This window comes from Neomoorella stamsii (assembly GCF_002995805.1).
Classification (GTDB): Bacteria; Bacillota; DSM-521; order Neomoorellales; family Neomoorellaceae; genus Neomoorella; species Neomoorella stamsii.
Genome location: NZ_PVXL01000019.1, coordinates 1 through 43,519 on the forward strand (window position 1 = coordinate 1; position 43,519 = coordinate 43,519).

At 53.0% G+C, this 43,519-nt stretch carries 36 protein-coding genes, 2 tRNA genes and 1 other RNA gene; 7 read left to right on the forward strand and 32 right to left on the reverse strand.

The window, feature by feature from the left end; translation table 11 throughout:
* The first annotated feature begins 139 nt into the window (after window positions 1-139).
* The 4 genes from MOST_RS01920 to MOST_RS01935 all read left to right on the forward strand — a co-directional run bounded on the left by MOST_RS01920 (window position 140) and on the right by MOST_RS01935 (window position 1,613).
* Window positions 140-361, forward strand: a complete 222-nt coding sequence (locus MOST_RS01920; RefSeq protein ID WP_054935975.1) for a DUF2922 domain-containing protein — start codon at window positions 140-142, stop codon at window positions 359-361.
* A gap of 145 nt (window positions 362-506) precedes the next feature.
* Window positions 507-737: a hypothetical protein gene (locus MOST_RS01925; RefSeq protein ID WP_054935974.1), complete on the forward strand. Its 231-nt coding sequence runs from the start codon at window positions 507-509 to the stop codon at window positions 735-737.
* Window position 738: 1 nt separating this feature from the next.
* The gene (locus MOST_RS01930) at window positions 739-882 is read left to right on the forward strand and encodes a YvrJ family protein (RefSeq protein ID WP_064774466.1); all 144 of its coding nucleotides are present in this window, start codon (window positions 739-741) and stop codon (window positions 880-882) included.
* Window positions 883-974: 92 nt separating this feature from the next.
* A complete protein-coding gene (locus tag MOST_RS01935) occupies window positions 975-1,613 on the forward strand; it encodes a hypothetical protein (protein ID WP_054935973.1) in 639 nt (212 codons plus the stop codon).
* A gap of 69 nt (window positions 1,614-1,682) precedes the next feature.
* Here the strand turns inward: MOST_RS01935 and MOST_RS01940 are convergent, their stop codons facing one another.
* The 27 genes from MOST_RS01940 to rnhA form a co-directional block, all read right to left on the reverse strand.
* Window positions 1,683-2,897, reverse strand: coding sequence for an ABC transporter permease (locus tag MOST_RS01940; protein ID WP_054935972.1), 1,215 nt, complete (start codon window positions 2,895-2,897; stop codon window positions 1,683-1,685).
* Window positions 2,894-3,643, reverse strand: a complete 750-nt coding sequence (locus tag MOST_RS01945) for an ABC transporter ATP-binding protein (protein ID WP_054935971.1) — start codon at window positions 3,641-3,643, stop codon at window positions 2,894-2,896. Before MOST_RS01945 ends, MOST_RS01940 begins: the two co-directional genes overlap by 4 nt.
* A gap of 2 nt (window positions 3,644-3,645) precedes the next feature.
* The gene (locus tag MOST_RS01950) at window positions 3,646-5,148 is read right to left on the reverse strand and encodes an HlyD family secretion protein (RefSeq protein ID WP_054935970.1); all 1,503 of its coding nucleotides are present in this window, start codon (window positions 5,146-5,148) and stop codon (window positions 3,646-3,648) included.
* Window positions 5,149-5,348: 200 nt separating this feature from the next.
* A complete protein-coding gene (locus tag MOST_RS01955) occupies window positions 5,349-5,813 on the reverse strand; it encodes an ATP-binding cassette domain-containing protein (protein WP_054935969.1) in 465 nt (154 codons plus the stop codon).
* Window positions 5,814-5,882: 69 nt separating this feature from the next.
* Window positions 5,883-7,022 (reverse strand): cysteine desulfurase DndA, encoded by a 1,140-nt coding sequence (gene dndA, locus MOST_RS01960; RefSeq protein WP_054935968.1) that lies wholly within the window; start codon window positions 7,020-7,022, stop codon window positions 5,883-5,885.
* Window positions 7,006-7,434 carry a DNA sulfur modification protein DndE gene (gene dndE, locus MOST_RS01965; protein WP_054935967.1) on the reverse strand — a complete coding sequence of 143 codons (429 nt, stop codon included), beginning with the start codon at window positions 7,432-7,434 and terminating at the stop codon, window positions 7,006-7,008. Before dndE ends, dndA begins: the two co-directional genes overlap by 17 nt.
* Window positions 7,431-9,434: a DNA sulfur modification protein DndD gene (gene dndD / locus MOST_RS01970; protein ID WP_054935966.1), complete on the reverse strand. Its 2,004-nt coding sequence runs from the start codon at window positions 9,432-9,434 to the stop codon at window positions 7,431-7,433. The genes dndE and dndD overlap by 4 nt, the downstream gene beginning before the upstream one ends.
* The gene (dndC, locus tag MOST_RS01975; protein ID WP_054935965.1) at window positions 9,431-10,930 is read right to left on the reverse strand and encodes a DNA phosphorothioation system sulfurtransferase DndC; all 1,500 of its coding nucleotides are present in this window, start codon (window positions 10,928-10,930) and stop codon (window positions 9,431-9,433) included. Before dndC ends, dndD begins: the two co-directional genes overlap by 4 nt.
* A 134-nt stretch (window positions 10,931-11,064) precedes the next feature.
* Window positions 11,065-11,739: a hypothetical protein gene (locus MOST_RS01980; protein WP_054935964.1), complete on the reverse strand. Its 675-nt coding sequence runs from the start codon at window positions 11,737-11,739 to the stop codon at window positions 11,065-11,067.
* Entirely contained in the window at window positions 11,717-14,863 is a 3,147-nt protein-coding gene (locus MOST_RS01985; RefSeq protein ID WP_054935963.1) for an ATP-binding protein, read from the reverse strand. Before MOST_RS01985 ends, MOST_RS01980 begins: the two co-directional genes overlap by 23 nt.
* 15 nt (window positions 14,864-14,878) lie before the next feature.
* Window positions 14,879-15,670, reverse strand: coding sequence for a hypothetical protein (locus MOST_RS01990; protein ID WP_054935962.1), 792 nt, complete (start codon window positions 15,668-15,670; stop codon window positions 14,879-14,881).
* A 1-nt stretch (window position 15,671) separates the two neighbouring features.
* A complete protein-coding gene (locus tag MOST_RS01995) occupies window positions 15,672-18,197 on the reverse strand; it encodes a DEAD/DEAH box helicase (RefSeq protein ID WP_054935961.1) in 2,526 nt (841 codons plus the stop codon).
* A complete protein-coding gene (locus tag MOST_RS02000) occupies window positions 18,184-21,462 on the reverse strand; it encodes an SNF2-related protein (RefSeq protein WP_054935960.1) in 3,279 nt (1,092 codons plus the stop codon). Before MOST_RS02000 ends, MOST_RS01995 begins: the two co-directional genes overlap by 14 nt.
* Before the next feature lie 61 nt (window positions 21,463-21,523).
* Window positions 21,524-24,088, reverse strand: a complete 2,565-nt coding sequence (locus MOST_RS02005) for a hypothetical protein (protein WP_129588642.1) — start codon at window positions 24,086-24,088, stop codon at window positions 21,524-21,526.
* A gap of 98 nt (window positions 24,089-24,186) precedes the next feature.
* Entirely contained in the window at window positions 24,187-27,438 is a 3,252-nt protein-coding gene (locus MOST_RS02010) for a UvrD-helicase domain-containing protein (RefSeq protein WP_106007007.1), read from the reverse strand.
* 989 nt (window positions 27,439-28,427) lie between these two features.
* An RNA gene (gene rnpB / locus MOST_RS02015) (RNase P RNA component class A) lies at window positions 28,428-28,869 on the reverse strand.
* 94 nt (window positions 28,870-28,963) lie between these two features.
* Entirely contained in the window at window positions 28,964-29,665 is a 702-nt protein-coding gene (locus MOST_RS02020; RefSeq protein ID WP_054935957.1) for a zinc ribbon domain-containing protein, read from the reverse strand.
* Window positions 29,666-29,681: 16 nt separating this feature from the next.
* Entirely contained in the window at window positions 29,682-30,794 is a 1,113-nt protein-coding gene (locus MOST_RS02025; RefSeq protein WP_054935956.1) for a Nif3-like dinuclear metal center hexameric protein, read from the reverse strand.
* Window positions 30,767-31,498, reverse strand: coding sequence for a tRNA (adenine(22)-N(1))-methyltransferase (locus tag MOST_RS02030; protein ID WP_054935955.1), 732 nt, complete (start codon window positions 31,496-31,498; stop codon window positions 30,767-30,769). The genes MOST_RS02025 and MOST_RS02030 overlap by 28 nt, the downstream gene beginning before the upstream one ends.
* Before the next feature lie 116 nt (window positions 31,499-31,614).
* Window positions 31,615-31,689: transfer RNA gene (locus tag MOST_RS02035), tRNA-Ile, on the reverse strand.
* Between the two features lie 4 nt (window positions 31,690-31,693).
* A tRNA-Asn gene (locus MOST_RS02040) sits at window positions 31,694-31,768 on the reverse strand.
* Between the two features lie 112 nt (window positions 31,769-31,880).
* On the reverse strand, window positions 31,881-32,966 hold the full coding sequence (gene rpoD / locus MOST_RS02045; protein WP_054935954.1) for an RNA polymerase sigma factor RpoD: 1,086 nt from the start codon (window positions 32,964-32,966) through the stop codon (window positions 31,881-31,883).
* 2 nt (window positions 32,967-32,968) lie between these two features.
* Complete coding sequence (gene dnaG / locus MOST_RS02050; protein WP_054935953.1) at window positions 32,969-34,792, reverse strand: DNA primase; 1,824 nt, start codon at window positions 34,790-34,792, stop codon at window positions 32,969-32,971.
* A gap of 749 nt (window positions 34,793-35,541) precedes the next feature.
* Window positions 35,542-36,531 (reverse strand): deoxyguanosinetriphosphate triphosphohydrolase, encoded by a 990-nt coding sequence (locus tag MOST_RS02060; protein WP_054935951.1) that lies wholly within the window; start codon window positions 36,529-36,531, stop codon window positions 35,542-35,544.
* A 12-nt stretch (window positions 36,532-36,543) separates the two neighbouring features.
* A complete protein-coding gene (locus tag MOST_RS02065) occupies window positions 36,544-37,149 on the reverse strand; it encodes a flavodoxin family protein (protein ID WP_054935950.1) in 606 nt (201 codons plus the stop codon).
* 103 nt (window positions 37,150-37,252) lie between these two features.
* The gene (rd, locus tag MOST_RS02070) at window positions 37,253-37,411 is read right to left on the reverse strand and encodes a rubredoxin (protein WP_054935949.1); all 159 of its coding nucleotides are present in this window, start codon (window positions 37,409-37,411) and stop codon (window positions 37,253-37,255) included.
* Window positions 37,412-37,535: 124 nt separating this feature from the next.
* On the reverse strand, window positions 37,536-37,991 hold the full coding sequence (rnhA, locus tag MOST_RS02075; RefSeq protein WP_054935948.1) for a ribonuclease HI: 456 nt from the start codon (window positions 37,989-37,991) through the stop codon (window positions 37,536-37,538).
* A gap of 48 nt (window positions 37,992-38,039) precedes the next feature.
* Between rnhA and MOST_RS02080 the strand changes: the two genes are divergently transcribed.
* Window positions 38,040-38,507 carry a 2-thiouracil desulfurase family protein gene (locus tag MOST_RS02080; protein ID WP_054935947.1) on the forward strand — a complete coding sequence of 156 codons (468 nt, stop codon included), beginning with the start codon at window positions 38,040-38,042 and terminating at the stop codon, window positions 38,505-38,507.
* On the opposite strand, the gene MOST_RS02085 is transcribed toward MOST_RS02080, so the two are convergent.
* Window positions 38,504-38,950 carry a type II toxin-antitoxin system VapC family toxin gene (locus MOST_RS02085; protein ID WP_054935946.1) on the reverse strand — a complete coding sequence of 149 codons (447 nt, stop codon included), beginning with the start codon at window positions 38,948-38,950 and terminating at the stop codon, window positions 38,504-38,506. The two genes, MOST_RS02080 and MOST_RS02085, sit on opposite strands and share 4 nt — an antisense overlap.
* Window positions 38,951-38,955: 5 nt before the next feature.
* Window positions 38,956-39,201: an AbrB/MazE/SpoVT family DNA-binding domain-containing protein gene (locus MOST_RS02090; RefSeq protein WP_054935945.1), complete on the reverse strand. Its 246-nt coding sequence runs from the start codon at window positions 39,199-39,201 to the stop codon at window positions 38,956-38,958.
* A gap of 347 nt (window positions 39,202-39,548) precedes the next feature.
* Between MOST_RS02090 and MOST_RS02095 the strand changes: the two genes are divergently transcribed.
* Together MOST_RS02095 and MOST_RS02100 are read left to right on the forward strand one after the other, a co-directional pair.
* Window positions 39,549-40,397, forward strand: coding sequence for an SDH family Clp fold serine proteinase (locus MOST_RS02095; protein WP_277995679.1), 849 nt, complete (start codon window positions 39,549-39,551; stop codon window positions 40,395-40,397).
* 57 nt (window positions 40,398-40,454) lie between these two features.
* Window positions 40,455-40,649 (forward strand): hypothetical protein, encoded by a 195-nt coding sequence (locus tag MOST_RS02100; RefSeq protein ID WP_054935943.1) that lies wholly within the window; start codon window positions 40,455-40,457, stop codon window positions 40,647-40,649.
* 193 nt (window positions 40,650-40,842) lie between these two features.
* Here MOST_RS02100 and MOST_RS02105 read toward each other — a convergent pair whose 3' ends face one another.
* The 3 genes from MOST_RS02105 to MOST_RS02115 form a co-directional block, all read right to left on the reverse strand.
* Window positions 40,843-41,307: an Hsp20/alpha crystallin family protein gene (locus tag MOST_RS02105; RefSeq protein WP_054935942.1), complete on the reverse strand. Its 465-nt coding sequence runs from the start codon at window positions 41,305-41,307 to the stop codon at window positions 40,843-40,845.
* 61 nt (window positions 41,308-41,368) lie between these two features.
* Entirely contained in the window at window positions 41,369-42,145 is a 777-nt protein-coding gene (locus MOST_RS02110; protein ID WP_054935941.1) for an Hsp20/alpha crystallin family protein, read from the reverse strand.
* Between the two features lie 110 nt (window positions 42,146-42,255).
* Window positions 42,256-43,179, reverse strand: a complete 924-nt coding sequence (locus MOST_RS02115; protein WP_054935940.1) for an RpnC/YadD family protein — start codon at window positions 43,177-43,179, stop codon at window positions 42,256-42,258.
* Between the last annotated feature and the right edge of the window lie 340 nt (window positions 43,180-43,519).

A 43,519-nucleotide genomic window follows, 5' to 3' on the forward strand; every position in this document is an offset into this window, starting at 1 on the left:
TCCACAACAACTACGTCTACTGATGATGAAGATGAAGGCTTAGTCTGCCTTCTTGGACTTCATCATAAAAATGAAAATCTAAGAGAGCAAGAGATTTAACGAGCTAGAAGCAAATTATTGAGATAGGAGGTGAACAGTTATGCTTACCAAACGCCTGGAATTGATCTTCCAGAATGCTGCCGGCCGCCGGACCACCCTGGCCGTCCAGGACCCGCGGGACAACCTGACCGAGGCTGAAGTCCGGGCCGCCATGGAACTCATCCTGGACCGGAACATCTTTACCTCGCCCGGCGGCGACTTGACGGCTATCGTCGGGGCCCGTATCGTCACCAGGGACGTCACCGATATCATTGCTGCTTAACTTTTACCGGCCCGGGAGGAGGTGGGGAAGGGACTCGCCCCTTCCTCCCGGCCTAAATTGGGGTGAAATTTTCTACCGGCCTTACTTCCCTGGCGGCCGGTTTCCCCAAAGCGCAATTAGATGAAATTACATGGAGGTCTTTATAATGTTTCAAGTCAGGTTCAGTTATTTTGCCCGGCCCCGCCGGGGACGTTGTGACTGCTGCGACCGCCAGCAGACCCTGGAAGGTAAAATACTGCTCCTAGAAAATACTGCCCTCATCGGCGACCTTATTCTCTGCGCCGAATGCGCCGCCGCCTGGGGGGAACTCCTGGGTCAGGCCCGGGAAAAGGTAGTCCAGGAGTGGAACTTCAGCGAGGAAAGGGAGAGAGCCTGACATGGAAAACCTCTGGGTCCAGATCGGCAACTATGGCTTCCCCATGGTCATTGCCTTTTACCTCTTAGTCAGGGTGGAGAAAAAACTCGATGACCTGACGGTAGCTATAAACGAGCTGGCCCGAACCCTGAAACCCCCCGGCTGAATCGCCGCTATCCCGAACCGTGATAAATTCCCCTCTTGATCATCGAATATATGTTCCCATATAATATGTTTAGAAGGTAGGAGGTGGAATCCTTGCCAGCTAATTGGATCCAGCAAGGTCTGTGGCTAAAATTAAACTGCCTGGTGCCGGTCTACGGCAGCGGCGATGATGCCGGCAACTATACCGAGGTCTGGCTGGATGACGGCCAGATACTCCTTGACCGGCGCCGGACGAAGACTGTCTTGAAGGCCCTGGCCGCCCATCTGGGAGTATCCTGGCGGCAGGAATATACCGCCTGGTCCCGGGAAGGCCGCAGTCACCTGGCCCCCATTGTCCTGGGGCCGGAGATGGTCCTGGTACCTTTACGCCTGCGCCGGCCCCGCTGCCGCGATGAAGGCGGCACAGGCTATGTGGTCGGCGGCAAGGTAAAAAGTTTTGAGCCTTATGTCGAGGGCTTCTTTCGCACCCGGCTGATCCTGGCCGGCAACCAGGTCCTGCCCTGCCTTTTAAATATGGATACCCTGGCCCTGCGCCTGCTGGAAGGGGAAAGGACCCTCCAGCGCCGCCGGGAAACCTTTTGTAAACTATCCGCCCGCGGTACCGCCTGCCGTGAAAAAAACAGCTGCTACCTGCTGGTAGATCCCGGCGGCAGTACTGTCGCCGCACAGCTCATCGACCGCAAGGGCGACGTCATAATCCTCCGCCGGGAAGATAAATTCAGCCCCCTGTGACTGCAGGGGGCTGCTTTATAATATGCCCGGATTTAGGCCGGGCAATGGAGGTGAGAGCTAGATAAGGTCCTACTCGTACCGCAGGGCTTCGATGGGGTTGGCGGTGGCGGCCTTGCGGGCCGGGTAGTAGCCGAAGAATATCCCGACCAGGGCCGAAAAACCGATGGCCAGCAGGATGGAGGCCGGGGCGATGACCGCCGGCCAGCCGGCCAGAATGGAAACCAGGCGGCTGCCGGTGAGGCCGGCGAGCATCCCGATCACGCCGCCGGCCAGGCTCAGCACCAGGGCCTCAATGAGAAACTGGGTCAGGATGGCCCCGCCGGTGGCGCCGACGGCCATGCGGATGCCGATCTCCCTGGTGCGCTCGGTGACGGACACCAGCATGATATTCATGATGCCGATGCCGCCCACCAGCAGGGAAACTGCCGCCACGCTGGCCAGCAGCAGGGTCATGGTCTTCGTCGTATCGGCCACGGTCTCCATGATGGCCGTCATGTTCTGGATGGTAAAGTCGTCGGCCTGCTGCGGGCTGAGGTGATGCCGCTGCCGCAGCAGGGCGGCTACCTCGTCCTGCACCGTATTGAGGCTTTCGGCGTCCCGGGCCTGGACGTTGATGACCTGGACGTTCTGCCTGCCGGTGAAGCGCCGCTGGGCGGTGGTGATGGGGATGTAGACCATGTCGTCCTGGTCGGCTCCTCCCATCCCGCTGCCCTGGGGCGCCAGGACGCCGATCACGGTAAACCGGAGGTTGTTGAGGGTGATGGTCTGGCCGACGGCGCTGGTGCCGTTAGGAAAGAGGTTAGCTTCTACCGTCGGCCCCAACACGGCTACCAGGGCGGCCTGGGCGACGTCTTCCGCGGTGAAAAAGGAGCCTGCTGCCACGGGCAGGTTTCTAATCTCCGGGTAAGAGGCGCTGGTACCTTTGACAGTCGTGGTCCAGGTCTGGCTGCCGGCGGCTGCCGTGACCTGCTGGTTTATCTCCGGGGCGACGTTCTGCACCAGGGGCAAGCTGGCGATGGCTGTGGCGTCGTCCAGGGTGAGGGTATTGACCGTCCCGGCAGCGCCCCGGACGGCGCCGAACCCAGTCCCCGGCCGGACCAGCAGGAGATTGGACCCCATGCGGGCTATCCGTTCCGTCACCTGGGCCGTCGCGCCCTGGCCGATGCTGATCATGACGATTACCGCCGCCACGCCGATGATGATGCCCAGCATGGTCAGCAGCGAGCGCATCTTGTTGGCCAGCAGCCCGCGCCAGGCTACCGCCAGGGCTGCCCTGAGACTCATATTTTTCCCTCCCCTGCCGGCAGTGCTGCCAGCTCTTTTTCTGCCTGCCGCGGCTGTTCTATGACCTGGTCGGCGACGACCAGGCCATCGCGCAGGCGTACCAGCCGCTGGCAGTAGGCGGCGATATCGGGTTCATGGGTAACGATGACAACCGTCAGGCCCCGCTCACGGTGCAGGCGCTGGAAAATGGCCATCACCTCGACGCTCGTCCGAGTATCAAGGGCGCCGGTTGGTTCGTCGGCCAGGATGATGGCCGGCTCGTTCACCAGGGCGCGGGCGATGGCCACCCGCTGCTGCTGGCCGCCGGAGAGCTGGGTCGGCAGGTGGTGTTCCCGGCCCTCTAATCCTACCTGCTGCAGGGCGGTAAGTGATCTGGCCTGCATTTCCCGCCAGGGCACGCCGGCGTAGATTAGCGGCAGGGCGACGTTTTCCCAGGCCGTCATGTTGCCGATGAGGTTAAAGCTCTGGAAGACAAAGCCGATCTGGCGGTTGCGGATGTGGGCCAGCTGCTCCGGTGCCAGCCTGGTGACGTCCTGGCCGTGCAGCAGGTACTGGCCGCTGGTGGGGCTGTCCAGGCAGCCCAGGATGTGCATGAGGGTTGATTTGCCTGACCCGGAGGCGCCCATGATGGCCACCATTTCCCCGGCAGCGATTTCCAGGTCGATACCCCGCAGGGCCTGAACGCGGTTTTCGCCGGCCGCGTAGACCCTGGTTACCCCCTGCAGCTGGATTAAGGGCGCGCCCACGCTTACTGCCTCCCCTGGGCCGGCCTGTTGGGCTGCCGGTTCTGGATGGGGGTGGGGTTTAAGGGCGACCTTGCCGTGGTGCCGGTGGCCGGCTTGCCGGGGGTGCTGGTGCCGATGATTACCGCTTCACCGGGTTTCAGCCCGCGCACGACTTCAACGTTGCGCTCATCGCTTAAGCCGGTGATGATCTGTCGGGCTACCGGGCGGCCCTCTTCCAGGACCAGCACTACCGCCCGGCTGGTCCCGGGTTCGGTAGCTCCCGCCTCGCTTTCCCCTGCTCCCGTTCCTGTGGCGGGGGAAGCGCTTCCCTGTCCGCCGCGCTGTATTTCCCTGTTGCCGGAGTTGCCGGAGCCGCTACCCGGCGCCGGCGTCCCGGCGGCCTGGCTGCCGCTTTTATTGCTGCTGTTCTGGTAGCTGGCGGCAAAGGCAATGGCCGTCCTGGACACGGTGAGGACGTTGTCCTTCCGGGCGGTGATGATGTTGACGTTGGCCGTCATGCCGGCCTTGAGGGGCAGGTTCGGGTCTAAGGAAATCACCACGTCGTAGAGCTGGACATTGGATACGGTAGTGGCCTGGGGAGCGATCCACGCCACCTGTCCCGACATCTCCCGGCCGGGCAGGGCGTTGACGGTGAAGGTAGCCTTCTGGCCGATCTTTACCTTGTTGATGTCGGCCTCGTTCACCTGGGCCCGCAGCTGCAGGGCCGGGGTGATCAAGGTGAGGAAGCTCTCGTTGTTCGTGCCGCTGCCCACGCGGTATCCTACCTCGCCGTTGACGGCACTGATGATACCGTCCCAGGGAGCGCGGAGCTGGGCGCTGTCAAGGTTGCTCTGGGCCAGGGTTACCTGCACCCGGGCGGCCTCTACCTGCGCCCGGGCGGCGGCAATGTCTTCCGGCCGGTTGCCGTTTTTCAGGGCCTCCAGGGCCGCCTGGGCCTGGCGCAGCTTGGCGGCGGCCGAATCGCGGTTGGTGATGGCGTTGTCCAGCTCAGCCTTGGACAGGGCCCCGGCCTGGTAGAGGGCCTGGTCGCGTTCTACCGTTGCCTGGGCGTTGTTATATGCCGCCCGGGCGGATTCGACGTTGGCTTCCGCCTGGGCGATGTCCGTGGCCAGGGGACCGGCCTCGAGGAGCTGGAGCTTGGCCAGGGCGTTGTTTAGATTGGCCCGGGCCTGGGCCAGCTGCGCCTCCAGGTCGGCGGTGTCCTGGCTGGCCAGGACCTGGCCAGCTTTTACCACATCCCCGGGCTTGACATATATGGCTTTGATGATGCCGCTGTTCTTGAAGCCCAGGTTCACGCTCTTGACCGGCTCGATGGTGCCGGCGGCGTTGACGGTGTTGACGATGCTGCCCTGGCTGGCGGGCAATGTTATGTACGTCACCTGTACCCGGCGCCCCTGCCACCACCACAGGAAGGCGCCGCCTAAAAGCAACAATAAGCCCACCCCCAGCAGCCACATAAGCCTTTTGGGCCGGGGGTGCGCTACAGGGACTGCACCTGCTGTCATGTCATACCTCCCTCTCCTGTTGCCGCGCTACCGTCATATCTAATTTCCAATTATAACAGGAGAGTGGGGGTTAAACCTTAAAAATTCTTAAGAATTGTCCCGGGCGTAAAAGAAAGGCTGTTGACCTGCTGCCTGGCCAACAGCCTCAAACCCGCTTGGGCCCTTAAACCGGGTTTAAGGTTCGCCGAAAAAGCAGAAGTTTAAGAAGCTGCCTGCCGGATGCCGGCCATAAGGAGCCCTAAAGAGCGTTCGTCGGCTTCCCCCGCGTCCATGACCCTCATGAGCTGCCCTTCATATATTACGGCAATACGATCAGATAAAGTCATAATCTCTTCCAGGTGCTCCGAGATGAGGAACACTCCCATGCCGTTGTCCCTGGCTTCCATGAGCTTCAGGCGGACGTATTCGGTAGCTCCTATATCCAGCCCCCGGGCGGGGTAGGCCGCCACCAGTACGGAGGGATTACGCGTAATCTCCCGCGCCAGGATTACCCGCTGGATATTACCCCCGGAAAGGCGGCCGGTCGGGGTATCCAGGCCGGGGGTTTTGATGCCAAAGCTCTCTACCAGCGCAGCGGCCCGCGATCTTATACTTGGGTTATGCAGGAAAATCCCTTTAGCATAAGGCGGCCGGCAGTGGTCTTTGAGGATCAGGTTTTCCCACACGGCAATTGTGCTAACCGATTGGGTTACTTTATATGAAAAATAGTGGTTAACTTAATGGGCTAAATGACATCATTTCCACATAGCATTCTTCACAAAGCTAATTAGCGGCTGGATAGTAAGACTAGGGTCAACAGCCGGCCCCCATGAGAGGCGGACGGCACTCTCTATCCTCTCTTGGCTCAATCCCATAGCGACAAGAACATGGCTAGGTTTGTAGTCGGCAGAGGTACAGGCCGACCCGTTGCTAATAGCAATTTCGTCCTGAATTGCCAGCATCAGCGCTTCAGAATCCACACCTAAAAAACTCACATTTAAACAGTTGGCCATCTGGTACGCCGGGTCACCGTTAAGTTGGTATTCAACGGCATTAAGCTGGTCAAGGATTGACCTCTTGATGGCCATACATTTTGAAAGCCACTGCTTATGTTCGGCCCTGGCGATGGTAGCGGCTTTTCCAAAGCCGGCAATTAAGGCGACCGGCAAGGTCCCGGGCCGCAGTCCCCCTTCCTGTCCGCCTCCGTACATGATGGGCTGGAGAGGCGGGCGCCTGTATCCTTTGCGCCGTACAATCAGGGCACCAATTCCCTGCGGACCGTACATTTTGTGTGAACTCACGCTGAGGAGATCATATTGTAAGTCCTGTAATTCGGCCACCAGTTTGCCGGCGGTCTGGGCGGCATCGACGTGGAAGTACACGTCCGTCCCGGCAAGGGCTTTACCGATTTCATGGACCGGTTGTATCACGCCGGTCTCGTTATTGGCGTGCATCACCGTGACCAGAAGCGTATCGGGTCGTACACGACGAATGACCTCTTCCGGGTCGACCCGGCCTGAAGATGGAACTGGAACCAACTCGATTTCAAAGCCACATTTTTGTAAATAGGCTAACGGCTCCAGTACAGCTTTGTGTTCGATCGAAGTGGCAAGGATATGCCTGCGGTTTTCCCTGGCCCCCCATTTGGCCAGGCCTAATATTGCCAGGTTGTTTGATTCAGTGGCACCACTGGTGAAAATAACTTCGTTCTTATCAACAGCCAAAAGCCCGGCTATTTGCCCCCGAGCGGTCTCGACTAATTGGCCGGCCCTCTGGCCGAAGCGATGGGTCCGGCTGCTGGCGTTACCATACTCCTCCTCGTACACCCGCACCATTTCTGCAAGGACACGGGGATCGACGGGGGTAGTCGCGTTGAAATCAAGGTATAATGGCATCTGCTTCATCCTCCCCGGGGGCCTCTGGTGGGAGATCTTCAACCACCAGGTAGAGCAGGTCGCTAACGGACTTGATAAAATTGGTGGCACTCAGATAGGCAATGCCCCTGTGGACATGCAACCGGAAATACTTCGCCAGGGACGCCGGGTCTGTTCCTACCCCGTCCTGGATGCATCGTTGGATAACTAAAGCTTCATATAGTTCCTGGTATTCACCAAGAAGGGTGTGCCATTCAATTTGAACGTTACTGTCTGCCGGGATGGGTACGTCTGGCGGGGGAGTTGGCTCCTTAAGGGAAAGACAAAGGGCCCATCGGCAAAGGATGTTCCATTGATCAATACCGGTCTTACCCTTTAGCCGGGCCAATTGGTCCTTTGCATGGTTGGATAGGGTGAGCTGCTTGACGATCAAGCCGTAGCCTCCTTTGGGCAGGCAAAATAACCCTCTTTGATAAACGTCCGCTTGTTAACGTCGTCATAATGGAGCAGGTATCGGCGCCCAATGGCATTGTTAAGCGGCTCGAGGGTGGCACCGATGATCTCCGTGTCGGTAGAGAGGACAATCACCTGGTGGCTCGCGTTCGGCAAGTACTTGGTCACAAAGTTCATCCGGTGAGATGAATCCAGCCGGCCCATGGGAGTATCGATGATAACGGGTAGCTCCCGGCCGGATGCTCGTGCCAGTCCCCACAGGATGGCGATGGCCAGCATCTGTTTTTCCCCGCTGGAGAGGCGCTCCTTCGGCACTTCTTGCCCTGCATTATCGTACAACGAGATTTGCAATGTTTCGGGATGAATGCGAACGTCGGAAATCAAATCGGGTTTCTGCATTAAATCCCGGAGTGCCATAGTGATGGCCTCCGCTAGCCTGCCGATTTTTTGCTCCGCCAGCCGCCGGCTGAAGGTGCGCATTGTGTCCTGGGACCGTAGCGCCAGCGATATAGTACGTTTAGCATCGTCCAGCGTCTCGCTCTCCTCAAGTATCTTTTTAAGGGCATTTTTACGTTTCTGTTCCGTCTGGTGTATCGCGTAGTCGATCGAATCAAGCTCCTTCTGAAGTCTCTGTTGTTGATGTTGAAGCTCGGCAACGTGTTTTGCAGTCTCTGACAACTTCAACAACGCTTCAGAGACGGCCTTTTGATCAACAGGGTAATGCAAATGCTGGTTGACAAAGTCCAGTCTATCCTGGGTCTCCTGGTAAACTGCTAGCAACTGGTTAACCTGATTGCTTAGGGTAAACTGCCCTCTACTTATCAGATCCGCTAACTGTCCCTGGGCCAGGGGCGACAAAGAAAAGCATTCCTTGCGGGAAGCAACCGCCTCCAACTCTGCCCGGTCAGCCCGAAGGAATTCTTCTATTAAATTTACGGCCGGTGTATCGACTCCCCCGGCCTGCCTGAGCCATTCTATGATTTTTCTATCCCTGGCGGCGAGGGCAGGAAGAAGCGTACGGGCTCGGCGGATTTGCTCATCGGCCTGGGCCGACGTCTGGACAATCTTCAACAAAGGCATAACCAAAAGGAGCGGCAGTGGTCCGGCGGCCAGAGCGACCATCCTGGCCTTCAACTCGGCCAGCTTTTCCTGCAGCTCTCTCTGCTCCTGCTGGAGCCGTTCCCGATTCTGGATTAAAGTTCCTCCAAGTTGGAGATATTCATTTTCTTTCCGGCGCAAGTCTTCCTGCGCCCGTTCTACCCGGTTTGCTATACCGGCGATCTCCCGTTTAAGGCGCCGTTTTTCTTGGTACAGCTCCTCAAGTTCGCGCTCTAATCCCTCGACTTCTTCCGCGCCGGGTGTATCATTGAGGAGTACTTGATGCCGCTTTATAACCAGGTTCAGGTCGGCAATCAGGCGATCCACCAGGTCAAGGCCAAGGAGTGACCGGATGGCAGCCTTTACTGATTCGCTGGTTCCCCCGGATTCTGCAAGGGCACTGATTTTCTCACCATCAAAAAAGAACAGCCCAGAAATGCCGGAAGGAATCAAGTTCTCCACATAGGTATCCCAATTAGAGGCCAGGTGCGAATCCTCCAAACCATCCCGCCAAATTTCCAGGCGATCTACCACACGAACGGCTGCCGCTTTCCACGAACGGCGAATTCGGAGGAGTGTGTGACCTTCCTCAATGGGCACCATTAGTTCCAGTTCGACTGCAGCGCCTTCCTCACGGGGAACTCCCCGATGAATCAAACTATCCAGGTAAGCACTATATGAGCGGGCTCGTTCATGTACAAATGGTGACCTGCTGCCGTACAAGTTCAGGAGAATTGCCTCCAATAAACTGGTCTTACCACGCCCGTTGAGGCCGCCTACCAGGGTGATCGGCCCGCTGTTTTCTGTACGAACGGCCGGCTCAAGGCACTGCCGGCCTGCATAAAGACCGAAGTTCTCGAGTTTTATAGAACGAATGATCATCCGGCTTCAGGTCCTTCCTGCAAATAAACCTCTAGCTTGGCGTGGAACTTTTCGTCACGGTCCTCCCATTGGCCGACTCGCTCCTTAAGGGCAACTACCGCTTCTTCCTCATTGGAAAAGTAAGCACGCCGGATGAGGGTTGCCAGCCTGTTGACAACGCCCCGGCGTAAGGCGAGACCGCCGACACGCTGCTCTACATCTAGCAATGAAGCCTGCAGTTCAAAGAAAACGCTGTCCTCCCCGCATACTTCCTTCAGCAGATCCCATTCCGGTTTCCCGAAGGGACCTTTCCTGAGATCATTAAGGTACGGGTATTCCCGACCGGTCACTTCCTTATAAATACGGGGAAGGGAATCATCGAACTCGTGCTTCTCTTCGACCCATATCCGGCGTATCTCCCTGAGTTCGTCATCGGTAATCAATTGCAGCTGGCCTATGTCTTTGGGGCCATTTTTTTGGATCTCAGCCTCAACCTGCAGGAGACGCCGGAGCCAGTACTCCCGCCACTCCTTAGTGTAGGGGCCATGGATGGCCCGTCCCTTCTTGTCCAGTTCGACCCGCCCGGTGATCCGGCGGAAGTCACGTCTATCCCAATCATCAAGGACACCGTTTTCATTGAGGCTGCCAATTTCATTACGGAACTCAAGGAGGGGGGTCATCCACACCTTTTCCCAGTCGTTCTGGATCATTGCCTCCATGGACTTATCCTGGCTAACAACGGTACAGACCCAGCAGCCAAAGCGGCTGCTACCGCAACTTGGGGTTGAAGTATCCACGACCAGGGGACATTCATTGTCGGCACTGGCGCCCCGGTACATGGCGAGTAATTCCTTGTTGCTCACTCCCCAGGGGTTACGCACCTGCATTAAGTAAAACCAGACATCATCATTAGTCCAATCTTCAATGGGTGTAAAGATAAAGGAGTTGGGTAGTGTGCCGTTGGGACTGAGCCAGTCGCGTATGCGCTTTTCCTCGTATCGTTTCATATTTTGGGCACGCTGCTGGCTTTCGGCCTTGCGTGTACCGAGTATCAGGATGGCTTCGCCGTGACGGGTCACTACGTTCTGGATGAACCGGTTCGCGGGGTCGATTTTTAACCGGCTCGTGCACCAGCGGAAGTTCCGCCGCGGGGCGGGATAGCCCTTGCCTATCAGGTTTACCCAAAAGGTGTTCTTCGTCTCGGGGGTAAGCCGGTGGGGTTCTATGGGAAGGCCCTGGTCCCGGGCCGCCTCCTTCATCAGAGCCAGGGAACGATTAACCCATGCCCCAACTACCGGTTGTTCCACCAGCGTGTCGGTACTGATCACGTGTATCGTCTTGTGTTGCCTGGCTTTCCCAGGTAGCCCGGCAATGGCATGCCATACGAGCTGTAAGGTGGCCGTGGAGTCCTTTCCTCCACTGTACCCTACAATCCAGGGGACCTGGTCGGCCAGGTAAAGATCGCGTATACGCTGGCTGATTTCATCGATGGTTTCCTTTGTAATTAGGACAGCCATGGGATCTCCCCTTTGCATAAGGCACGGTCATTGTCGCCATAGGAAGTCTACTTTTCCTGCCCTTGATGTATAATACCACCCTTCCAATTGCTTAGCAATAAACTTCCATTCCCAGAGCGACAGGCGCCAATATTTTAAGCCGAAACTTTAAATCTAATAACAATGCGTGATTCAAGCCTGTGTTCCCTGAGCCAATTCATGACATCATCATCGAGGTCGGCTAAACTGGCGCTGCCGTTGGCAACCAGCGTTAGAAAATTCCTGATTTTATTGTCGACATCAAGGGAGGCTATAATCTGCTTGCCTTCCTCAATTGCTTTAGTAAAACTGCTTACCTCTTCAGCAGACACCGGCCACTTTCCCAGGAAGCTCTTGATTGCGGCCGTTGTTTGGGCTTTACCCGGTTCCCCAACCAGGGGAATAATAACTTCCAGTAACTGCAAGACATCTTCACTAGACTTGCGGACAAACCCTTCCCATTTAGCCTTTAGGTGTTCATCGAGGCTGCTTGTAGCCCTGGAAAGGCGGGATAGCTCCAGGGGTTCCAATTCGGCGGCATCTAGTTTTAGTACGATTTCATCTAAGGGTTGATGGATGCCATTAATAACTTTCACGGGGAGGGTTAAGTCTAAATCCGCACAGCAAGCGCTAAACGCAGCACCAAATTTAACAAGCGACCTGAGGTCGCTCAGGAGGCGTTCTAGCTCATCCAATAGCCGTTTCAAAGAGTTAGCTCGCCTGATTGTTTCTTCGATGTTGTTATGCTCATCAAGTATGTTAATGGCCTCATCTAGCAATTCCGCCAGCACGGTCTCCACCCCACAACACGTTAAGCTGTGCTTTTATTGTATTTATCTGGTTTTTCACGGCGCCGGCACGACTTGAGGTATCCGGTATTTCCTTCCGCCTTCGCTGGAGATTCTCGTTGTAGTATTTATAAATCTGCTCAGCCTCAGCAGCGATGCTGGCTGCCGTGTCTGCGGCCTCTTCGATTATTTTGATGGGGTCGCTAACGAACCTTAGAAGCAGGATATTTACCGGCATAGAATCATCTAAACCCTGCAGGCTTGCCACGGCGGCGGCAATTGCTTCGGCATTAGCCCTGATGGTGCTAACCCTTGTAGAATACTCTGACCTATAAGCAATGTGAGCCCAAGAAAGCCGGTTAAGGAATATGTCCATTTTCTCCGTTATATGGACTATGCCGGAAGCCGTGATTTCTTCGCCGTAGAAGGTACATAAGCGGCTAATGGCAGCACGGGCTTTTTCCTTTTCGCCCTCCGCTACTCTTCTGATCCTGGGCATAAGCTCGTTAAGGAGGGTAAGGGAAAGGGTAAGGGCATTGGCCGATGACGGCTGTTTTGGAAGTTCATTAAAGGTCCAGTTCATGGCCTGCAGCTTTTCGATGGCACTGAGGATGTAGTCGGTGTAAAGGAAAAACTTATCAGAGACATCGGTTACACGGCCCAGCCTGGTATTGTAAAAATGCCTTATAACCTCCTTGTTCTCCTTGTAGCGGGAATCAGACCACATGTTCTTAAGCAAGTCGTTCCATCGGCTGCTGTGACCGTTGCCGTCCACTTTGGGCGGGCGTTGCTGGTCAGTAAGGAGTTTTTGGGCTAATTCCTCGCTTCCTTCCCGGCCGGTGATATAACCGGCAAGCAAAAGCCTGTAGTATTCTACGGTGCAGGCCCACTCAAATATAGGCCACTTTTCGGCCGGGGTATCACCGACTGATTTCAGGGCTGCAATAAAGCGGTCCTTTATTTTATAGGTCCAATTAACAAGATAATACTGGTATGTGGGAGCATCATCAAAGCTCCAGCTCTCTTTACCCACGTACCTCCAACGAGTCAAGCCGATAAGGATCATTCGCCCTTCCGGTGAGCGTTCCAATTTGATTATGGCATCTTCTTCCCCGCGCGGCTGCCCCTCTATGGCCACGAGCCTGCGCTGGAGCATTCTATTGGCTATATAATAGGACACGCCTTCGGATTGCCAATTAATTGCAGTTACCAGGTAGTCGTACAGGTCATTTCTTAACCTTTCATAGGTCCTTAAAGGCTCTCCGCTATTGGCCCATTCCTCAATACTCGCTATCCGATCCTGATATTCTGCCATTACCCGGTCCACGGGTTCTGAGCTCACCGGCGGAGGTGTTGCCGGCGGCTCAGGTCCTTTTCTCCCGGGGGCATCGCCGTGGGTAATTGTCGGTACCGGCTTGTCAGGAGGCTGAGCCTTGTTTGGAAGCTTATCGTTGACAGTAAGATCCGGAAAACCAAAGTATAAGAACGCTTCTGAAGCAAGACCCCCGACAAGGAAGCCGTTGCGTGCCGGTACCCGGTAAGCGGTACCATCACCCCATACACAAAGATAAGCTGACAGCCTTTTCTTTTCTTCCGCAGGCAGGTCCATGTTATCTATCAAGGCAGCGTGCGTACTTTCCTTCCAAACAAGCAGGCTTGTGGGTATACTTGCCACATTGGGGAAGGATTTAGGATCGTCCAAAAAACAACTCAAATGCTCCCGGATAACCCAACGGAGAAAATTCCTTGGCGTTTTTAGGGATAGAGCCCCGTAGAGTTTTTCCAGGGCATTAGTAGTAAAGGGAAAAAGGGTTAGCTTCTGTCCGGTGGCCAGATTTACAGACTCCCAGGCTGGAAGGCTATTATCTTCATACACAGGCAAGCTTTCGGGGCGCGCACCGCCGGCCACCCATGAAGTAAAGGCACTGTATGGCTGGTAAATGGCGTTCAGGTACTTTGCTGCCAGTTCCCGCAGAGAATCACGATCACTAAAGACATTTTCACCTACTTCAATCTGGGCTGTTACCCTATCTTTAAAGTTGTCACGGAATTGCTCATAGTAGGCATTGGTGATACCCACGAAAGAGCTTATGCGGCAAAGGCCCTTGCCTTCGTTCATACCACCATGTTCGGTTACAAGCACGGTTATAAGTTCCTTGTCGATAGCGGTAAAGGCAGTTATGTCTTCGATAAACAGGGTAAGGTTTTTGCCCTGGGCTGCCAGTTCCTTTCTTAGCGTCTCGAACACCTGGCGTAAATCGCCAGATTCGTATCTGGCACACCTCATAATCACGCGCTCGATGAGGGTGTTAAGGTACCTTGCCAGTTTTTCGGGCACATTCTCCTTTTCGTTTTCAAAAAGCCTGTCGGCAAAACGCGAGGCCTTTCTGTCGGCATTGTTACGTAAATGGGGAAGAAGGTCGCGTACAAAAAGGAAATCCTGGGCATAAAAGAGGGGCTCTACCTCATTGTCGGAATTGTTACGCCCTGAATAGGTGATCTTATCACATATCCGGGTTATCGGGCCACCTTCCTCCATAAGATATTGCATTATTAAATCATTGCGCAGGAAAATGGCTATTTCTTTGCGCACGCTATGCCGGAAAAAAGTATCGTTCTCGTCATGTTCGACTTCATAACTAAAGTGGTGAAGAATTAGGTTCTTTAACCGGTCCTCATCAAGGACTTCATCTGCTTCGAGGAGGTGGCGGTACCTGCGTATTTTCTCTTCGTCCCTTATAACGCCGGCGTCGATGAGTTGGCGTATGGTACCGCGCAAGGTATTGTCGGAACGCTGGATGAAAAGCACCATTTCCTTTTCAGGGTCAAAGTAAGCCTCATCGCTTTCCAGGCGCACTTTTAGCCAGCGGATGAGGTGGGATTTACCGGCGCCGTTGGGACCACGGATTATGACAAATTGGTGTCTATTGTTGCGGTTGACAACCAGCCTCTGGTATATTTCCTCCTCGGTTAAATCGGTACCGGCATCCTCAAGGCTACCGCCTGGTATATACCTCAGGCGCTTAAATGGCACGTGCGTCGCAAGAAAGTCCGCATCTTTGCTTGCTATGACGTCGGTTTTGATTATGTCTTCCTCCATGCGTCTTTTGGCAGCTGTATAGTCCATGGCTCCACCTCCGGTTTAGATTTTGACTAAAATATCTGTAACGTCTTTAGTTATCTCGTGGGTAAACATTGGGTAAAGGTTCCACTTCTCAGCACTATCGGGATTATATATAAGCTGTACCATATCCCTGTCGTGTAACATTCTGAGCCCGCTGGAAAGTCCCAGGCAAAGGTCATGACTATCCAGGTTATGCACAGATTCCGGGCAGTTCTCCTTTAGCCAGGAGACAAACATACTAAACGGCACCTTTACATTCCTCGGGAAAGGGTTTTCCCTATCCTTATCCAGTATCAAAGCGTCATGGAGGCGCACAAACATGTTGGGAATCAGAAATAAGTTATGCAAAACACCTATGCCAAAAAACGAAGCCCAGAAGCGCCACCCGCGAATGGCAATGTCGTCAACCTTATCATTATCAAAATCTCTTCCCAGCCTTATGGCCAACTCATCAACATTGGTATAGTAAAAATAATTATCATTCTGGCTTAGATACCATGCAGTAAAGCGGAAAAACACCGATTCCCTATCTTTTAAGGCCTGCTGCGCCGTGAATCTGCGATAGCTTGCAAAGCTATTGAATACATCGGCTGAAACATTAAGCCTTACTCGTTCGTCTACTTCAGAAATAAGTTCAAGCTCTCTAGCCGCACTGTATGTAAGTGGAAAATTATTGGGATCCTTTTCAATCCAGTTGGGCTCCAGCATTTCACGCAGCCTGTTTTTAGGTATTGGGGACCGTGCCACCAGCCGGCATAATGCATAAACACGTTCGGGAGTAGGTTCCACCCTCATTCTATTTTTGAACATGTTAATCCTCCTTCATAAAAACCGAAAAATCTACAATATAGCCGTTAACGAGGTTTTCCAGGTAACGATTGGGGCGCTGCAAAAACATATTCCTTGGGCCGCAGTGAATAACTTTAACGTCCCTCTCTTTTTGTAAAGCAGCAGTAGCATTATACAAGTGATTATTTTCAGACGAATCTCCTCCATAAAGGCAGGCTATTACACCCTGAATAAAGCCGGGGTTTTGCCTGTAAAGCAGGAGGTATTCATCTGTTGTATATATAGTACCTTTTGTATGTGGCGGCAGGCGGTTGGCCACCTGTTCCCAGATCATTTCTGCCGCTCTTGGGACTACCAAACTATTGACCCCTACTGCCAGGAGCCTACCCATCAATGCAGTTAACTTTTCCGCATTGATGCCCCCTTGAGTTTCCTTTAAAAGGTCACAGCACACAAGCATATCCTTATATGTAGACAGGTATTTGACCATGAACCGGGAATTATGTCCAGACCCCCCGGGTAAATCTACTTTCTCCCTAAGGGCAGTCTTTTGATATTCAAACACCGGCTCATCATGGACCGGGCACCCGGCGCAGTTTTCCTGGGCAAGGGGGTACATACTTAGGAAGGAGTGAGCCCAGCACCTTTTCGCAGGAGCGCCAACCAGTCTCCTCACCATATCAAACTCTGCGGCTAACCTTCCCCATTCTTCTTCGCGCCACTTGTCAATCTGGCGCTGGAATTGAGGACTGTCCCGGTAAAGATGGACATCCTTTATACGTGCTTCGATATAGTATGCCGTTGTGTCATCGTCGACCCACATATTTAACAAATCTATAAAGCCATACCTGAATAAAAACAGGAGAACATAAAGGTTCCATTTAATGTTCTTTTTCCCGGTTATGGTGGCCTCGTCTATATAGATGGGCCTGGCCGATGTATTTAGTACAACTCTATCTCCATCGAAAATGGCACTTTCGTCGGTCACCATGCCTTCCCAGCGTCCAAGAATGTTTTCCGGCTTCAGGACCCGGCCCTTGATAAGGCTAAAAGCGCCCTCTAAATCGTCTTTATGTATACACAATACACTGAGGGAAGGCAGGTCATCGCGTCCACCGCGGCCAAGTTCCTGATAATAGCGGTTTAGATTTTCCGGGATACATGCATGGATGACGGTCCTTACGTCCGGTTTATCTACTCCCATACCAAAGGCCGAAGTGGCAATGACAATATCAAAGAGATTCCTGTTCCAATCCCTGATAATCCTTTCCCTTTCATCACCTTCAGTCTCGCCGGTAAACACTTCAACGCTGCTAAAACCAACCGATAGCAAAATCTTCTTCCATTTATTGGCCTCCGCGGGGCTAAGGACGTATATAATCATGGGGCGTGGTAAAAGATGGACCATCCTTATTATCCGGTGCCTCTTAACGCCCAAAGTTTCGCATTCAATAAAGCAATATCTCGGCTCCCGGCGTAACGAATCAGCCCTCAGCTCAACCCATTTGCCATCTTCACAAAAAAGCCGTCGCAAAGTGTCAACCGTATAATCCGTGAACGTAGCTGATAAGAGATAAGTTCTTAAATTACCATGACTTGCTTCAACCAGGTTGCGACGTAGAATAGTCAGGTACTGGAAATCAGGCCTGAACTGATCTCCCCATTCAGCTACAATATGGGCTTCATCGATAACAAGGTTCTCCAGATAACCTTCGCCGGCAGCTTCCCTGATGTAATTCCCTATAGTTTTGTTCTTGAGTAAAGCCTCGGGGGAAGTAAAAAGCAGCTTCAACCTTTTCGCTGTAATTGCCTTTTTTATCCCTTGAAACTTATCGGGACTCATATTGCCATAATAAGCAGCGATACTTTCCCTTGTAACAGTTTTCAGGTTTCGAACGGCGGCCCTCATTTGGTCTATTGCCAGGGCTACAGTTGGAACAACAACCACCGTCAAGCCATTTCCTGTGGCCGCCAGCAGCTGGGTTATAAGGCTCTTGCCGGACCCGGTGGGCATGCATACTGCTGTTGTATATCCTGCCGGCATGACCAGGGCTGCATTAACAACAAGTTTTTGTTCAAAGGTCTTATAATAGCTGTACCCCGTGTTGGCTTTCAAGTGACCGTCTCCGACGGACAGGGGCGGTCTAATTTCCGCCGCCGGGGCATGCCAGAAAGCTATATCGACAAAATGTGATTGTTGAAACCAACCGGGACAAGCAATCTGGGCATTAAGATAGTTCCCCGGTTCTATATACATGGCAAAGGGCTCAAGAACATCCCGAAATGAGTCATATAACTGGCTGGTTATCCTTATCCTGCTCGCATAAAGGATATAATTGCGCAGAGCGGCTATTAGATCCTTTACCGATGCCTTGCCCGCCTTATACTGGGCATATCTTATGATAACCCGTATTGCACAACGTAGCCTGAATTGCTCCTTTAATGAATCCCCTTGTATTTCTTCCACTGCCTTATGTAACTTGCGGCATGCTGCCTCCGGCGGTATGTCCCCGGAAAGTACCGCTTCAATAAGCTCAGTCGTTTTCATTTTGCTTTACCACCCAGTAATACGCCGCAGAGTCCAGGGTTATCTTCGGCCGGCTGATACACTTAAGGACTACATCATATATTTCACGTAATCTAATAACCTTGATGGCATCGCGACCAAAATAGATACTAGAAGCCCTGAAGGCATTAACTATCCTGTCTACCTCATTTTGCACTTCTTTTAGGTCCATCCTTTTCTTTACCTGTTCTTTGGCCTCTTTAAAGCATTGGTTTGACGCTTTCTTTAATATACTAATCCACTCTTCCCGTGGGTATTGCTGCTTAAACCATTTAAGGTTAGATAAGCTTTTTGTCAGCCCACTAAGAAAATCGCGATTCTTGCTTCGCTGTCCCAAATGGGCTGTCTTCCTGCTTCTATCAGTATAGGGTTTTATAAGGTGCTCTTTTACCAGCCCTGGATTAACCTGCGCACTTTCTTCGTCCAATGGATATAAGGTGAAAATTTGTTCCAGGGGCAAAAAACCCCTGAACTGGGTTAGGCACCTGAGATCACCCTTTACTTCTAATAAAGGCTTGATATCCGGTTCTATAGACCAGACAAAAACAAGGCCCTTCCATTCAAACTCACCGAGTTCAGCAAAAGCGCATGCCCTCCCGCGCCCACAGGACAGGGCGTTTTCTATTATGGAATCAAAAACGGGATCACCGGGAGCATAGAAGAGGAGATCCTCGCGCTTGATGGCCAGCATCCTGTCAAAAGTACCGGTTATACTGTCCTTCTGCCTGACCATTGGGTAATCCCTATAAACTGCCCAATCGGGTGGTACGAGCAGGGTATTTTCCGCCGAGCGTATTGAAAAAGCGTTTTCGCGGAACCTTATTATCTGTGACCCGTTGGTAGTATCTCCTTCTCCATTTAAACCGGCCTGGGAAGCCCACGTCATCATGGCGGTAGCGAACATTTCGTTTTCATTGGCCTGGTAGTATTTAACCATCTGTTCTAGTTGACGGGAAAGAGGCCGATAAATAATTGCTGCTGCGTCATAATATTGTTCTTCCTCAATGACCTTTTTCATTTCTTGAGCGAAGTGGATAATACTATCTATGGTTTCTGAGAGGCCAAACTCCACGTCTTTAATTAGCGCAAGGGCAATCTGCCTATTTAGTTCTCCCAAAATAATTTCAAGGCCGCTGATGGATTTTTTAAACACATTAAGGCCACGGTCCCATAGCTTAAAAAGCTGCTCTTCTATTGTACCCTCGGCATAAATGACCACCGAGACTACATCGCGCTCTTTTTCCCTACCAATGCGGTCAAGGCGGCCTATACGCTGCTCCAGTTCATTTACCGACCACGGCAGGTCTAAATGGACTACAAAATCCGCTATTTGGAAGTTTCTGCCTTCGCCACCAAGCTCATCGCAAATCATGAGCTTACATATGTCCGACTTTTGGAAACGATCCACGTTTGCAGATAGTTCTTCCTGACTCATGCCGCTATAAAAAGCGGCATACCTTTCCTGGCCGAAACGCTTTTGCGCCAGTTCCAGAAACTTTTCCAGGGTAACCTTATAGCGTGTAAAAACTACTACTTTAGGTGCTTTGTCGTTGTCAAGGCAGAGTTCCTGTTCAAGGTAATCAATAATCTTTACCAGCCTGCCGCGGATGAGATCCGGGTCGTCGAGAACGTTACTGAGCATTCGATGTTCATTCTCTGCCGCTTCACACCACAACCCGGCATTATACGCCAGGTTTGTGTCAGCAACACCGAGTTCTTCCAGTTTACCGGCAAAAGCCCACGGGGAACTAAAAAAAGCTGCCAGTAGCGGTTGGATTGTATTAAGCACACTTTCATCGTCAATATTGTTCCCCTGTTCTTTTATCCATTGCAACAGTGCTTCGTAGGTATTGCGTTCATAATAAAACTCTTCTGATCCGGCCATTTGGTAGGTAACGGCCTCCAGGTTCCGCCGGGGGAGGCTCTCTTTAAGCAGTACGCGCCGGTTACGGATCATCCTTCTTTCAAGCCGGTAGTGCTCGCATATATAAGCCAGGGCCAGCCTGGCATTCTCGATCCCGTGGTCATGACCGTTAATATCTATCTTTTTAACTATATCTTTAAGGTTGTCATCCTTGAGATCATCGGCAATATCTATAAGCTGGTCATAAATAGTATCGCAATAATCTTCGTACTCCTCCATGTCGTTAAGTATTGAATACACTCGTTTTTGCACCATACCCTGGCGTGCCAGCAAAGATTCAAATGTTTCCATATCCATATTTTCGTACTGATCTGGATGCAAGAGAACTAAAAGCTTTAGGTACTCGTTCTTCCTGGCCTGTATTGGTGTAGCACTGAGGAAAAGGATGTTCTCTATATTTCTGCTTAAATCTTTTACATGTTCATATTCCCGGGGTAATCCTAAAAGCCTGTGCGCCTCATCGACAATGCAGATGTCCCACCTGCCTTCTTTTAAGCCTTCCTGGGCAGCTAGATCTAATTCCTCTACGGCAACTATAGAGAGGGGGGAAAAGCCCTGGCCAGGCTTATATAAGGTGGGTACCAGGGTAAACTTATATATCAACTCCGTGCGCCATTGTTCAGCCAGGGAACCCGGTACCACAAAAAGTACCCGCAGGTTCGTGTTTTCTTCGTGCATTATCTTTACAACCGAACATGCCTCGATGGTTTTGCCGAGTCCCACCTCGTCGGCCAGCATATAACGGCACGGCCTATCTTCAAGGCAACGTACAATCGTATAAATCTGGTGGGGCATAAGGAAGACACGACAGCCGGCAAGGGTTTTAAAACCGTAAATCGCATTGTCAAGTATGTGCATTATTTTACTGACGAGGAGGCGGTTTTTGTACCAGGAGGGGTGATGGAATTCATATTCGGCGAGTTGCAGTAGCGGACTATACTCTATTTGGGTAAAGGGCACTTGCAAGTCTTTCTCGCTTGCTTTAATGATTTGGTTACCATCCCCCGTACACTGGATATAATAATCTCTTAATCCTTTAGCCCCTTCATTAGCACATGCCAGAAGCTTGTATTCAACACCCTTGTAAAGGACTGTGCTCCCCCGGTAAATCAGGCAGCGACGGACTCTCCTAATAGGCAACTTACACCCCCGGGGAATAAAATCATAAAAGCGCCTGAAATCATAAGGGTCATGCAGAATGACATCCACCGTTCCTGCCAGATCATTAATGCTCTTTATCTGCCCCAAAGCAAAAAGGCGCGGGTTATCAGGGTCTTCCGCGTCAACCGGGCATCTAACATACATGCCTTTTTCTAGCTGCATGCGAATCCCCTTCTCCCTTTGGTTTTCCGCTGCCTACGGTGGAAAGTTTTTTTATATCTTGTTACGCCCCGAAAGATTCCAGGCAAATATACCGCTGCTTACAGTAGTGACACCAAATATCGACTCTACACTGCAACGGCCGACCGCTGTCAAGATACTCTACAATTTTGGGGGCTACGGCCTTCCGCTTGTCAGGAGATTTCATCTCATGGAGAAAATATACAATGTTTTCGTCAGAGTTTTCTCTGGTTAATTTGGCGTGGATAAAGTTCTTTTTCAGTTCTATAAAATAGGGGTCAAAGGGTTTCACCCTGGTTTCAATAATGTACTTAGAAATATATTTTTTGGCATGACACTTTATGTCGTAAAGGTCTACATTCGGTTTCCAGCAGGGAAAAAATTGTTTATATTCGTTTTCAACCATATCCAGCAACCGGTCTAACTTTTCTTGGGCCAAATTACCAGGTTTGCCCTCAATTTTCTTCCAAATCGCCTCAACCAGCAAAACAAAATAATACTGCTTGCAAAGGAACTCATCGCTGAACGTACCCCAGCCCCTCTCCATAACCTCCTCAAGGAAATACCTGTACGGGCATAATTCGAATACCTGGGCTTCCTTTTCCGTCGGTTCGATGGTAGTTTTTAAAGGGGACATGGGCGCCGCTGTAAAATGTATGTTTTGTCCACCTTTATAGGCATGATTATTCTTTTGAATATCGATATCAAGGGTGGTAAATAAAAAATACGGTTGCATAAATTCGTCATCAATCATCCTGACGAAACTCAGCTTTACCTGCCGGCGGTTATAGCATAATCCATAGAAAAGGGCGTAGCGCATGAAATAAAGATATTCATTTATCGATGTCATGTAAACCTGAAATTTTAAGTCTGCAGGATAGTACGCTTTTTCCAGAAAAGACTGGGTAAGGGGCCAGGGAAGCCTGTCATTGGCACTCTTTTGCATCTGGCGGTCAGACAGGCAAGCGAAGTGGTAATATTTGTCTTCTTCCTGGTTCTCGCTGCGAAGAATATCACCGTCTATCTGCTCGAAGTTCCTCACTATCCAGTGAGCCGAATTGTTTTCAGACGTCTGCTTCAGGTAGTAAGCTACGGAGTTGCGCAGGTCATCCATAGTACCCGTGATGGCTAGGTTGTCCGTATGTTCGAGCCTGGTAAGTAAGCCATTGACCAGCTCGCGTTCCTCGTTCAAGATGGCCATGGAATCGGCTTTCACGCGAAGGAAATCGAGGAGTCTCTGGAAATGAGTCTTAAAGTTAAGATAGCCCGTCTTATCCCTGGCAAAGAGGTGAATGGCTATTTCGTTGAGCTGTTTTATCGCTTCCCGAAGGGCATCTACTTCTTCACAGGTTACATTATAGAACGATAAGGCATGTAAATCTTTTTTCTGGCCGGCAGCCAATTTGGCAAGGTTTTGGCGCAGCAAATCTAATCTCTGGAAAAACTCCTTGCAGGTGCCGGCGCCCTGCAGGTAGATTTGCAGGCGGTAATAGACGGAAAGCAGGTATATTCCGCGTTCTGCCGTCAGGATGCCTGCATTTAGTACTTCTTTAATATTCCTTTCATCGAGTTCTAACAGGTTTTTTTCATCATTCCACATATTATAGAGAGCAGAGAAAAACTGCCCTATGGGATAAGCGAGGAAATGGCGCTCGCCGAACTGTTCCGGATAGTACATCTTGAGGATATCATTTACCTCACCACTGGCTGCATAAAACTGCTCCTTCATGCCGGCCAGCGCCTTATGCGGACCAGCCGCTTCTCGTCCCAAATCGTATTGGTGGGCTACATAGTTGGCAAACTCGGTAAGGTTATTAAATTCTAAAAGGCTCAGACCGCTAAGGTCCCCCCGTACCTCACGGCCTTCCAATAGGTTGCCAAAACAGACTGCCAGGTTGTTGCAGGCGGAAAATGGTATAAAATCATAACGTGGATTATTCCTATCATGCTCCCGTGGTACCTCAAAATAACTGTAAATGTTCATCCAGGTGTTATAGATACTGGGGTACTCCTCCTGAAAATTAAATAGGAAAATCACCTCTATACCCATATCCATTAGCATGACTATAAAATCTAACATCAATGGACTAAACTGGTGGATGCCATGGAACACCATCCGGTTGAGGTCATTACCCTCGAGCTTCTTTAAAACTTCCTTAAGCCAATCCTCTGCTTTACTATCGGTTTCCTCTTTTATATGCTTGTGGGCAACGGCCTTGAGGGCTTCTTTGATAGCGTCAAGGCTCCGGGTGACGTTGAGCTGAAACGTCTCGCCGCCATTTTTTTCTATCCGGTCCATTATATTAAGGAGCAGGGCTTGTTCTTTATTGGCAAACTTTTTATCAAGCTGTCTTGAGGAGATACCCAGTTCTTTTAAGAGGCGTATGGCCTCCAACAATTGACCCTGATTGAATTTTATTGCAGCTTTAAACTTGTTGTCCGCGCCCCTTGTGATTTCTTCGATAAGCCTGGAGAGCTCAACGTATTGCTTTATGTAGTTTTCGGCATTACCATACCAGGATTTGTAGAACTCCCGCAGGACTTCATCAATGGTACAAAGCAGTGAGCCAAAATCTTTTTTGTAGAGTTCTCGCAAACCGTTGACCATTGTTTGGGAAACACACAAATGCGGGGCGTCTTTTATGAATGACCAAAAGTGAGCGTTAGTAAGTTTATACGGATTGCTGTAAGTAAAAATTTTACAATTCACTGCTTCATACCCCCTGCCAGTAGTTCGGCCCACGACGGAGTATAGACATCCTCTGATGGGGCAAACCATATAAATGACCTTATCGCCCTTGTCATGGCTACATACAGGATCCGGGTTTCCTCACAGCTACGTTCTAACGCTTCCTGCCGTTCATTATAATGGCTGTTTCTAACAAAGGAGCTATTTTCGTCAAGATAAAAGCTATAACCTATGCGGCCTTCATTAACATAAACATCAACGCCGGTTTTCTTGATTTGATCGATTTTGAAGTTGGTAAACGGCAATAAAACATAGCCATATTCAAGGCCTTTGGCTTTATGTACAGTAGTACAAACAATGGGTACTTCCTCAGCTTCGGTTTTTATACCCCGGCTCTCCTCTTTTTGCTTGGTGATGATTTTTATATACAAATACTTTTCGAGGGAATTAAGGGTGAGGTAGTCGATACTAAAGGCCTGGATTATTTTTTCGAGTAATAGCTCCGTATTAATTTTGTAATACCTTTGACTATCGGCCTCGTCTGAAAAATTGCACCAGGGCTTACATATATCAATAGTGTATTTTATAACTTTAAGCACCGGTTCATATCTCAAATCGGAAACAAGTTTATCCCAGGTATACTTACCATTGCTTAATTGTAAAAAGTATTCATTTAGCAGGTTAACAAGATAGCTGTACTGCTCTTTCCCATCGGCCTTTCTAAGGAACCACATATCAAGGGGTATTTTAATATAGTTAGTGCAAATAAAGTTTAATAAATATCTTGGGCTATCATTAAATAACAGGGCCTGCACCAGCTTATACAATTCACGTGCTGGTAATAACTGATATAAATCTCCACCCGAATAAGTCTTTATATTAGGTATATCATAATTTGGGCCCTGCTGCCTTATTTCCTCTGCTTGCCAATTCTCCCGGACAAGGATGGCAATGGTCCGTTCTGCTTCGGAAAGGTTAACGCCTTTTTCCTTTAACTTGAGCACTTCTTCGCGACAGCGTTTAATTTCATCAAATAGACATATGTACAGGTTAGTGAAATCATTTCTATTCTTCTCGCTTTGGTAAATGACCTGCCTGCAATATTCTTGCGACGGGCGTCCCCGGTTTAATAATATGTCGCTAAATAATACATCTTCTTCCTGCTTGTAGGGAAGTAAGGGGTTAGAACCGGCACCAAGCCGCTTAAAAACTTTTTCATACTCTTTAAGCAAAGCTTGATCAGTACGGTAGTTCTTATTAAGGGCAAATTCTAACCATTCATCCTGTCCGGCATTTATACCCAGCCTGTCGAAAGCCTTTATCTCGGCGCCACGGAAACGGTAAATACATTGTTTGATGTCGCCAACCACAAAGAACTTAAAACCCATTTGCCTCTGCATGGCCAGGAAGGTAGCAATTTGAACGTCATCGGTGTCCTGAAATTCATCTACAAAAAGATAGTCTGTTTTTATTTGCGCCAACCGTTCGTCCCCTGTATTTACCAGGATGCCAAGTTGCACCATGAGCTCGTTGAGGTGGATAAGATTGCGTTTCTGCAGCTCTTCCCGGTACTTTTGTTCAGTTCGCAGCAGCACAGTTTTTATCAGTTCGTGCAGTTCCTCATTGTCCTTGGAAACCGTGCCGAAATCGAAGGAATCCAAGCGGGCCACATTGATGCTCTTGTTATAAAGTTTTGTAATGAGCTCCACAAGTATTTCTTTCAGCTTATAAACAGGCATGCTTAGCCTACCAATATAAGCCCTATCCACACGACTTTTTTCCTCGAGGTATTTTTCAAGTTCCTTCTCAAGTACTTCTACCCTGTCGTATGACCCGGAAACAATCGTTAAGTCCTTCCCATAGCCGAGGGCAGAACCCAGCTGCTTGATAATACTCTTGGCATACGAGTGAATAGTAGAAATCTGCATTTTGTCTACCTGCTCAAGCAGGCACAGAAAGTCGTAGTTTTTGGTAAGCATGTAGTAGTTCTGAAAACATTGCTTCAACCGCTTCTTCATATTATCGGCTGCTTCGTTGGTAAATGTTATCATGGTTATGGCGTTACGTAGAGCCGCAGGGCTGTAGTTGTGCACATAGCAAAGGTAGGTAATGCGGGTGATCATAGAGAACGTCTTGCCCGTACCGGCGCCGGCCCTCACAACTATATTCTTATTAGGATCTGCATGTTCCAGAGCATATTGATGGAAATTAAAACCGGTTGTTTTGTGAAAGTGTTTCAGTGCTTCTTCCTGAAGCGTACCTTTATATCCGGTACCATCAATAAGGCGGAAAGACCCCAAACCCCGGGATGCTGCTTTCTCTTTGGCAATGGTAAGAAGAAAATTAAAGCAGGAGAACGACCCCTCATCAGCCAATACTTCCCTTGAGTTTAAGTCGTTTTTAGTAAGAGCCGGGAATAGGTTGCCTTGTTTGATCTGTAAACCATAATCAGACAGGAGCTTATAAAAGGCACCTTTTGCCGTAGCATACTGGGAACTTGTCGATACAATGAGATATATTTTAGTGCCCTTTACATACCAGCTTAGCAATTCCCCCATTAGCGGTGCTATGTCATTTACATCTTCTGCAACAAACTGTAACACAGAGTAATAAGCATTCACAAAGTGCTTGTTTGCCGTACTAGCCCCGGCAAAAGAAGACCCAGGGGTGAGGGTCTCATTTTCTTTAATTTTTCTTTTGGATATACCCGGTTCAAAAATTTCTCTAACCCGGTACATTGTCGTCGCATCAAACGGCGATGGGTTGCCCCAGCGGGAAGCAATGTTATAGGCCTGGAGAAGCTTCTTTTTGAAAGCACCGGCATCAGCAAGATCTTCCTTTAAAAATGTCATGGCTTCACCCGAAATCGCATTAAGCCCGCTTGAAAGAAAAAAATCCCGCCCTAGAAACGGGTAGCATACCATGTCAAAGATCAAAGGTGAGATATTGGCCATTTTCCTGATGGTATTGAGGAGATCAAACCGGTATGCTCTAGCCTGCCGTTTAGGGTTCTGGCGGTACTCCTGCCCCTCGTAGAAAACAATTACTTGATCGCCATCTTCAATCCGAACTATTGAATCCTCTGTCCAACCTTTTACCTCTACAACAACTATGCCATGATTGGGCATTAATATACAAAAATCAAACTCCCGGCCATTAACCTCACGTTTAGCATAGACAATAAAATCATCAGGCAGGGCATTATTTAATGCGTCCCAAAAGGCACTTTCACCATAATTTAAATCTGCATTTGAGACAAGGGTGGCCATGTAAATCACCGTCGCTTAAAGTTTGTTAGCTCTTCCCCATCGACTTCGATGTTCCTTCTCGCTATGCTAACTTATTTTGGTAATTTGGGTGCCTTTTATTTTATAATTGGCCCGCTTAGCCTGCTACGTCAAGGTAGAAGGATTAAAACCACCCCTGCGTTTACTACAGGGCTTTTAGTGGTATGTATTTAGTCGTCGCCATCATTTAAATTCGTCATTTTTCCCGTTTTCCCTGCTTATTTCCAATAGTACCGAACTGATCCATATTAAATGATAAAAGCCACCGGTTCCTAGCCCGACGGCTTCGCAATAAATGCATTATATCATTCACTACTCAGCTTACTCGCCAGGGCTCATGCGTTCTCTTGCTTTACGAAGGCCCCGCCTGCCCCCGCCAGAGTTTCCACGGGAACGGGCTGACAGTTGATAATGTATCTTTACCAGGAGCTTCCATGCCTTCAACCTCGATACCTAATGAGAGCGCCTGCCTTTTCTTGGCGATAATGTATCAAGTGGCTAGTATACCTTTTGAAGCAGGCATCAAAATCACGGGCGCCATGAGGGCAAGCTTAAGGAGATTTAGACATATTTACTTATAATCCGCGTAAATAATCAGGTCGTATTTCTAGCCTCTACTGATGTTCCCCACGGCTAAAGCCGGGGGGTTCTGCTGTTAATGTTCAGTAAACTTAGCAGCGGGAGGAAATCGAGGTGTTGGAGATGGTCCAGGTAGATTATATCAGATATTGTGATTACACCTATCATTGAACAGCGTTAAGGCAGCGGCAGGTAACATTTCTATTATGCTAAAACCATCTGCCAGAGTGTAACTTCACCGAAGACTTACCAGTCGGCATTAATTTCAGGTGTTAATGCTGCAGACCGGGGCTTGCTAGGAGCTCCACTAAATTAAAAAGATTATCACCTCTTCCAGGTCCTAAAAAGTTACCCCTAAGAAGAGGTGATAACCCATAAGTTAAACATAAGTGCTTTTGAGCAAACCTGTAAGCCGAGTTCTGTCGTGGATGGTCATCTATCTGGGACGCCAGTTGCCTGGCGCCTCCAGCGACCTTACCCGGGGACGGGGCGGGCCACCCCTATTGTCCCCCTATTCGGTCTTGCTCCAGGTGGGGTTTACCGAGCCGGTTAGTCGCCTAACCGCTGGTGAGCTCTTACCTCGCCTTTCCACCCTTGCCCAGCACTCAACCTGACGGTTGCCGATTCGCGAAAAATCACCCTGAAATCAGGTTGGTTCCAGGGGGAACCGTTGCGGCTTTCAAGTTGAGTGCGGGGCGGTCTGTTTCTGTGGCACTATCCTTGGGGTCGCCCCCACTGGACGTTATCCAGCACCCTGCCCTGTGGAGCTCGGACTTTCCTCAGGCGATAAGCGCGCCCGGCGCGCTTATCGCCCGCGACCATCCGGTTTACTCAAAAGCACTTATCCACTTTTCTTTAGCGGATTTAAATATAACACCCTTTATGGTAATCTGTCAAGGCACTGTCAAGCAGCATAATCCGGTGGTGTTCACGGCAGCAACAACCGGCCGCAGCTTTCGCAGTAAATAAATTTGCCGGCACGGGCTTCCCGGAGGAAGACGGGCGGGACGACCAGGTGGCAGCCGCTGCAGGTCCCCTTGACTACCCGGGCCAGGGCCTTTGTCCCCAGGCGGCGCTGCAGGTCGCTGTAGAGGGCGAGCAGTTCGGGGTCGATCTCCCCTTCCAGTTGGGCGGCATTGACCGCCAGGACGTCCATCTCCTGCTGCAGGCCTTCGCGCCAGGTGCGGTACTGGGCCAGTTTTTCCCGGTAGGCGGCCTTATCGGCCTGGAGCTTACTAACATTTTCCTTTAGCCATTCTTCAAGCTGCTCCTGCTGCAGGGCCAGCTCCATGGCCCTTTCTTCTTCCCGGGCCAGCTCGCCGGCGGTGGTATCTATTTTATGTTGAATGTTGTTTAATTCTTTGGGATTGCTGGTCTCGCCGCTGTAGAGTTTTCCTTCCAGCTGCTTCTTCCTGGCCGCCAGGTCCTGGCAGGCCCTTTCCAGGGCAGCGACCTGCCGCTTTAATTCTTCCCGTTCCTGCATTCTCGCCCGCACTGTTTCCCGGCAGGCTTCCAGCCGCTCCTTTTCCCTTTTCAGCTCCCGGGCCAGAGCGGATGTGTGCAGCTGGCGCTGCAGTTCCTGGAGGCGAAGCTGCATTTCCTGTAACTCCCACAGCTTGCTGAGACCCATGCCGATCCCCCCGTATTTAGAGTACGTACCAGGGTTCCTGCTCTTTCTGGGAAGCCAGGACCATAACTTCGCGCTCCTGTAATTGTTCCTGCAGGTAGGTCACCAGGGCCGGGACGATGATCCTCTCGGTGGCGAAGTGGCCGGCGTCGATTACCGCCAGGCCTATACCGGCGGCGGCCTGGGCTTCGTGGTACTTTAAATCCCCGGTGACCAGGACGTCAGCCCCGGCAGCCCGGGCGGTGGTCATGACATCGCTACCGGCGCCGCCGCAGGTGGCCACCTTCTTCACCTTGCGTTCCCTGTCCCCCACTACGTTGACCCGGGCTGCCCCCAGGTGTTCCTTCACCTGCCGGGCAAATTCCTCCAGGGACACGACCTGGGGTAAGATTCCAAGGCGGCCGATGCCCCGGGCCGGGCCTTCGTTGGCCAGGGGGTAGATGTCGTAGGCTACTTCTTCGTAAGGGTGGGCCTGCAGCAGGGCCTGGAGGACTTCCTTGAGCCTGCCGGTGGGGATAATGGTCTCCAGGCGGTATTCTTTGACCTCCGTGACCTTCCCTTCCTGGCCGATATAGGGCCGGGTGCCGGCCAGGGGCCGGAAGGTGCCGGTACCGGCCACCCGGAAAGTACAGTCAGAATAATTGCCGATCCAGCCGGCCCCGGCCCGGGTAATGGCTTCCCGCACGACCTTTTCATGGTCCTCGGGCACAAAGGTCACCAGTTTATAGTAATTTTCCCGGTGGGTAGGCAGGAGGACCTGGACATCTTCCAGTTCCAGCTTTACCGCCAGATGGTAGCTGACGCCGAGGTCGGCGCTATCTAAATTGGTATGGGCCGAGTAGACCATGATGTTGTCCTGGATGAGGCGGCGGACCAGCTCGCCCCGGGTTTCGTCAAAGCGTAAGGATTTGAGGGGGCGGAAAAAGAGGGGGTGATGGCTGATAATGAGATTGGCCCCCCGGGCGGCAGCTTCGGCGGCTACCGCCATGGTGACGTCCAGGCAGACCAGGACCCGGCGGACTTCTGCTTCCGGCGAGCCCAGCATGAGACCGACGTTATCCCATTCCGCCGCCAGTTCCGGCGGGGCCAGGGCTTCCATGATGGCTATGATTTCGCCGCATTTGGCAGCCATGCCAGTACCTCCCTTATCTCTTCCAGTTGCCGGCTTAAATCCTCCCGCCGCTCCCGGGCCCGCGTCCCCCGTCCGGCAGCCAGCTGCCGAACGGCTGCTGTTAGTGTTTCCATCTTATGCAAGAGATAACCCCGCAGCAGGGGGTGGCGGCGCTGCAGCAGGAGGGGCCCTATCCTCCACTCCAGGTCGCTGTAGGCCGGGCTCTCACCCTGGCAGGCGACTAGGATGATATAATAATGGCCGGAGTCGTAAACAAGATCTTCGTCGTATAAGTACCAGCCAGTGGAGGCGAGATAGCGGCGCAGTGGCCCGGCCTCCCCCTGGGGCTGGAGGACCAGGCGTTGTAACTTCTGCCGTACTTCCGGCCGGGCGGCGAGGATCCTCTGTTGGGTCAGGGCGCCCAGGCCGGACATGGTTACCGTGTCTACTTCCCCAGGCTTCAGGGGCGTGAGGCCGTCCCCCAGGCGCACTTCAACCCGCCCTTTAAGACCGGCGGCCGCCACGGCGGCCAGGGCGCGCTGGTAAGGACCCGGCGCCGCTTCCACGGCGATCACCCGCCGGCAGCGGCCGCTGCCGGCCAGGTACAGGGGTAGATAGGCGTGGTCGGTGCCGATATCGGCCACGGTGCTGCCGGGCGGGACCAGGGCAGCGACGGCCCGGAGGCGAGCCGGCAAGTGAGAAAAACGGCTAATTTTCCAGGACAAAAGATCCACCTGCCTGCCTGGAGTTCCCGCGAAGCGGTACGGGCAACCATGTAATTAAAAAGGCCAGCACGCTACGGTCACCTCCTGACCTCCGCTGCTGGCCTTATTTCCTTTTTTGGTGGGCCCACCCGGATTCGAACCAGGAACCAACCGGTTATGAGCCGGCAGCTCTACCGTTGAGCTATGGGCCCTTTCTGGCTCCCCGGGCAGGGCTCGAACCTGCAACCACCCGGTTAACAGCCGGGCGCTCTACCATTGAGCTACCGAGGAAAGCCACCTTTTATATTATACCCCGGAATGCCGCCCCGGTCAACAGTCAGATGCCACCTGCTCCTGGCCATTGCCCTGGTGGCGCCAGATAGGCGTCAGCCTCCGGCTCCCGCTATTCCAGATAGTCCTTCAGCTTCTTGCTGCGGCTGGGGTGGCGGAGCTTGCGCAGGGCCTTGGCCTCAATCTGGCGGATGCGTTCCCTGGTGACGCCAAACTCCTGGCCCACTTCTTCCAGGGTGCGCGCCCGCCCGTCATCCAGGCCGAAGCGCAGGCGTAAAACCCGCTTTTCCCTGGGCGTCAGGGAATCCAGGACTTCCTCCAGCTGCTCCCGGAGGAGCATAAAGGAAGCAGCATCGGCCGGTGCCTGGGCGTCCTCGTCTTCGATGAAGTCCCCCAGGTGGCTGTCTTCTTCTTCACCAATGGGTGTCTCCAGGGATACCGGTTCCTGGGCGATTTTCATGATCTCCCGTACCCGCTCCACGGGGACATCCATTTCCCTGGCGATCTCTTCGGGAGTGGGGTCCCGGCCCAGCTCCTGGAGCAGCTGGCGCTGCACCCGGATTAATTTATTGATGGTCTCCACCATGTGCACCGGGATCCTGATGGTCCGCGCCTGGTCGGCAATGGCCCGAGTAATGGCCTGGCGGATCCACCAGGTGGCGTAGGTGCTGAACTTGTAGCCCTTGCGGTAATCGAATTTCTCTACGGCCTTGATTAAACCCAAGTTGCCTTCCTGGATGAGGTCCAAAAACAACATGCCGCGGCCGACGTAGCGTTTGGCGATGCTGACCACCAGGCGTAAGTTTGCTTCGGCCAGGCGGCGCTTGGCCTCTTCATCACCCTGCTCCATCCTCTTGGCCAGCTCGATTTCTTCTTCCGGGGTCAGTAAGGGCACCCGGCCAATTTCCTTCAGGTACATGCGCACCGGGTCGTCGATGGCCACGTTTTCAGGAATCGAAAGATCGAGGTCGCTGTCAACGGCTTCGCCCTCTTCCTTTTCCAGGGCTTCCAGTTCCACCGGTTCAGGCACTACCTCAATCCCCATGTGGCTTAACTGCTCGTAGATATCGTCAATTTGTTCGGGGGAGAGTTCGATTCCCTGAAGGGCATCCATAATCTCGCGATAAGTTAAGGAGCCCTGGCTCTTGCCCTTTTCGATCAGCTCCTTGACTATTTGCTTTTGCTGTTCTTCTTTCACCGCTACTCCCCCCTTCCGGATTTTATCGCTTTGATCGTTTGCTGCAGGTGAAAGATTTGCTCCTGGAGTTCCTGGACCCGGCCGGTGGCGCCGCTGCTTTCCGCCCGGGCCAGGGCGAGTCTTATTTCCCTCTCCTGTTTTTGCAGCTGCAGGAGCCTGTAGAGGATGATTGCTTTCTTGACGGCCCGCTCCTGGACGGGCCCCAGACCGCCGGCCAGGGTGAGCCGGGCAATAAGGGCGTCCCATTCCGGTACCCCCCGGCCGGTTAAAACCCGCATCAGGTCCGGGCCGGCCAGTTCTGGTGCTTCCCGGCGCTTTTCCCGGACAAAGGCAGCAAGGCTCCGGGTCGCCGGGCTCTCCCCCCAGTCTTCTCCCAGTTCGCCGTCAATGGTGGCGGCCAGCCGGGGGCTGGTTAAATAAGCCTGGAGTAAAAACATCTCACCCTGGTTCCTGGCCCGTTGTTCTCCCGGCGACGGGCCTTCCTTCTTTCCTGCCTTTTCTATAGCTCCCCCTGTCCTCCCCGGCCCGGGCGGAGCCTGGTGCAGCGCTCTTAGGATGGCTGCCTCGGATATCCCTGTGTGGCGGCTCAAAAGCCGGATATAGGCTTCCTGCTCGACGGCGTCCTTTACCTGTTGGAGGTAGGGGAGAACGGCGGCCATAATGGCTTTCCGGCCCAGGGGCCGGGTGGGATCGTGTTCGGCTACGGCTTTATTGATGCGAAATTCCATCAGGCCCTGACTTTCTTTTACCAGCTCCTGGAAGGCCGCTGTTCCCCGGGCGGCTAAAAATTCATCGGGGTCCTTGCCTGCCGGCAGCTGCAGGACGCGGACCTGGAGGCCAGCAGCGGCCAGGATGTCCAGGCCCCTCAAGGTGGCGGCTTCCCCCGCGGTATCAGCGTCGTAGGCGATGATTACTTCCCGGGCGTACTTTTTCAGCTCCCGGGCCTGCTCCGGGGTTAAGGCCGTGCCCAGGGAGGCGACCACATTATCAATACCATGCTGCCAGGCGGCGATCATATCCATATACCCTTCGACGAGGATGGCCTGGCCTTTCCGGCGAATACCCGGCAGGGCCAGGTGCAGGCCGTAGAGGTGCCGTCCCTTGTGAAATAAAGCTGTCTCGGGGGAATTTAAATACTTGGGCTCCCCCTCACTTAAGATTCGGCCGCCAAAGCCTATGACCCGGCCGCGGCTGTCTTTAATGGGAAACATGAGCCGCCCCCGGAAGCGGTCGGCCGTCCCCCGGGGCGGCCGGGAGGCGCTCAGCCCTGCCTGGTCAATCTCCCAGGGTGTGAAACCCTGGCGCCGCAGGTAATCTACCAGGGCCGTTCCCGTATCCGGGGCATAACCCAGTTCGAAGAGCCGCGCCGTTTCTCCCTTCACCCCCCGCCGCTGGAGATATAAGCGGGCCGGGGCTGCCACCGGGTGGCGCATGAGAAGGCGATAATAAAAGCTGGCAGCTATTGCCCCCAGCTGGTACAGGCGTTCTTTCCATTCCCGCTCGCGCCTGGCAGCCGGCGATTCGCCGGCGCCGGCCAGGTCGATCCCCACCCTGGCGGCCAGGGTTTTTACTGCTTCGGGAAAGCTGAGGCCATCTTGCTTCATCAAGAAAGCGAAGACATCGCCGCCCGCACCGCAGCCAAAACAGTAAAACATCTGCTTATCAGGGCTGACGGTGAAGGAGGGTGTCTTTTCTTTATGAAAAGGGCAAAGACCGACGTAATTGCGGCCGCTCCTTTTTAGCCTGACATAGCTGCCGATGATTTCGACGATGTCTACCCTGTCTTTTACCTCATCAATCACTTCCTGGCTGAAGGCGGTTGTCATGGACACCACCCCCCGAACCCGGTGTGCTAATACAATTCGCTATCAGAATGAAATATCCTCTTTTTTGAGCCTTATTTTCGCTTTTTCCTATTATTTGTCCCGCTTTACCAGATTATACCTCCACCGCGCTGCATAGTGCCGGGCGGCAGGCGGTAAACTGAGACTTGAAGCAGCACCGGTGGCGGGAACGCCTCGCCATCCGGCATAAAATTAAGGACCGGCGGCAATATAAGATTGGCGGGAGGTGGGAAAGTGGGTAAGACCGTGGCTTTTATTTTAATCGCCCTCATTGGCGGCAGTGCCCTCTATGCCTTTTACCGGGGGGTTATCCTGGCCGTCTTCCAGCCTTATTTTAAAACCCGGCAGTAAGCGGCCGGCAGCGGCGCGTGCCGGGTCGCTTCATGGCAGCCGGGCCAACCGGCACGCGCCCTGGCTTTATTTTGCCGGGCACGGGCCAGGTGGCCTCGAAGCGCTGAAGCCCTGACCCGGGCCGGATGTGGCCGGTTCCCTCCCAGTATAAAATTCACATTGAAGGGTTAAAATACATCCTGGAAGGTGAAGGGAATCCTGCCGCCGCTTCGTCACCGCGCGGATAGCCTGACGAGCGAAGAGATTCCCGGCACCTTCCCATTTTTTATGCCCGGGGACGGCCAGCCCGGGGACCGAGGCAGGCAGGTTCAAAGCGTGGCAGCTTCCGGCCAGCAAACCTGCCCCCCCTTTCTCCCGCTGGCCCGGGCAGTTCCCCATATTCAGGAAGGAAAACCCGTAGGGACAAAGAGCCGGCTATACTGGAGGATGGCATAACGGTCGGTCATGCCGGCAATATAGTCGCAGGCCCGCCGGGCCAGGTCATCACCCGGATGGACGGGTGCGGGCAGTGCTTCCGGGTGCTCCAGGTAGTAAAAGTAGAGTTGTTTTAACAGATTCTTGGCCTTACCTTCCTCCACCTTGGCCGGGGAGCCGATATAAACATTTTTAAAAAGAAAGTCGCGCAAGTTATCCGTGGCCTGCTGGACCGCCGGGCTCATGGCAATGCGGCCCTGCTCCCAGCTATAACGGATTATATCCGTCACCATGGTATCGATGCGCTGGCGGTGGGTACGGCCCAGGATTTTTAAACAATCAGCCGGGAGCCGCTCCTGGGTGATGATGCCGGCCCGCAGGGCGTCGTCAATATCATGGTTGATGTAGGCAATGCGGTCGGCATAGCAGATAATCTGGCCTTCCAGGGTCTGGGGTTTGACCGGGCCGGTATGGTGGGCAATGCCGTCCCGGACTTCCCAGGTGAGGTTAAGGCCGCGGCCGCCTTCCAGGACTTCTACCACCCGCAGGCTCTGCAGGTTGTGCTTAAACCCCCCCGGCACCACTTCGTTTAAGGCTTCCTCCCCGGAGTGGCCGAAGGGGGTATGGCCCAGGTCGTGGCCCAGGGCAATGGCCTCGGCCAGGTCTTCATTGAGGCGCAGGGCCCGGGCAATGGTGCGGCTGATCTGGGCTACCTCCAGGGTGTGGGTCAGGCGGGTGCGGTAATGGTCCCCCTCCGGGGCGATAAAAACCTGGGTTTTATGCTTCAGGCGCCGGAAGGCTTTGCAGTGGATAATCCGGTCGCGGTCACGCTGGTATTCGGTGCGAATGGGGCAGGGCTCCTCCGGTACTTGACGGCCCCTGGTACGGCTGCTTAAACTCGCCAGGGGGCTCAAGATGGCTTCTTCCCGCTGTTCAGCTTCTACCCGCAGGAGCATACCCTCACCCCCTTAGCCGCGGTGCTGGCGCAGGGCCATGGTGGCCGCCGCTACCTCGGCCAGGCGCTTACCCGTAAGGCGTACCCTGGCAACGGCAAAATCGTCGCCCTGGGCCGGGGCCTGGCCGCAGCTGCCCTGGTGTCCGCAGTCGGCCTCGCTAAAGCCGTCGCCGACAATCATCATGCCCTGGATGAGCATCATGTCAAAAAGGGCCTTCAGGGTCGTTTCCTGGCCGCCAAAACGGCTGCCGCCCACGGTAACCCCGGCACCGACGACGTTATACAGGGCCTTTTCTTTGCGTAAGATGCGGCTTTTATCCCAGAAGGCCTTGAGCTGGGCCGAGACGCTGCCGAAGTAAACCGGGCTGCCTATGAGGATCCCGTCGGCCCGCCGCAGGAGGTCATAGGCTTCCCCCAGGCCGTTGTTGCGGGAACAGGCCCCCTGGCAGGGGCTGCTGCACTGGGTACAGTAAGGGATCTTCTGGCCGGCCAGGGCCTCGGCTATATGGATCAGGGCCGTCTCCGCCCCGGCGGCAGCGGCTGCTGCCAGCCCTTCCCGCACCAGGAAGGCGGTGTTGCCTTCTTTTTTGGGGCTGCCGTTGATGCCAACGATTAGCATAAACCAATTCTCCTTTTGTATAAAATATTCCTTGCTCCAACGAACTGCTCGCCCGTTCCCAAGATATATTAAAGGCGGCGCTGGCAGCGCCGCCCGTAACTGGCTACAGGGGTTCAAAGTTTTCTTTGCCCAAGCCGCAGTTAGGGCAGACCCAATCCCCGGGCAGGTCTTCAAAGGCCGTCCCAGGGGCAATGCCGCCGGCCGTGTCGCCTTCTGCCGGGTCATAGACATAGCCGCAAGCTGTACAGGACCATTTGCCCATTTAGAGCCCTCCTTTCATAAGAAATCATCACGCCCGCCAGGAACTGGCGCGGCCAGGCGCGCCGGCGAGAAGCGTGGGACCCTCTGATGGTCTTCTGGCTAAGTATAGCTATTAGTATTCGCTATCAAGATGGAAATTCCTGCTTCAGCAGCCGGGCAATTGCGGCCCGGGCCAGCTCGTCGCAGCGGTTATTTTCAGCATTATCGCTGTGGCCTTTGACCTTCAACCATTCCACCCGGTGGCGGGCGGTAAGCTGCAGCAGTTCCCGCCACAGGTCCTGGTTTTCCACCGGTTCTTTTTTGACCGTCTGCCAGCCGTTCCTCTGCCAGCGGTCCAGCCACCCCTGGCGAAAGGCGTTGACGAGATAGGCGCTGTCGCTGTAGAGGCGGACGCGGCAGGGCTCCTTCAGGGCCTTCAGGGCGGCGATGGCCGCGGTGATCTCCATGCGCTGGTTGGTGGTCCGGGCCTCAGCCCCGGAAATCTCTTTACGTTTATCACCGTAGATCAGGACGGCGCCCCAGCCCCCGGGACCGGGGTTACCGGAACAGGCGCCGTCGGTGTAGATGGTTACTTCTTTCATTGATCTGCTCCTTAAAATACAGTTAAAATTTACAAAGGGTGATGTTTAATGGCCGAGATACTGGTCAGCGCCTGCCTGGCAGGCGAGAAGTGTAAATACAGCGGCGGCCACAACCTGGTGCCGGCCATTGCCGAACTGGTACGCCGGGGCAAGGCCGTGCCTGTCTGCCCGGAAGCCCTGGGGGGCTTAACCATCCCCCGCCCGCCGGCGGAAATACGGGGCGGCGACGGGTATGATGTCCTGGCCGGCAGAGCCCGGGTGCTGGATAAAGAAGGCCGGGATGTGACGGCTGCCTTCCTCCGCGGTGCGACGGCCACCCTGGCTAAGGCCCGGGAGATCGCTGCCGAGCTGGTGGTTTTGAAAGAAAAAAGCCCCTCCTGCGGCAGTAAATTAATCTATGACGGCACCTTTACCGGCACTGCCCGCCCCGGCCCCGGCGTAACGGCGGCCCTGTTGCAGCAACACGGTTTCAAGGTAATAAGTGAGGGGGAAATTTACCAGGTATTCTTACGCTAATAGGTTTCCTTTTTCCTGGGCAAAGGTTTTATTTTAATCACCTCTTCCGGCAATACATCAAATTCGGGGTCACCGCTTACAAGATAAGCGTTAAGTTCCCGGGCCAGGCTTACGGCAAAGGCATCGGCATATGATATCGGGTACTTGGCTTTTATATCACCGGCAGCCAGCACCTGTTTTGCAGATGGCTCACTTAATCTTACCGGCCAGGCCATAATTAAATCCACGGCGGCAGCAGCTAATTCTTTACCCTTTTCACGCTGGATAATATAATAAGTTTCACCGAGGTTAATCCAGGAAAGATATAAATTAACAGTTCCATCTCTCGCTTCATACAACAATTCTTTCACAATTTCAGCCCCGTGTTCATCTTTTAAATAGCAGAGTAAGGCATAACTATCTAGAACATAGTTTTTTATATGATTTGTCTTCTGATCACCCATCTGGCTTACCCCTTCTTTGATTCTAGTTTCAATTCTTCCCGGCGATATTCCCGCATTAACTCCTCGGCAGTTCTAGTAGTTTTTAGAATACCTTTGGCAGCCTGGATAGGGTCATCAGGTATGGGGGTTAAAAGTAATTTCCCTTGCATTTCTTCAAAAAGTATTACAGTATTTGGCTTTAAACCCAGTTTATTGCGTAATCTTTTGGGTATAACTACCTGCCCCCGGGTAGATATTTTCCCTAACGACATGACGAAGCCTCCTTTTATCTTATTGTCATATTAATTTTACAGCTCTTCTTAGCCGATGTCTACAATGAAAGTCTTTTCTTTTACCCTTGGATTGAAATTCTTACTGGGGTAACCCCTTACGAGCCGCTCCAAGAAGGTGTTTTTCATCTCCCGGCGGGAAATACTATCTTTAACCCCGCTATAGGAGGGCGATACCCATCGGAAGGGCTGAACGCCTGCCGCTTCTGCAACAGATCGAAGCTGAACGCCAGGCGGCTGTTATCTGCTATTTTACCGGCGACCGGGAAAACCTGGGTACCCGGATAGCTCCCGATGTTATCCGGGTTTTTTACCGCCACCTCCTGGCCCTGGGGCCGCGGCCCCGGCTCGATCTCTTCCTTTATACCCGCGGCGGCGATGTCCTGACCCCCTGGCGCCTGGTGAATCTTCTGCGGGAATTTACTCCCTACCTTAGCGTCCTGGTGCCCTTTCGCGCTGCCAGTGCCGGTACCCTCCTTTGCCTGGGGGCCAATGAGATCGTCATGGGTCCCCTGGGTGAGCTGGGGCCCATCGATCCCAGTGTGGCCAATGCCTTTAACCCGGAGGATCCCCATAACCCGGTGGCCCGCCTGCCGGTCAGCGTGGAAGATGTCATGGCCTATCTTTCCCTGGCCCGGGAGATTGCCGGCCTGGAAAGTGAAGGGAGCCTGGCCGGGGTGTTTAACCGCCTGGTGGACAAAGTTCACCCCCTGGCCCTGGGCAATGTGCACCGCAACTACGCCCTGATTCGTTCCCTGGCCAGGAAGCTGCTGGAGCTGCACATGCCGGGTGAGGAGCGGGATCGCGTTGAAGATATCATCAAGAACCTGACGGAAAGGCTCTATGCCCACAACCACATGATTTCCCGGCGGGAGGCCGTGCAGGACATCAAGCTCCATGTTACCGCACCCTCAGCCAGGCTGGAAGACCTCATGTGGCAGCTCTACCTCGACTATGAAGCTGATTTAAAGCTCCTGGAACCCTTTAACCCGGCCGCCCTCTTAAAACCCCAGGAATACTCGGTGGAATTTGAGGCTACCGGCGGCATCATTGAAAGTATTCCCTGCCTGGATGCCTTCGTCTTTAACGGCACCATAACCAGGGAAAGCCAGCCCCGGGAAGGCGCCCCGCCGGTTAACGTCACCTTTACCCGCCAGGGCTGGCGCCAGTTGATTTGATGCTTCGCAGTGCCAGCGGAGCGAGCAGGGGAACGGAAAGGATGGAGCAAGAAGCGTATGAACAGGCTGGATGGTTTTAACATGCCAGAGCCCAACTGGGCCCGGCCTAATATCCGGGTCATCCCGGCCCGCAATCCCTACCGCGCCCTGACGACTTCCTCAGGTTACCCGGCTGCCTTCGGGGCTCCTGTCAGCGGTAGCTACCTGGTCATCCGGGACGACCAGGAAAACAGCAGCAGCTGGCCTTTATAGACCAGCTGCTGTTTTTATGATGTGAGAAGTGAGAGTTGGGACGTGGGAGCTGCGGAGGAACTGGCTTCACCAGTTTCGGATTAAAGCTGCCCACTTCTGCATTTTCCACTAGTTGCAGGGGCAATGCAGTAGTATATAAGGACTCGTCATGAGTGTCTCTTATAGTAATTGATCGGAAGGGGCCGCCTTCGTTCTAGATTAAAGGAGTGCGCCCCGGGGACCCGGGCTGGTTGCCTTCCGGGTTGCCCGGCCCCTGCTGGGACGCCGGCGCTTGCACGTTGATGGCTATCTGCCTACCGCGGGCTGTTTTGGGAAAACGCACCGTCAGAAGGCCCTGGTTGAAACTGGCTGCCGCCTTTTCGGCATCTATTTCCGGTGACAGGGGCAGGAAGCGGTAGAACCTTCCTGCCGGCCACTCCTGGTAACGGTAGACGTACTGGCCGCCATCAGGCAGGGAAGCGTTGCCTTCAATCTCCAGGGCCTGCTGGCGGACCTCTACCCGGACATTTTCTGGCCGGGCTCCGGGGATAGCAAATATGTAGATCAGGTCATTATTGCTTTCCAGGACATCAACTGGCGGTACAAACCCATCAGCCGGGGTAGCCATCCACCCGGGCGGCATCATTGCCGGTACAGACCAGTTCTGCGGCTGGAGCATTTTAATTCACCTCGAGAGTAAGATTGGGATGGAAGCAGGCCTGGATTTGACTTAAGCTTAACTAACCGGTCACGTTCACCTTGACCCGCCGCCGGGCAGTGAGGTCCGATTTCGGCAGGCGGGCTTCCAGGATGCCGTTGCTGTAGGTGGCATCGACATGCTCCGCCCGCACCGAGCACGGCAGGGCAACGGTCCGGTGCAGGCTGGTGGTCATGCCACCGGAGATTGCCAGGGCGGAAATGCTTAAAGAATCGTCGGTTACAGTAAGCTGCAGGTTGTTGGGATTGATATTGGGCAGTTCCGCAGTGACCACAACGTCGCTGTTGGTTTCCGCCAGCTCGATGCGGGGCTGGATCATCCCGGTGGTCGGGGCAATAGTGCTGGACACGGGCATGCCACCCATCATCCCGAAGAAACCGGTGGTCATGGGCTGGCCCATACCCATGGATACAGGGTTAATACCGCCCATGAGGCCGGGAAAACCGGTACTCAGGGGGTGAGCCATACCCATAGCCATAGGGCTTATCCCACCCAGGAACCCACCGGGCTGGCCGGAGGCCAGAGGCAGGTTCAAGCCGCTGATCACGGGTTGCCCGAAACCGCCCCAGTACTGCCCCATGCCGGAAAACGGCCCGGCCTGGATGTCCGTATGCCATCCCAGGGCCGGGTTGTAGCTAAGGCTCACGGCCGGATAGCCGGTTCCGGCCCCGGCCCGCCAGCCCGATGCCGTGGGCACAAAGCTGTAATTGATAACCGCGCTGCCGGGGAAGCCGGAAAAACCGCCAAAACCGCTCTGCATCCCCATTCCCAGACCAGGATTGATGTTGTTGATGTACATGTAACTACCTCCCGTTTGGCCCTGCTTCCATCCGGGGAATATTATGACCCTCCCGGCCGGGAAATATGTAAGCCCGCCTGGCAAACAGGCGGGCTGCCATCATCTAAACTTTAAACCTGACCAAGAATTTTTTCAAATTCCTCCAGGGAGTTCACCTTGAGGCTCATCTTGAATAATGACTTCAGCGCGGCTGAATCATCTATCTCCTCCAGCTTCTTGCCAATACCAGATCGCAGGACGCCAAAACGTTCTTCCAGGACGTCAAGGATACTATCCCTTAATGCCTCAATCCTGCCCTTTGCCAGTCCTTTTTCCAGTCCTTCTTCTAAACCTTTTTCCATGCCATCCCTGAGGCCTTTTTGTAAGCCTTCATTATACCATTCCTGGACAAAGCTGGATTCCTTAAGTAGCATTTTAAATTCCTCCCGGAAGATATTGAGCAAAATTTCCCTGTCAAAATAACGTTCCGCGACTGATATGGCTACCGACAGGCTGTCGGCTCGCCGTTTGATGTCTTTTTCCTCAAGGATCAATTTCCTGGTATACTCAAGAAGAGCCAGGTCTCTATTATCTTTTAGTAAGACCAGCAAGGGCGCCAGTTCTTTAAGTTTACCGCCGGCTATATCCTGCTCATAATCCCACAGTTTGATTACCTGATAGGTAAAGCTGCTGACTACTTTATTGTTAACCTCGACTATGTAGGCATCAGGTAGCCGGCGATAATTCCTTTTCTCGAGGTAAATGACTACCGGGATCACCGGCAGGCCGTAACTCTCGGTCAAATAGGCGCTGTATTTAAAAATGCGTACAGGCACTTCTTTTTCATGGCGTAACTGGAATTCCAGGTGCAGGAGGTACTTGTTGTCGTTTTGCTCTATTTCGTAGACAAAATCGAGCCTTTTCTCCGGGATATTGATTTCCGGGTTTTCCAGGGTTTGATATTCCCAGCCGGTGTCTTTACCTAAAACAAGTTTGATAAAAGTTTCTGGATATTGCCTGGCCAGTACCTTGATGCTGCGATCTATTACCTGCATAGGGTTTCTCCTCGGAAGTTTTCTCTGGAATAAAATTATAACATATCGTAGGCTGGAACTCACTAAAAATTGGGTATAACACCAAAACGTTCACTTAGAATATCAATAATGTCTTTCCGCAAGGTTTCAAGCTCACCTTCTGATATGGAAGGGCCTTGTCAAGCCCCTCCGAAATTTTTTTGCGAAACCTGTTTTAGGGACAGAAATATCCACCCCACTGCTTAAGGCAGCAATCAAAGTTGGACGTCTACGGATTTTAACTCTTTCCGCCCGGCTCTGGCAGCCCCATCCTGGGCGGGGAGCAAGCCTGTCAAGGGCCGCGTAGCGGGCCGCAGGCTTT

Excerpts from the sequence above, each read along its gene's own strand:
- MOST_RS01920 (WP_054935975.1), top strand. The coding sequence starts at position 140 with ATGCTTACCAAACGCCTGGAATTGATCTTCCAGAATGCTGCCGGCCGC.
- MOST_RS01925 (WP_054935974.1), top strand. The coding sequence starts at position 507 with ATGTTTCAAGTCAGGTTCAGTTATTTTGCCCGGCCCCGCCGGGGACGT.
- MOST_RS01930 (WP_064774466.1), top strand. The coding sequence starts at position 739 with ATGGAAAACCTCTGGGTCCAGATCGGCAACTATGGCTTCCCCATGGTC.
- MOST_RS01940 (WP_054935972.1), bottom strand. The coding sequence starts at position 2,897 with ATGAGTCTCAGGGCAGCCCTGGCGGTAGCCTGGCGCGGGCTGCTGGCC.
- MOST_RS01950 (WP_054935970.1), bottom strand. The coding sequence starts at position 5,148 with ATGACAGCAGGTGCAGTCCCTGTAGCGCACCCCCGGCCCAAAAGGCTT.
- dndA (WP_054935968.1), bottom strand. The coding sequence starts at position 7,022 with ATGCCATTATACCTTGATTTCAACGCGACTACCCCCGTCGATCCCCGT.
- dndD (WP_054935966.1), bottom strand. The coding sequence starts at position 9,434 with ATGATCATTCGTTCTATAAAACTCGAGAACTTCGGTCTTTATGCAGGC.
- dndC (WP_054935965.1), bottom strand. The coding sequence starts at position 10,930 with ATGGCTGTCCTAATTACAAAGGAAACCATCGATGAAATCAGCCAGCGT.
- MOST_RS01985 (WP_054935963.1), bottom strand. The coding sequence starts at position 14,863 with ATGGACTATACAGCTGCCAAAAGACGCATGGAGGAAGACATAATCAAA.
- MOST_RS01990 (WP_054935962.1), bottom strand. The coding sequence starts at position 15,670 with ATGTTCAAAAATAGAATGAGGGTGGAACCTACTCCCGAACGTGTTTAT.
- MOST_RS01995 (WP_054935961.1), bottom strand. The coding sequence starts at position 18,197 with ATGAAAACGACTGAGCTTATTGAAGCGGTACTTTCCGGGGACATACCG.
- MOST_RS02000 (WP_054935960.1), bottom strand. The coding sequence starts at position 21,462 with ATGCAGCTAGAAAAAGGCATGTATGTTAGATGCCCGGTTGACGCGGAA.
- MOST_RS02005 (WP_129588642.1), bottom strand. The coding sequence starts at position 24,088 with ATGGTCAACGGTTTGCGAGAACTCTACAAAAAAGATTTTGGCTCACTG.
- MOST_RS02010 (WP_106007007.1), bottom strand. The coding sequence starts at position 27,438 with ATGGCCACCCTTGTCTCAAATGCAGATTTAAATTATGGTGAAAGTGCC.
- MOST_RS02020 (WP_054935957.1), bottom strand. The coding sequence starts at position 29,665 with ATGGGTCTCAGCAAGCTGTGGGAGTTACAGGAAATGCAGCTTCGCCTC.
- MOST_RS02025 (WP_054935956.1), bottom strand. The coding sequence starts at position 30,794 with ATGGCTGCCAAATGCGGCGAAATCATAGCCATCATGGAAGCCCTGGCC.
- dnaG (WP_054935953.1), bottom strand. The coding sequence starts at position 34,792 with ATGACAACCGCCTTCAGCCAGGAAGTGATTGATGAGGTAAAAGACAGG.
- MOST_RS02060 (WP_054935951.1), bottom strand. The coding sequence starts at position 36,531 with ATGCTCCTGCGGGTAGAAGCTGAACAGCGGGAAGAAGCCATCTTGAGC.
- MOST_RS02065 (WP_054935950.1), bottom strand. The coding sequence starts at position 37,149 with ATGCTAATCGTTGGCATCAACGGCAGCCCCAAAAAAGAAGGCAACACC.
- rd (WP_054935949.1), bottom strand. The coding sequence starts at position 37,411 with ATGGGCAAATGGTCCTGTACAGCTTGCGGCTATGTCTATGACCCGGCA.
- rnhA (WP_054935948.1), bottom strand. The coding sequence starts at position 37,991 with ATGAAAGAAGTAACCATCTACACCGACGGCGCCTGTTCCGGTAACCCC.
- MOST_RS02080 (WP_054935947.1), top strand. The coding sequence starts at position 38,040 with ATGGCCGAGATACTGGTCAGCGCCTGCCTGGCAGGCGAGAAGTGTAAA.
- MOST_RS02085 (WP_054935946.1), bottom strand. The coding sequence starts at position 38,950 with ATGGGTGATCAGAAGACAAATCATATAAAAAACTATGTTCTAGATAGT.
- MOST_RS02090 (WP_054935945.1), bottom strand. The coding sequence starts at position 39,201 with ATGTCGTTAGGGAAAATATCTACCCGGGGGCAGGTAGTTATACCCAAA.
- MOST_RS02100 (WP_054935943.1), top strand. The coding sequence starts at position 40,455 with ATGAACAGGCTGGATGGTTTTAACATGCCAGAGCCCAACTGGGCCCGG.
- MOST_RS02105 (WP_054935942.1), bottom strand. The coding sequence starts at position 41,307 with ATGCTCCAGCCGCAGAACTGGTCTGTACCGGCAATGATGCCGCCCGGG.
- MOST_RS02110 (WP_054935941.1), bottom strand. The coding sequence starts at position 42,145 with ATGTACATCAACAACATCAATCCTGGTCTGGGAATGGGGATGCAGAGC.
- MOST_RS02115 (WP_054935940.1), bottom strand. The coding sequence starts at position 43,179 with ATGCAGGTAATAGATCGCAGCATCAAGGTACTGGCCAGGCAATATCCA.